This is a genomic window from Chryseobacterium lathyri (assembly GCF_003290185.1).
Classification (GTDB): domain Bacteria; phylum Bacteroidota; class Bacteroidia; order Flavobacteriales; family Weeksellaceae; genus Chryseobacterium; species Chryseobacterium lathyri.
Genome location: NZ_QNFY01000020.1, coordinates 1 through 57,671, shown reverse-complemented (window position 1 = coordinate 57,671; position 57,671 = coordinate 1). Strand labels below are relative to the sequence as shown.

Below are 57,671 nucleotides of genomic sequence, written 5' to 3'. Positions count from 1 at the left end.
TTTATTTCTTCAGGTTTATAAAATTTCTTCTTACCGTAATCATCTACAAGGATGCTTCCTAGATCTTTAATATATTTTTTCCTGTCTTCAGGTAAAGGGGTACAAAACTCGCTCATCTTATTAATCAATTACCATTTTGCCAGTCTCTTCAAATAAGCCTGAACGGTGTTTTCAAGTCCCATATAAAGGGCTTCGGAAACCAAGGCATGCCCGATTGAAACTTCAAGAAGATTTGGAATCTGGTCCGCAAAGTATTTTAAATTTTCCAGGCTCAGATCATGCCCTGCATTGATTCCCAAACCGAATTCCGTAGCAGCAACCGCTGTATCATAATAAGGTTTTATAGCCTGTTCTTTGTTCGTCAGATAGTTTTTCGCGTAAGCTTCAGTGTAGAGCTCAATTCTGTCAGCTCCTGTTTTTGCAGCGTGCTCTACCAATTCCGGTAAAGGATCTAGAAAAACAGAGGTGCGGATTCCTGCTTTTTTAAATTCTGTAATAATCTCGGTCAGAAAGTCCAGATGTTTTTTAGTGTCCCAACCCGCATTGGATGTAATGGCATCATCTGCATCAGGAACCAGGGTTACCTGTTCAGGCTTTACTTCCAGAACCATATCAATAAAAGAGCGGTGCGGATTTCCTTCAATGTTGAATTCTGTTGTAACCAGCGGTTTCAGATCATATACGTCTTTTCTTGTAATGTGCCTCTCATCAGGTCTCGGGTGAATGGTAATCCCCTGTCCTCCAAATTCCTGGATTTTTATTGCTGCTTCTGTTACGCTTGGCGTATCACCTCCCCTGGCATTTCTTAATGTTGCAATTTTATTAATGTTTACACTTAGTTTTGTCATTTCTTTATTTAGATGTTATTTTTAAGAGATTAGAAATTAGCTCTTGGAATTACTTCTCTAGTTAGATAAAAGTAATGGTCAAATTATAATAATCTCTAGTTTCTGACTTCTTTATTTATGCCTTAATGCTTATTTGCATCACCTGAAGATCAAATTCTTTGGAAGCCACCAGGAGATGGTCGAAAATATCAGCCTGGATCTGCTCAAAATGTTCCCATTTAGAATCATTTGCAAAACAATACACTTCAAGGGGAAGTCCCTGTGGTGTAATATCTAGCTGACGAACCATTTTAGCTCCTTTTTGATCTATATCCGGATCATTCTCTATATATTTTTGGGCATAATACCTGAAAACCCCGATATTGGTAAGTTGCCTTCCGTTAATGGTCTTATCATTATGCTTCAGGTCCTGTTTTTCTTTTTCTATCTCCAGTGTTTTCTCTTGAAGGTAATCTGAGATCAGGTTGATTTCTTTTAAACGTTCAATATCTTCTTCATTCAAAAATTTAAAAGAATTGATATTAAAGTAAATAGATTTTTTGATCCTTCTCGTATTGGATTCGGACATGACCTGAAGGTTTCTGATCTCTGTCGTCAAAAGGTCATAGGTAGGAATTGTAGAAACTGTTTTATCAAAATTCATGACTTTCGTTGTCAGAAGGCTGATATCTATAATATTTCCTTCCATACTGTATTTGGGAATGCTTACCCAGTCCCCTACCTTAAGATTTTTGGAAGTAGCAACATGTATCCCGGTTACAAAACCTAAAATGGTATCTCTGAAAACCAGTACCAGTACAGCTGTAATAGCTCCTAAACTCCCGACAATAGTGGTTCCTTTAATTCCAAATATGACGCATATTCCCAATACGGAAAATATGAAGATTCCTAAGATCTTTACGGTTTCTGAAATAGCATTCAGCGCCATGATCTTATAAAAGTCCTGCTTTATGGTAAAATAATTTCTAAAGCCCGTTAATGACCTGTAAAGCATTCCGGCAAGAATAAGTACAAGCCCCAAATTGATAGATCTGTTAATAAAAATATTTGTTTTAGGGAGTGCCGTTGCCGGAAATATAGAAGGATGTATTCCTGCGACCACCAAAAGAGCGGCAAAATGAGCCACAGAATTGGAAATCTTAGACTGATAAATTGACCGGATGATCGGATATTTTTCGTCATTCCGGAAAAACCTGAAAATAAAATTGATCGCAAATTTAAAAACAAAATCTACTACTAAAAATACAGCACACAAAAGTGCCAGCTTGATAATAATATGAACAACCCAATCCATCCCGCCGGGTGTTACCTGGCTGATATAGATGTATAGCTGATCACTTATTTCCTGCAAAAAATTCTTAGTGTCTTGTATTTCGTCTTTCATTACGGCAAATTTATAAAATTAAGAATGATGATCTTACTATTGACAATCAATTTTCATCCCAAATATTAAAAAGGCTTCTGCGAATTTTCTTTTTTCCTATCTTGCATTGATAATTTAAAAGAATGGATACCACCTTAATTAATATTCTCTGTCTTATTTTATTGGTTCTCGGGATGCTGGGAACTTTCCTGCCTGTACTTCCGGGGCTTTTGCTAAGCATCTGCGGACTTTTAATTTATAAATTCGGGACAGATGCAGATTTGCCGATGATTTATATTTGGGCATTTGGGATCCTCACAGCAATTTCTGTAGTTTTAAGCTATGTAATTCCGGCAAAAACCAACAGGAAATATGGTGGAACGCGTTGGGGAAGTATCGGATCAGTTATTGGGACCATCGTAGGAATTTTCATTCCTATTCCTTTAGGGTTTCTGATCGGAATGTTTGCCGGGGTATTTATCGGGGAACTTCTTCATGACAGTAAGGATATGAATAAGGCCTTACAATCTACTAAAGGTGCGTTTATCGGCTTCATTTACGGAACCGGTTTTAGTCTTGTGGTAGGTGTGGCAATGTTTTTGGTAGTAGTTTTAGATATGCTTGATATTATTTAAAAAAATAAAAATATGTTCCATAAAGCCATCATACTTAGTCTGGGACTGCTCACTTTAGCAGGATGCAATGCCCAAAAGAAAACAAAAGCCCCGGGATCAACCGCCGGAACCCCTTCTCCTATGAATGAAACCAAAAATTCAGCACAAAAAGGAGGCGTCATTTATTTTAATCAGGGAGAAAATAAATTCCTTAAAGAATACGAAATGAATGTGACCTTCAAAGGTATTTCTCAAGACAGCCGCTGTCCTGAAGGAGTTGTATGTGTTTGGGCAGGAGTTGCTGTAGCTCAGGTAGAAGTAATGGGAACCTACACCCGGCCTACCGTCTTAAGTCTTGCCACTTCTGATCATGGAGGACAAGATTATCACAAGTCTGCAGAATTCAACGGATATACCATTTCATTGGAAGAATTAACTCCTTCCCGGAAAGCTGAACCAGGAGGAAAAGATTTGGATGGACAGTACAGAATCGGGATCAAAATTACAAAAGCTGACGAGAAATCAAATTCTACCAAGAAATAGGTTTCTTCCCTTTTGAGACCAGATATTCATTGATCTTTGAGAAGGGCTTGCTTCCATAAAAACCTCTATGTACAGAAAACGGTGACGGATGCGCCGATTTTAGAATAAAATGCTTAGCCGGATCTATGAGTTCGGCTTTTTTTTGTGCAAAAGCCCCCCAAAGAACAAATACTACATTCTCTTTTTTATCCGAAATTTCTTTAATGATAAAATCTGTAAATTTTTCCCAGCCTAAATCTTTGTGAGAGTTAGGTGAATGGGCACGAACCGTTAAAGTAGCATTGAGTAATAATACGCCCTGCTTTCCCCAGTCATCCAATTCTTTAGAGGTTCTTTCAATTCCCAGGTCGTCTTTTAATTCTGTAAAGATATTTTTAAGTGAAGGCGGTGCCGCTACCTGCTCTGAAACGGAAAAACACAAACCATTGGCCTGATAGTCATTATGATAAGGATCCTGCCCCAGGATCACCACCTCAACATCTTCAAAAGGAGTAATTTCCAGTGCTCTGAATATCTGTTTTTTAGGTGGAAATACTTTCGTTGTTGCGTATTCCTGCTTTACTTTGTCCCAAAGATTGGTAAAATATTCTGTTTTCTTTATCGGGGCTAAAACTTCTGTCCAGGTCATGGGATTGGTATGATAATTTGTAAATGTATTAATGTGATATAATTCTTCCTTTACCGAAATTATATTACAAAAATATTCTTTAATTCCTGGATAGCCAAATCTGGTAATATAATGATTGAATGATATAGTTATTGAAATGAATGGTGAATTACGTTTTAAATATTTTCACTCTTTTTTCAATAAGTATGTAAGAAAAATAAGACAACAGAATAGAAAATCCAATCAGAAGAAAATTATTGAGATGGTAGGAATCTACAATGACTATTTTCTGTCGCCTTACGATATAATGGATAATATATAATGAATATGAAATATTTCCTAGAAAGTAAACTGCTTTTGTTTCTAAAAAACTTTTGACCAGACTCTTTTTTTCCGAATACAGATGCTTTATAATAATTGCTGACAGTAACGGAATAAAAAATAATCCTCTTGCAGTGTACAGAAGTAAAAAGGATAGAATAACTACACCATAAATAAAAAGGTTACTTTTCTTTATTTTTATTCCCTGTAAAAATGCAATTCCAATTCCTATAAAATAGCAGGATACCGTTCGCACTAAAGAACTTACTCCAAAAACGATATCAAGGTATTGAGAAGATCTGTCTATCTCAAGCGGTGCATCATCAAAATACATGTCCGGCAGATAAGAAACAATACCTCTTAAAGCTAAACCTAATATGATCAAGAACCAACTGTTTAGTTTATATTTAAGTATGCCCCATAGCAAAAAGGGAAATATCAGATAACAAATCCATTCTGTGCTCAATGACCAGTATACTTCATTTAATGAATAATTGGGATTAAAAAAACACTGTAGAAGTGCTGTATTGACTAAAAATTGGGTCCAGGTAGGATTTTTTGCTATAAAAACGATGATAAAAACAACAGACAAAAAATATACGGGATAGATCCTGTTGACTCTTTTCTTATAAAACTTCTGCACTCCGTCAAAAGTCAGGTGCTGAAATTTCCCCGAATAAGATACCGCCAGCAGAAAAGCACTCAGTACAAAAAAGATATCTACAGCTACATATCCCTTCCCATTCACGGACTGGATCCAAAAATTTCTAAAGTAACTGAAATGGAAAAATGTTACCCATAGCGCAACAATACCTCTAAACCCTGTTAATGATTTTATTTCATTTTTCATATGCTAAACAATGCAGTCTGTGGGGAAATCAATTAATTATTTTCTTTAAACTAAAAATAATATTGTCGGGAAAATCCTCATCTTCTCTGTTCTCTTCCAAAACAAAATTATGCTTCAAAAGAAGACCTTTCGAGTTTTCATTAAGCTTGTGGGTAATCGCTAAGATTTCCTGTAGATGTAATTTATTAAATCCATAATCTAAAACAGCTGTTAAGGCTTCAGACATAATTCCTCTTCTGTGATAGTCCGGTAATAATTCATAGCCGACTTCAGCCGTTTTTCTGTCTTCAGAAAAATTCCACAGGCAGATGGTTCCGATAAGATTCGGCTGATTTTTATAGGTAATTCCCAGATAAAGGGTTTGCCCGTTCTGAGTTCGTTCTTTAATCGTTAAAATAAATTGCAGAGCATCATAGTTCGTTTTCGGAGAATTCCTTTTCACAAACTGATTAATAGTTTCGTTGCTTCTAATCTTCAGGATATCTTCTACGTGGCTTTCGTTAATTTCCTTTAATATTAGCCGGTCTGTTTCAATCATTAATTTGGTAAATATCTCAAATATACATAATAATCACATTTTCTCACTAAATTTGCAATGTGTATATAAATAAAGAAGATTTAAACGAATTAGAGTTCCCGCAATTGCTCGCGGAAATCTCTCCATTTGCGTATTCTCCGAAAACGAGAGAAAAAATTCTTCAACTTCGTCCCATGGAAATTGACGAGGCGGAACTTTCATTGAAAAAAACGTCGGAGTACCTTTCGAGTTTTGAGAGTTCAAATGCGATTCCGTTCGATGAATATGAAGATATCGAAAGTGAGCTGAAATTAATGCTGATCGAGAATTACCGTCTGGAAAACAGTGCTTTCATTAAAATAAAAACCTTAACTGAACAGATAGGAAAACTTCAGAAGTTTTTCCCGACCATGCCCGACACCTTTCCTAACCTGATAGGAGATGTTTCTGAGCTGGAATTCAAAAAAGAGATTATTGATAAGATAGATAAGGTCTTTAACCGTTTTGGGGAAGTAAAAAGTGATGCTTCTCCTGTGCTAAAGGAGCTCAGAGCTGAAATTCAACAGGCTAAAAAAGCCATTCAGGAGAATTTCAACCGTGCGCTGTTCAATTATGGACAAAGCGACTTTCTGGATGATATCCGCGAAACTATTATTGAAGATCAAAGGGTTTTAGCAGTAAAATCCGGGTTTAAGAAAAGGGTGGCAGGAAGAGTTTTAGGAATTTCAAAAACAGGCTCTATCACATATATTCAGCCGGATAGCGTTGTAAAACATTACTTTAAGCTGCGCGAAAGTGAAGAGGAAGAGAAGAAAGAGATCGATAAGATCCTCAGAAAACTGACTGCGGAACTGGCAGAATTCCAACCTCAGCTTTGGAGATACCAGATTTATATTTTTGATCTTGACCTTACAAGAGCAAAAGCAAAATTTGCTGAGCTTGTTAACGGAATCCTTCCGAAGATTAACCGTCACAGGACGTTAAAGCTAAAAGACGCATACCATCCGCTGTTATGGCTGAGAAATAAAGTAGAGAACAAAACTATCTTCCCACAAAGCCTGTCATTGACAGACCATAACAGAATTATCTGTATTTCCGGACCGAATGCAGGAGGAAAATCTATCACACTGAAAACCGTTGGGTTGCTTCAGCTGATGATCCAGAGTGGAATTCTGGTACCGGTACATCCGAGGTCTGAAATGTTCTTCTTCGAAAAGATCATGACCGATATCGGAGATAACCAATCGATCGAGAATCATCTGTCTACTTATTCGTCAAGGCTTAAAAAAATGGCAGGGATCATTCGTGAAGCTGATGGCAATACGCTTTTGCTTATTGATGAATTTGGAACCGGATCTGATCCTGAACTTGGCGGTGCCCTTGCAGAAAGCTTCATGGAGTATTTCTATGATAAAAAGAGTTTTGCCATCATTACTACGCATTATACAAATATCAAACTGGTGATAGAACAGCTTCCGAATGCTGAAAATGCAGCAATGCTTTTTGATGAGGAAACCCTTGAGCCGATGTATAAGCTGGAAGTGGGACAGGCAGGAAGCTCGTTTACCTTTGAAGTAGCAGAAAAGAACAGGATCCCAAGGTTTATTATTCATGCTGCCAAAAAGAAGGTAGAACATGATATTGTCAATCTTGATAAAACGATTGTAAAGCTTCAGCAGGAAAAATTTGAAGTTGAAAAACTGAAAACCGATCTTGCCGAAAGGAAGGAATCTGTGGAAGACAAACGCGACAATCTTCAGAAGCTGAACGAGCAGTTGCAGCAAAAGCTTTTCAACTTTCAAAAACTATATGAAGAAGAACACCGAAAGCTTCAGTTTGGAAATAAGATTGAAACGTTTATCGACAGCTATGTAAAAGGAAAATCCAGAAAAGATGTTGTCAAGGATTTTGTGAAACTGCTTGAACAGGAAAAATTCAGAAAAATAGGTGCTGATAAAGATGAATCGAAACGTCTTCAGGTGGTGAAAAGAAAGATCACGCAACAGCTTAAAAAGGAAGATGTAATTGAAAAGATTGCTGAAACCAATGAAAAGCTGGAAGAAAAACGCAAAACCGACCGTGCCGTCTGGATGAAAGAAGGACAGCGTGTCCGTATTCCGGGAAGTACCAGCGTAGGAACTATTGAGAAAATTTCCAAAAATAAAGTGATCGTCAACTACGGAACTTTCAAAACAACGATTAATGCAGATGAGCTGGAAAGAATCTGATGATTTAGGATTTATAGCTTAAAACTTATAAAAAAATAGCGCTGAAGAATCAGCGCTATTTTATCTTTATTTATTTCCTGATAAATTTCAACCGGGCTGTATTTTCTTTACTTTTAAGCTGAATAAAGTAAATTCCTTTAGCGAGATAATGAATATCTACTGTATTCTCAAAGGTTCTGCCCTCTCCCACTTTCTGCCCTGAGACTGAGAAAATTTCATACTCAGCTTGTGAGGAAAGTCCTGAAATATATAAAACGTCTGAAGCAGGATTCGGATAGATACTTATTTCTTTGGATTTCCCAGTTTCATCTACAGCAAGATTCATGTTCACAAAAGTTACTCCATAGTCTTCCACTTCTCCATACGCAAATATTTCGCATGGACCAGCAGGCTGTGTTTGGCTGATGATTACCCTCATTGCTGTTCCACACTGGGTTATACCGGCAAAAGAAGGAACATTAAATATAAAAGCTTTAGGATTTGTAGAATCTACCATAGTAGAAACGATCATTTCCGAAGCTTCAAAAATGGCGTTCGCATTAAAATCTATCCACGCTTTTACATAAGATGTCCCCGGTACTGCTGCCCAACTGGGTGTTACCGATAAAACATTATTTACACTACCCACCCCAAGCTGTATGCGGCGGGGTAAGTCCATACGAAAATCCGTATGGTTTGACATCGATGAAGCACTTACCATTGCCGGAAGTCCCCCGGAAGGAGTTATCGTAACGTTCGATAAATACAATGTTCCCAAATTAGTAGAAGTGGATCTGCAGTAATTAAGATGGGTATAAAAGGTTAACGGAAAGGATATATCTCCGGACGCATTATCAATCACCTGAACCATATGTCCCAGACAGGGTGTGAGATTATTCAGATCGGCAGAAGTGGTCCCGGCAGGAATATTCATCGAGAGCCATACCGCAGATGTTGAGGCCCTCCATTTCACGGTATAGCCTGTAGCTCCGGGTATAGGATCCCAGGTGATATGTGCAGAAGTAAAACTGATATTGGAAGCTGCTAAATTCATCGGAACAGTAAAGGCAGATTCTGCGCACATATTGTCTATTCTACTGGCTGCCTGAAATTGTACTGCACCTGAAAAAAGCAGAAGCATAAAAAGTAGCTTTTTGATCATATTTATTTGTTTATGGATTTTCGTTTGAAAAATAGTTTAAATTATTTACATATTATTAAATTTTAATTAATAAATACTCCATCTGAAACGTTTTACACAAAAAAAATATTATTTTCTGATCAGATAATAACTTTTTTAGAACATATTGATCATTTTAATCAAATACTGTTATATTTTACTGATCAAAAAAACATTTAATTTATATATTTGAGGGATCAAAAATTTTCATCAAATGATTTCCATAAACAAAGCATTGTACCTCTCCGCTTTCAGCCTTTTTTCTTTGGCATTTGTCAAGGGACAGAATAAGGTTCCTTTTGGTGTTGTAAAAGCTGAAGAAGGCTACGCCAACGTGCGCGTCCATAAGGATGACTACAGAAAAATCGTAGACAAGATCCGGATGCGTAAAGGGGATGTATTTGTTTATGTAAAACCTGCACCCGGAGAAACGGAATGGGTATGGATTAAATATCCTGAAAAGCAGGATGAGGAAAAACCTTTTGTAAGATATGAGAATCTTGAGAAGGAAGGAATGGTAAATAAAGGGCGTATTGCCTTTATCGACCAGCTTCCTCAGTTTACACCTTCTAAATCCAAGAACGGGAAATCACTAATCTTCACAGACAACAGCAATCCAAAAATACCGACTTCACAAAGAACCAAGGTGGTTATTGACGTTTATCCGTCCAATGCCGGTTACAGAAAGCAGGAAAAAGATACGGATGGAAAGATCCTTACGATTGATAAAGTAAAACCATGGGGAATTAAAGACGGGCTTCCGGAAGGGATGACTGAGATTAAGTCCATCAGAGTACAACAGCCGGGAAGAGGTTCTGTTTTTGTAAGGGAAGCTATTAAAAATATGTTCCAGCCTACCATGGATTTCAATAATGTCGGAGTAACGGCTCTTGACAATGATCACATCTATCTTTATATGATCAATGGCTCGGGTGAAAACAGATATGTCACACTTTGGACCATCAAGGAAGGAAAGGTAATGAGCCAGATTATTTACAATAGTCCGGAATAATTGTCGTTTTTCACAGTAATATTCTTATTTTTGCCCTGAAAAAGTTTAACGCTAATTCATCACAGAAATTGGTTCTGCTTAACGCAGATTAAAAGGGAACCGTGTGAAAATCACGGACTGTCGCGCAACTGTAAGTAACTGAAGTCTTTATCAAGGATCCACTGTGCAGGGCACGGGAAGGAGATAAAAGATGTTACAAGTCAGGAGACCTGCCTATTTCTTTAAACAAGAAACTTTCGCGATTTGAAGTTTATTGATCTGATGGACTGCTTCAGGGATTCTCCATGATTCCTGTCACTGTTCTGTTATTTTGATATTATTTCATTTCGCATTAATTAATAATGAAATATGACTACAGAAGAAAGAATTGCAGCATCCGAGACCAGAATTTTTAAAGCGGTTTTTCCCAACACTACCAATCACTATGACACTCTTTTCGGAGGTACTGCCATGCAGCTGATGGATGAAGTAGCTTTTATCACTGCAACCCGTTTTGCAAGAAAAAGAGTGGTAACTGTAAGCAGCGATAAGATCGATTTTAAAAAGCCTATCCCTGCAGGAACCATTGTAGAGCTGATCGGAAAAGTTGACTATGTCGGAAAAACCAGCATGAAAGTGAATGTAGAAATCTATACGGAGCAAATGTACTCGTATGAAAGAGAAAGAGCCATTGTGGGTGATTTCACTTTTGTAGCGATTGATGAGTTTAAAAAACCGATAAGAATAATGTAAAGAATAAGTTTCGGGCGGCCTTTGGCCGCCCGAAACTCTTTATAAGGTACAAAAAAATTGTATTTATAAAATTGTATTATTCTGATAAGTTAAACGCTCTTGTTTATCTTAAAAAACAGCAGTTTTAATTTTAATTTTTTTTTGCGATAAATCTACCGAACAACCTTGTCAGTATCCAAGCTTCTGATCAGTAATGTCTCAAAGGCCTCTCCCATCTCATCCGATGCCCTCCTAATAGCATTTTCCAGCATGTTTCTGATCTGCTTTTCAGTCACACCGGCTTCCGTCCAGCTTCTTCCTGAAGTGTGTGAATTTAAGATAAACGGCATGATACGGTCAATGGCGCAGGCAAAAATAGCGTCCGGTGTTTTTTCTTCCTCAAATTCAAGCCATAATTCAAAGAACTCGGTACGCAAAGGTTCATCAAGGATTCCAAAGATTTTCTGCGCTGAAATCTTTTCCCTTTCGAATTTTCCTACCATCGCCTGTTCATCAAAAAGGAAAGTATCTCCTGCTTCTATTTCCACTAAATCATGAATGGAAAGCATTCTTATGACCCTTAAAAGATCAATATCTGCACGGTTTTTAGCATACGGATAAAGGATCTGCGCCAAAATAATGATCTGCCATGAGTGTTCGGCCGTATTTTCCCTTCTGGAATCATCGGCATTGTAATTTCTTCTCTGTACGTTTTTCAGGGCATCCACTGCCAGGATAAAATCGATCTCCTTTTGTATTTCCATTTCTTTTTTATTATTTGGATAATTTTTTAACGATCCATTTATTATTAATCTTTTCTCTAACAGTCACTTTCGTTTTTTCATCACTGAAATCACTGATTTTTTCGTAAACCAGATCTAATCCTTTGTTGGGAATCACCTGATATTCGTAGGTGTAATGTAGAGATGCGCCGGATCTGGCATAAGTGGTCAATCGTTTCCGTTTGGAATCTACATCAAACATTCCCTGATAGGAGCTGGCAATTTCAGTAAGTTCTTTACTCAGAACAAATTGTTTCTTTGTGGAATTAAATACATACACATCAAAGGAGGCACTGCCATAGTTTCCGCCACTGCCGTTTCTTATGGCTACATCTTCCGTCCCGTCAAAATTGAAATCTCCAAAAACCACAGGATCATCATGGACCATTCCGTGGGTTAGTGTTGTTACACTGGTGCTTGACGGTTTCGCCTCTTTTTCAAAATACATGACAAAATCTCCGGAAGCAAGAGTCTGTAGCTTCTCTCCGTTTTTACTGAACAGTATGATAGCAGCGTTATTTCTACAGGCATCAGCCTGACATTCTTCAACTGTAACCTCTGCGTTATATTTCCTGGATGCATCTTCGATGGCAAAACGATATTGCCCGAAACAAAGAGGTCCAAGCAGTATCAATGCTGACAGCGACCTGTATAATGTGGTTGTATTGATCATGGGTGATTTTTATGCATTAGTTTTTCAACAAATTCTATGCAAAAATAGGGGTTTTGGCTGAAAGCTATTTTATATAAGAGATTAGTTGTATTTTTAATGGAAATATCTGTAATATGTCTCCAGAATTCAATTATCCAACGGAAATTAAAGGAACAAGAAAGCTGTATTCTTTATTTAAAGGAATAAAAAATCCGTTAGAGGTTATTACCGGAAACCACAAAATTGCAGGAGATAATTACTATATCAAAACCAATTTCACCAATAAGAACTTTATTTTTTCTCAGGATAAAGAATTCACAGAATATATTTTAAAGCAAAATCATAAAAACTATTACAAATCTGAGATCCAATCAATCACTTTAGGAAAGTACCTGGGAAACGGTTTGCTCACGAATAACGGAAAAGACTGGCTGAAACAGAGAAGGCTGATCCAACCTGGTTTCAGCAAAACGAAAATCACCAACCTGGTTTCAATTATGGAAGAGGAAATTGATAAAGCTTTTCATTCATTCCAGCCTGGGCAGGATATAGATCTTTATGATTTCTTTCATAAGCTCGCTTTTAATATTGTCGCAAAAACTCTTTTCAGCTCTGATATTGGTGAAACCCAGGTGAAAGAACTCGGTAAAATCATTACAGAAGTTCAGGAAGTTTTCGCCAAAGAGGTTCGCCTGCCTTTTTATTCTAAAATTTTAAAAGTTTTGGGCATTATAGACAAAACTATTGAAAAAAGCGAAAGGTCAAAAGCTATTATTCAAGGAGTTTTGGATAAACGGAAAAGTTCAGGAGAAGAGAAAGATGATTTGCTGAACATGCTTATCCAAACACGATATGAAGATACGCAACTTCCGATGTCTGATGAGCAATTGGTCGATGAAATGCTTATCCTTTTCATCGCCGGTCACGAAACAACCGCTAATGCGTTAAGCTTTATCTTTTTTGAAATCAGTCAAAGTCCTGAAGCTGAGGAAAAATTAAAAAAAGAGATTGCAGACGAGGGGGAAATGGTTTTTACGTCTGAAAGTTTAATGAAAAAGTCTTTTACTTTAAATATCATCAAAGAAGCTATGCGGTTGCATTCTCCTGCCTGGGCTATTGATCGTCAGGCTTTGGAAAATGATCATTTTAAAGAATATTCCTGGCCGAAAGATACTTTAATCATACTATATATCACCGGTCTTCACAGAAATCCTAAATATTGGACAGACCCGAACTCTTTCATTCCGGAGCGTTTTGATGATGAAAATGCCAAAAATTTCGCTTACTACCCTTTTGGTTCCGGGCCCAGGCTTTGTATTGGTGAACACTTTGCCATTATGGAAATGGCTCTTATCATCCGTAAATTCTACAAAAAATTCAGTTTTATATCCTATCAGAAAGCATTGAAGAAAAAAGCTCTTGTTACTTTAAGACCTACCAGCTTAAAAGGAAAAATTAGTAAAAGTTGACCTGGTTTTCTTTAAAATTCTCATATCTAAAAATCATCAATAAAAATAATTAATTTGATTTTCAATTAGTTACATAATTTATTTATATTTTTTCACTACTTTGTATTGCATATTACCATTTTAATTACATATCTTTGTAATGTAAAATCGGAATAGGTTCATCTAGCTAGGAACATTATTCTGAAACTATAACTAATTAACAAAACTTATTAAAGATGAATACTGAAAATACCAAAGCGCAAATGCGCAAAGGAATTCTGGAATTCTGTATTTTAAGTCTCATCAACCATCGTGAAATGTATGTTTCCGACCTTATCGATGAACTTAAAAAAGGAAAACTGGATGTAGTGGAAGGAACCCTCTATCCTCTCCTTACAAGACTGAAAAATGGCGAGTTCCTTTCCTACAGATGGGAAGAATCTACAGGAGGACCACCAAGAAAATACTACCAGATTACAGAAAAAGGCAAGCTTTTCTTGGACGAACTTCAAAATACCTGGGCAGAGCTGACAACATCAGTAAACCAAATTACTCAAAAAATTTAAAAAACAAAGCTATGAACAAGACACTCTCAATAGGACTCGCAGGTTTTTCTTTCACTATAGAAGAACACGCATATATAAAGCTCAGCGATTACCTGAATGCACTGAGAAGCTCACTGGATGCTTCAGAAGAGGAGGAGGTAATGCATGATATAGAAATAAGAATGGTAGAAATCTTCAGAGATTCTTTAGGAAAACGTGAAGTTGTAAATGATTCTGATGTAGAAAAAGTAATTGCTCAGATCGGAACTCCGGAAAAAATTGAAGAGCAGGAAGAGGCTTATTTTTCTGAGAAAAATACTAAAAAAACAACTCAGTCAGGAACGGAATATACAGACAAAAAACAGTTGTTCCGTGATCCTGAAAGACAAAAGATCGCTGGGGTATGTGCTGGACTTGCTCATTATGTAGGAATGGACATTACAGCAATGAGAGCCATCTGGCTTGGAATCTTTGTACTGGGGATCTTCACGGCAGCTATCTCTTCTTCACTGATTGGTCTTCTTTATGTAATTCTCTGGATCGTACTTCCAAAAGCAGAAACAGCAGCAGATTTCCTGAAAATGAAGGGAAAGCCTATGAACTTCGACAATCTTAAGAATGAGTCTAATAAATTGGTTCAGTTTGCCAATGAATCTACTCAGAGAGTCGGGGAAATGTACAACGAATCCAAACCTTACATTGACAATGCAGGCAGCGGTATCTGGAATATTCTGAAATACTTTGTAGGAGCAATCTTTGTATTGATGGCTATTGGAAGCATCATCGGTATATTTGTAATCTTTGGATTATTTGGTATGGATGCAGATTTCCCAGGAGCTAATGAGATGAGATTCTATATGGATGACAACGGTCTGGATAAAGTATTGGTCGCTATCATGATCATCGGATGTTTAATTCCTACTATCCTTTTCAGTTTGTTAAGCATCAAAATATTCTCACCGAAGACTAAACTTAGAAATATCGGATGGGTAATCGGAGGACTGTTTCTTTTACTGATAGGTCTTGGAACTTATTTCGGAGTAAGCATGGCTAAGAAAAATCTGATCTATAAAGGAAGTAAGGAAGATACCGAGAATATTGCCATCAATACTACATCGGATACGCTTTATGTAGATTTGAAACAGGTGAATATTCCTCAGAACTTCACAGCCTATGACGATGATATTTATTCTGATAAAAAAACAGTTTACAAAGAAGATTATGTATATGTAGAAGTAACAAGAAAGCCTGAGGTAAAAACACCTTACCTGATCATCAAAAAAGAAGGAAATGGCTATAATGTTCCGGTTCAGATTAATGTTCCTGTAGAAATAGTGGGTAACAAGGTAATGCTTCCTAACTACATCAAATATCCGTATGAGCACAGATTCAGACATTACAGAGTAGATTATGAGCTGGTAGTTCCTCAAAATGCAGTAGTAATTCCATTGAAAAAAGATAAAATGGATTTTGACGGAGATCTGAACGGAGACGGCATCAATGATGACGACCAGGATCAGGACGAAAACGGTAATATCAGAATTGAAAAGAATAAGATTTCTGTAAATGGTTCTACCATAGAATATAACTCTAATGATAAAGACAGCATTATCATCAATGGGAAAAAAGTTCCGAATAACCAGGCAGACCAGGTAATTGATTCTATGAAGTCCAGCATCAAAAAGATGAACAAAAACGTGGACATCAAAATCAAAGACGGAAAAGACGAAATTTCCATACAAACTAAATAATTAACTTCAGAGAGTGCAGAAGGTGTGAATGGAAGGCAACCGTTTGAAATTCACACTCTTCTTCTCTCAGAAATCAGAAAAAATATTATTATTTAGTTCGCTATGTTAAAAAAATGTTATACATTCGTATAGTTAAAAATAATTAACCAAATCATTAAAAAACACCTTAACCATGGTACAAGTTGCACTAGAAATTGTTATGAAAATCGTAGATTTAATCAGCGGTTTGTTTTAAGAGCGATAATATTTCAATATATTTGTAAAGTATAACCAGTTTGGTTATACTTTTTTGTTTTTAATCTAAAGATATATGAAAAAACTGATAGGTAAACTGATGTTAAAGATGCTGGGCTGGAAAGTCGTTCTGCAGGGCGATGTGAATAGTCTGAACCGATGTATCCTTGTGGTAGCACCCCATACCCACAACATGGAATATCTGTTAGGAAATCTTGCCTATTGGTCTTTAGAAAAACCTTTAAAAATCATCATCAAAGATGCCCACACCAAAGCATGGTACGGAAGTCTTGTAAAAGGGCTTGGCGGTATTGGTATCGACAGAAGCCAGAAAAATGATCTGGTGAATTTTGTTGCCAGACAGTTCGAAAAAGAAGATTTCAGCCTTGTTATTACTCCTGAAGGAACCAGAAGCTGGGTTCCGAAGTGGAGAAAAGGTTTTTATCATATGGCATTGGCCGCAAAAGTACCGATTGTTCTGGCAGCGGGTGATTTCAAAAGAAATATCGTGTATTTAGGCTATACCATACCTTATGAAAGGATCGCTTCAGTTCCTTTTTCCGAGATCATGGAAGAAATTCAGGATTACTATGTAAAATATGATATTGTTCCTAAAATCCCTGCGAACTGGAACCCGAATATTATGGGAGCTGGCAACGAAGAAGAAGTTAGAAGTTAGAAGTTAGAAGTTAGAAGTTAACGAAATTACTCTTTACTCTCTTAATCATTATTTATTATTTATCAATCATCATTCATCACTTATACAATGAAAGGTCAGACTAAAGAAGAGCTCCTTACGTTCTTAAACAACTGGGGAGAAAATATAACATTAGCAAAAACACTTGAAATACAGTTCATCGATATTGACGTTGAAAATGAAACTTTAACTGCCACAATGCCGGTACAGCCAAAGGTACATCAACCTTTCGGAATCCTGCACGGAGGGGCAAGCTGCGTACTTGCTGAAACCTTGGGTTCAAGCCTGTCCAATATGTTTATCGACGGCAGCAAATATTACGGGGTGGGAACCAATATCAATTCCAACCACCTAAAAAGTAAAAAAGATGGAGTCGTAACAGCTACAGCACGTTTCATCAGAAAGGGAAAAACCATGCATGTTTCTGAAATTGAGATCAGAGATGAAAAAGGTGTACTGATCAATCATACTACGATGACGAACAATATTCTTCTGAGATAATTCAAAATATCAACAAAAAATAAAAGACTCAAAAAATTTGGGTCTTTTTTAATACGTTTATGACAAATATTTCATAAAAACAGCTCTTTTAATTTTGACAGTTTTAAGACTAATAATACCTTTGCTGAAAGGAAAATCAACTTGGGAATTTCCTACTGTATTTCCGGGTGGTGATTTTCAAAACCTATTCATAACCCATGATTTATTTCAAACTTCCTTTCAACGAAACATTATATTCAACTGATCAGAAACAAAACGGTGAATCTGTGAGTTTTCATTCCTTTGACCTGTTGAGGCAGATCAGTTTTGAAGGCAATATTACTCATGCTTCCGAACAGTTTGATCAGTCCGACATCACCAATGAAACCCTGTTGAAAGACGAAAGCTTTTTCAATGCAGAAACCAAGGAGGAGTATATTAGCAAACTTCATCAGGTCATTAGCGTTATTAAAGATCATCAGCTTCCAAAACTGGTGTATTCAAGAAGGAAGATCTTCAAAGACTTTAGCGGGATAGATTTCAAAGAAAGTTTTAAAAAACTATGCACATCCTACCCAAACGCATTCAGATATATCTTCAATAATGGGCAGCATGCCTGGATGGGGGCTTTTTCAGAGACTCTGGGGAAATTTAACAAAACAACCCATGAGTTTGAAACCATGAGCCTGGCGGGAACTCTTCCTGTATCCGAAGAATGGACAGAAAAAGAAATTGAAGAGCAAAAACCTGTAACTTCCTATATTCAGGATACCCTTAAAAACTATTCCGGCAATATTGAGATATCAGAGACCTACGACCATATTTCCGGAAATATAAAACACCTAAGGACAGATTTTAAAGCTCATATTAAGCCTGAAGATCTGGACAGCCTCATCAATGAGCTCCATCCTACTCCGGCAGTCTGCGGAATTCCAAAGGATTTCTGTAAAAAAAGTATTCAGGAGCTTGAAAAATTTCCCCGCGAGCTGTATTCCGGCTTCATTAAAGTGGAAACAGAGGAGAGTATCATGTATTTTGTCAACCTGCGATGTGCAAGACTTTACAAAGATTCTGTACACGTATTTGTAGGCGGCGGCATCACGGCTCAGAGCAGTCCGGAAAAAGAATGGCGGGAAACAGAACTGAAATCGGAGGCCATTTTAAAGAACCTGGTGGTTTCTTAAAATACAGATAATAGTGGACTTCTGGAACATCAGTCACCAGTAACAGACCCAAATTTTCTATAATGGATTTAAAATAAAGAAGAGTATTGTAGGTAGCTGAAGACCTCGAAGTACCTCTCTCGAAACAAAACAAAAAACCTCCTTCCAACGAAAGAGGTTTTATTATATAGAATAATGTAATTCTGAATTATTTCTTAGCTCCAATCCTACTCCATGTATCCAGTACAAAAAGCAAAATCAGACCTAGAACTGCTGAAGCGATTGAAAATACAAACTTCAGGTTATCTTCTGATAAAAGATCCGTCTGCCAGTCCAATGCATAAAGATTGATGGCAATAAAAACGATAAACACAACTAGAAATACTTTATAAAACTTCTGCATGATTCTTAAAAATTAATATAGTTCAGCACCAATTGGGCAAAGTTTGCGGTAAATAATTTTATTGAAATAGCCAAAAGGATGATCCCGAAAACCTTCTGAAGAATAGACAGGGTAGCTTCCCCCATTTTGTTTTCCAGCCATTTCGCTGATTTCAGCACCAAATATACGAAAATTGTATTGAGAATGATTCCCAAAATAATATTAATATCATGAAATTCAGCTCTGAGAGATAAGGTGGTTGTTAGTGTTCCTGCTCCTGCAACCAACGGAAACGCAATGGGAACAATGGATGCAGCCTTTGCTTCGGTGGTCTTGTTGATCTCAATACCTAAAATCATTTCAAGGGCTATGATAAAAATCACAAAAGCTCCTGCAATGGCAAAGGAATTCACATCTACCCCAATCAGCTTAAGAATTTTGTTTCCTACAAAAAGAAAAACAATCATAATTGCACCGGCAGTAATGGATGCTTTTCCAGCTTCTATCTGACCAAACTTCTGCTGAAGGCTTACGACAATAGGAACAGAGCCAATAATATCGATTACGGCAAAAAGAACCATAAAGCAGGTAACGATCTCTTTAATAGAGAAATCATTAAATATTTCCATCTCTTTGTAATTAATAATTTCGCAAAAATATGAAAAAAGATTGATTATTTGCTAATTCGTGAATACAAATTAACAACTGCTTTTAGAAGCTCTTCCATACCTTCTGGTGATTTCAGAGGGGAGTATTTCTCCATTTGAATTCTTTGCAGCAAATTTCTGTATTCTTCAGCAACAGAAAGTCCTTTATGCCTTTCTAGGAATACCCTGAAATCCTGTGAAGAACTCTGAAAATACTGCTTTCTGACCTCCATATCCATTTCCTCCATAGTGTCAAAAAACTTTTCATAATCTCCGGTATCCTTAAGATTCTCAAGATAACTGAAATAATCGTTAATATCCGTTTTCAACGTTTCTCTGATCTGTTTTTCTGTTTCAGCCACAGAACCAAGAGGTTTCGGAGATGCCGTTTCTTTAACTAACGTTCGTTTTTTTTGCCATGTCTTAAATAACAGGTACATAATAAATAACCCGATAAGAATAGAAATATTGGTTAAAAGGATGTTCCAATGGAATTTAGTCTTTTCCTTTACTTTAAATGTTGTTGTCTTCAGAACAGGAGTATCTACCGTTTCCAAAAGCGTGTTGGTATATTCGTTTACCTTTTCAACTGTGGTACGTGATTCCAGGATCTGGTCATGGGAAAATGCGTTCAGGGCAAGCGTTTTGTTTCCAAGGTCCACATATTCGTGACTGGCCGGATTAAAAAATGCGAACTGCTCGGTCTGTACCGAAATGGCACCTGCTTTTTTAGGAATAATAACATAATTAGCCAGGATCTCTCCTTTCATTCCTGTAGTTCCGGGAGCCACTTTGGATGTAATTTTAGGCGTAAAGACTTCATAATCCGGAGATGCTATGATTTTGGGAAGATGCATATCCGGAAGATTTCCTTCTCCTGAAACTTTAACAATAACGTTGATTGGTTTGTCGACCTCTATTTTTTCCTTTGATGCATTATATACATTCACGTTGAAGTTACCCACTGCATTTTTAAAATATTCAGGCGATCCCTCCGGAAGCTTTTTTACATTAAGTTTTACTTTATTGGAAACAATTTTATTTTTATTCGAATAAGAGCTTACCGATGCCGACACCGCCGGCACATCTACATACCCTGATTCATTAGGAAAAACCATAAATACTGCCACAACCTGGGAAGCCATGTTTCCGGTATCTGAAGGATCTATCTCGGACTTGCTGAAGCTTATAGGATGTACATTAAGGTTATTCTGACGTGGAAGGCGAACATCTTTCACCTTTCTCAAATTGTCCACGTTTTTAGAGTAAACCTTCAATACGGCTACTGTGGGCTGGTCTTGGTAAACTTCACGGTCTTCGATCTCCATATTCAGATAGACTTCGCTGGAGGTATTACCTGCAAGAGACCTTCTTTCAATAATATCTTTTATATTGATATCAAAAGGTTCTGTTTTATAGATCTTATTATTAACCGTTACGAGTACGGAACCAATCTTGATTTTACCTTTCTTTTTAGGTTCAAGAGCAATTCTGGATATTTTTTGAGTAACAAGCGTATTGGTGGCAGGATCAATTAATGTATTGGTCATTGATCCGCTCCCTATAATATTGAATTTCGAAAGGTCAGGCAGCTGAAAACGAGTTTGAGGCTCAAGATCCACCCCATTAAGCTCAAGAACAATCGTAAGATTTACAACATCTTTCCCATTGTATTCCGCTTTATCAGATTCCATGAACAGGTTCACCTGTCCGTAAGAAATTACGGATGCTAAAAGGAATAATATGTAAATCAGTTTCTGTTGCATCACCAATCTTTTTCGTTGCTCTGAGGCATCGAATAAGAATTCTTGTTTAAGATTCTTCTGGCGGTTTCTTTTTCTTTTTCGTTGACTTTATCTAATATAGCATTTTCAAGATTCTTAGGCATTTTTCCTTCATTATCCTGGTTCTGCTTAGGGGTATTTCCCTGCTCGCTTTCCCCTTCGTTCTGCTGGCCATTACCCTGATCCTGCTTTTGATCTTTTTGGTCACCTTTCTGATCATCATTTTTATTCTGATCATTTCCTCCTCCGCCTTTTCCCGAATTGTTCTGTTCGTTTTTCTGCTTCTGCTGTTTTTCTTTTTCTTTCAGCTTGGCAATTTCATAATTCTTTCTGGTTGCTTCATTATAAGGATTCTGCTTCAGAGCCTGCTTATAATAGTCTGCCGCTTTTTCCGGTTGGTTCATCTGCATGTAGGTATTGCCCAGATTATGAAGAGCGGCCGTTTTATCCGGCAGCGTCTGCGAAAGCTTCTGTGCTTTGTCAAATTCTGCTTTAGCCTCCTCATACTTTTTGCTTTTATACAATGCATTACCCAGATTGTAATGAGCTGTAAAGTCTTTTTCATTTTCTTTTACAGCCTCCATATACTTGGAAGAAGCACCATCATAGTCTTTACCGTTGAATTTCTGATTACCTTCATAAACTAAAGTTCTATAGTTTTCCTGCCCAAACAGTATGTTTGAGAATGAAAAAGCAATAAGAAACGATAAAAAAATGATTTTAGTATTCATTACTTGCAAAATTATTCCTTTATATGTTAATAAACAGACTTCTATTTGTTAAAGTTCGGTTAAAGTACTTATTTAAAATCTTGATAAACAAAGTGTAAAAATTAAATATTGAAATCTTTTTTCGGATTCAAGATATAAATTAAAAAGAAAAAGAAAATAGAAACTATTAAAAAGTATTGATAATAGTGATTGGCATTCTGGGACTTTACCAAAGTCTGCGCAGATGAGGATTTTTTACTCACGGCATCAATGATCTTATCGGGAGCTTCATTGATGTTATTTCCGTCCACATAATCTCCTCCTGTAGATTCTGCCATCTTTTTAAGGGCCTGTGTCTGTCTCTTGGAGATCACTGTTCCGCCATCCATATCGGTCTTATAGCCCATCAGCTGTCCGAAGACATATTCCGGAACCGGCGCCCCTTCATCCGTCCCTATTCCTACCGATGTTATGGAGATCCCTTCTTTATTGGCCAGTCTTATCGCAGCATTATCATTGCCTTCATTATCTTCTCCGTCACTTAACAGAATGACTTTTCTTGAACCTTTGCTTACATTTTTAAATTTTTCTGCTGCAGCCTGCATTCCTTTCAGGAAATCAGTTCCCTGGATCTTCATAGAATTTGTTTCTACTGCACTTATGTAGGTTTCTGCGGTTCCATAATCAGTGGTAAGTGGCATAATAGAGACTGCTTCACCCGCAAAGATCACAATACCTATCTTATCATTCTTCATCTTCTGCATGGTACTCAGCATCAGGTTTTTCGCCTCTGTAAGACGGCTGGGATCAATATCTTCCGCATTCATAGAATTGGAGACATCCAGCATAAATATCACATTATTAAGCCGTTGATTGGTTTTTACTTCTTCGGAACCGTTCAGCAAATCTATGATCGAAAATATTAGAAAAAGCGTTCCCAAAAGATATAAAGCCGGAAAGAATTTTGTAAACCCGGATTTTTTTTCGAACAGGCTGTCATGAAAGCGGCTGTCTGCAAAGGTCTCTCTCTTTTTCTTCTTCCATCTTAAAAAACGGATCAGAAAGAAAGACAGCAGCGGCAGCAGCAACAGCAAAAGTAAATACCAGTAATTTCCTAACGACCAATTCATCAGCTTAAAAATTTATATAATACCCATCGCAGCAGTGCATCAAAAAACAGCATTCCCAATGCGATCCAAAGGAAAATTTTAAAATATTCATCATAGTTATACAGCTTGGCAACCTTGATATCAGTCTTCTCCAATTGGTTGATCTCATCGTATACTTCTTCCAGGCTACTGTTGGAAGTGGCTCTGAAATATCTTCCTCCCGTCGTCTGTGCTACTTCTCTCAAGGTGTTTTCATCAATCGTAACTTCTGTTTCTGTAAAGATCAGGTCTCCGAAAATATCCTGTGAGGTAGGCATCAGCGCAAAACCGTTGGTTCCTATCCCAATGGCATATACTTTTATATTATTATTTTTGGCAAGTTCTGCAGCAAGCTGTGGAGGAATTGCATTCTGAATATTGCTTACTCCGTCTGTCATAAGAATAACCACCTTACTTTTAGCTTTGCTTTTGATAAGATGATTTACCGCTACAGAAAGTCCTTCTCCGATAGCTGTTCCCGGTTCAAGACCTGCAGAATTAAGGTTTTTAATTTCATCAATAACCACCTGATGATCAGAAGTTACCGGTACTTTGGTAAAAGCTTCTGCAGCATAAGCTACTACTCCTATCCTGTCATTCGGACGCTTCTGGACAAATTTTACGGCAATATCTTTTAATGCAGTAATACGGTCCGGCGTAAGGTCTTTGGCTAGCATACTCAGAGAAACGTCTATGGAAAGCATAATATCTACACCTTTAGTATCGTCTCTGTCCTGAGAGACTGTAAAAGTTCTCGGTCTGGCCATCGCAATAATCAATGCAGAAAGGATAATATATTTCGAAAACTTAAGCAGAACAAGCACAGCACGGATTCCCCCGCTGCCTTCCATATTTTGGACAGTAGGGACTTTTATCCCTTTCTTTTTCTTCCCTCCCGTATCTTTAATAAAAAGGGGAATAAACAGCAGAAAAAGCAGCAGGAACCACGGACTGTAAAATTCAAAATCAGGCATCCTTTCTTAAGTTTTCAAATTCTAAATCTTTCGATGATCTCTTCACAAAATCGCGGATATCTGCAAAATCTTTTTCCATAGTAGTCTGATCAGGGAAAGTCTTGGCAAATTTCACCAGATCTCCTCTTAAAAATACATCTTCCACTATTCTTTCATTTTCCTGTGAAATGGTATTGTTTTTCTTCATGACGTCAATAAGATCATCTGTAAGAAGAACATCCGCCGGAAGATGATATTGTTTGGCAATAAATTTTCTGGATATGTCTATCAGTTCAACATAGAATGAACGGAAATCACCTCCTTCAATATACTTTTTCTTTTTTAGGGAGTCCAGTTCCTTTAAAGTCTGGTTAGTGGCAACAGCCGGTGAACTTTTAGATTTTCTGCCCCATTTAATAAACATGATAATGGCAATAATCAGAGCAATCCCGGCTAAAGCAGCGAGAATATAAAATTTATAGAGCTCCCAGTAATCTTTTGCTTCAAGCTTTACTTCCTTATTGTTCATGATATCATTGATCTGGTCTGCCTTTTGGGCTGTATTCACCACATCAATCTCATAAGGAATGGTTTTTAGAATTTTACCTCCTACATTAAATTCCAGCTCAGGAATAGTAAATTTTCCTTCTTCATACACTGAAAATTCAATTTTTCTTTCGTAGGAATTCTGGTTTTGTCCGATACTGTCTTTAATTTCTTCAAAATGGAAAGGCAAGAGTTCATTTTTAGGAGCGGAAATTACCTGCAGCTCATGAACATTGTCTATTTTAATAACCAGATGGTTAACCTCACCTAAGGCAAGGGTTTTCTTTTCCAAATTGGAAGATAATATCTGCGAAAAAGCATTTCCACAGATTAAAAAAGAAAGTATGAATAATATTTTTTTCAATTTCAAATAATAATAGTTGAGGCCGGAGCCTTTGTTATTGATATTTACTTCTTCTGGAAATAATGATAGAGCATTTTAGAATAATCGGCACCCGTGTTCATATTCATAAAACTGGCTGAGCTGTTGGCAAAATCTTCTTCCAGCGCCCGGACTTTCTGCTTCTGGGCTTCTGCAAACGTATACCTCCATCTTGCACTGGAAGTATTGGCCCAGACTTCTTTTCCTGTTTCAGCATCATACAGAAGAGCATAGCCTACATCAGGAATTTCACTATCTTTTTCGTCATAGATCCTCATGCCCAGCAACTGATGCTTTTTTGAAGCCACTCTAAGCATTTTGGAATCATAAGTATCTTCAAAGTCTGAAAACAGAAAAACCAGAGACTTTCTTTTAAAAATGCCCATCATATATTCCATAGCTTTATCAATCTTTGATACAGCCGGGACATAATCTGCTGTCAGAATATTGCTGATAATAGAAAGAATATGTTTTCTGCCTTTTTGGGGCGGAATTACTTTATATACTTTATCTGCAAACAGGATCAGCCCCACTTTGTCATTATTTCCTGCCGCTGAAAACCCGAGGCTGGCAGCAATTTCTGCTACATATTCCCTTTTCAGCTGGTTTTTGGTTCCGTAATCCATAGAGGCGGAAATATCTACCAAAATCATCATGGTCAGCTCTCTTTCCTCTTCCATTACCTTTACGAACGGTTCCCGGAAACGGGCTGTTTTATTCCAGTCGATTCTTCTGATCTCGTCTCCGAACTGATACGGACGGACTTCCGAGAAAGTCATCCCCTGTCCTTTAAAAGCACTGTGATACTGTCCCATAAGCGAAGCTTCCGTCTTCTTTCGGGTACGGATCTCTATCTGCTTTACTTTTTTTACAATATCTTTTATTTCCATACATTCGTTGCTGATTTAGGATTGCAGGGGGCTTGTGCGACACACTTCCATCTCCCATCTTCCTTACTTTCTAACTTTAATCCTTCAATTCAATCGAAACATTCAGCCATTCATTATCAAATTTTGGGCTGTATTTCTTATAAAAATTAATAGCGGGTTCATTCCAGTTCAATACCTGGAAAACCATTCCGCTGTATTGGTTTGCTTTTCCATATTCCAAAGTGGCATCAAACAAAAGTTTTCCGATCTGTTTTCCTCTCATTTTTTCGGTCACTACCAGATCTTCAAGATACAGCCTTCTTCCTTTCCAGGTTGAAAACCGGTCATAATATAGGGAAATTCCTACAATTTCATTGTTCAGCTCAGCAACGAAAGCTCCCCAAACCGGAGATTTTCCGAAGCCGTCCTCTGTAAATTCATCCAGTGTTATAGTCACCTCATGAAGTGCCTTTTCATATTCTGCAAGTTCCTGGATCAGCTCCAGCATGGGAGCGCAATCTTCCCGGACAGCTTTCCTGATAATCACTTCACTCATTATGGTGCCTGTATTTTTGCTAAAATCCTGTTGACAATCTCTTCTGATGAAATTTCTTCTGCTTCCGCTTCAAAGGTAAGACCAATTCTATGTCTTAGTACATCCTGAGCCAACGCTTTTACATCTTCAGGAATAACAAAAGCTCTTCCCTTTAGGAATGCATAGGTTCTGGATGCAATGGCAAGGTTGATGGATGCTCTCGGAGAAGCTCCGAACCCGATATAGTTTTTAAGCTCAGAAAGTCCGTAATTTTCCGGATAACGTGTTGCAAAAACCATATCCAGAATATATTTTTCGATCTTTTCATCCAGATAGATCTGGTTGATCAGTTCTTTGGCATCTACAATATCCTGCAGTGATATTACAGGTTTAATAACAGGCTGATGAGAGGTAGAAACCATTCTCATAACTGTTCTTTCGTCTTCAAAGTTCGGGTAATCTATTTTACACTTCAGCATAAAGCGGTCGCTCTGTGCTTCAGGTAAAAGATAAGTTCCTTCCTGATCGATCGGGTTTTGGGTGGCCAGCACAAGAAACGGTTTCGGAAGTTTCATGGTTTCATCACCAATCGTTACCTGTTTTTCCTGCATTACTTCCAGCAATGCCGACTGTACTTTTGCCGGCGCACGGTTGATCTCATCCGCCAGTACAAAGTTGGCAAAAACAGGACCTTTTTTTATTGAAAAATCGTTGTCTTTGATATTGAAGATCATCGTTCCCACCACATCTGCCGGAAGCAGATCGGGTGTAAACTGTATCCTGGAAAATTCACCGTGAACAGCTTCTGCCAGGGTTTTAATCGCTAAAGTTTTTGCCAGTCCCGGCACTCCTTCCAAAAGGACATGCCCATTACCTAGAAGACCTACCAAAAGGCGGTCTATCATATATTCCTGGCCAATAATCACTTTATTGATTTCCTGTCTGAGAAGGGAAAATAAGTAATTCTTTTCTTTTACTTTTTCCGTCAACTGGCGGATATCTTCAGCTTGATATGTATCTGACATAGCTTTAATTAAAAATAGGTGGTAAATTTCTGATAAATACTGGCATTAATCAACATAATGAATGCCATATTAGAGTTAAAGTTTGTTAAATATTCCTTTATTAATAACGTATCCAAATAACAGACAGGAATTTGTGGTGCTGTTTCTTTTTAAAACAGTTTGCTTCTCTGAAACATATTTATTCCAATGACAACTCAGGTTATCATTGAAAGCATTGCAATAAGTGTTTGCAGACTAAAGTTTAGTAATGCTAATGGTAAAAACATTTTCCGGCATATCAACCGTTTCTTCATAGGCTCCGACATTGATAAAATATTCGGTTCCTGCGGTTGTTGTAAATGTATAGGTTTCTGCAGCTCCGCCTCCGCCGTTGTCTACTGCATTTACACAGGCCAGATTTCCACATGCACCGCTGTAGATATCCATCTGAGGATCATAAGCACTGCCTGCAGGCATGGTTATTTTAACAGTAAACTGACCACCATCCCCGGTAAATCTGAACCAGGTCCCGTCGTTCATTGCATCAGGACACGTGGTTATAAATCCGCCATTGTTAGTGGCAGATACAGCATCACTCTGAGTATAGGTGTAAGGAAAAGCAGCTGCTGCCAAAGCTCCGGAACACGTATCATTAACAGGTACGGGAGGAACTGTAGTAAAAATAACATCCGCACAGCCGGAAGATGTAAGATTCCCAGTAACGGAAGTGACCTTCAGATAATAAGTAGTATTCGGATTAAGAGGAGCTGAAGGAGAAAAATCTGTAGCAGTTACTACCTGCTGATTAATAACATCTGTACCTCCCGCACTTGTTCCTAATGAAATTTTATAAGAATCGGCTCCGGAAACAGGAAGCCATTTAAAATTTGGAGTTAAAGAAACAAATTGGGCATTATTGATCGGATAATTAACAAAAGGACATGCCGGTGTAGAGCCAGGTGTTAATCCTGAAATTGTCACTGCAGCTTTATAATCCGCTCTTATTCCTCCGGGTGGAGTCGCAGGGTCAACGATCATACGGTCTCCTTTATAATAAAGAGTTGAATTCTGGATATGCGGATAAACACGAAAGGCTTCATCAAAATTATTAATATCAATACTTTGAGAATTTTCCTTTGCAGCGATCACTAAATTATCACTGTTATTATAGGCAAATGGTGTTGTAAAAGTAACTTCAACCTTATTATTAGTTTTGGTTACGGTACCTGCAAATACCTGAGTCAGCTGTGAAGCTGGAATCCAGTCTGTTCCGGATATAAAGGATGTTTTAGTGGTATGCCCGACATAAACCGTCCAATCCGAAGAATCATTAATGCTGGCCAAAGGGTCTACATAAAAGGTAAGACCCGTAATATTTCCCGCTGCAGCTGCATTTAATTCCTGTTTGGGATAGATCTGCTGAACATATGAATATGAAAAAAAACTACTTATAGGGGCCGTTCCGACATTTGAGCTTCCAATGTTTAAATTGATTTGGGCATTAAGCATTAAAGCTATCGATAACAAAGATAAAAGTAAAATTTTTTTCATTATTGATTAATTAATATTGAACATTGCGCTAATTTAATTATAAAATTTCAATTTTTCAACAAAACATGAATTATAAATACAATATAATAATATTTTAAACGAATATTTAATATATTTGTGGTAAACACCAACAATATGTATCAAAAGCTATTTTTTACAAGTATTCTTTTTGCAGGGCTTTTTCAATCGCAAACAACAAGCAGAATGAATTTGATTTCAGATGCAGTGTATTATGACGGTTACGCAGCCACAGTATCCGATCCGGTACCTGCCGGCCTCATCAGATTATCAAATACCAGATACGCCAGAAAACTTACAGATGCTGAACTGAACTCCTTTAAGGCAAAAATTGCCATGAGAGTGACTATAGGTGCTTTGTGTGATAATTATGACCGTCTGGGAAGCGTATATTTAGCCATGATACCTAAAAACCAGCCTACTTACACTATTAACGATGCGAATGTGAAAAGAATTGAGGTTGGCAGGTACATTACCCCATTTATGAGCAAAAACCGAAGCCCTACTGAGGTTCCTTATACATATGACTTAAGTAATTTATACAGCATATTTCATGATACCACATTACGTGCTTCTTATGATATGTATATGGAACTGGACGTTTTTGGTGTTCCTTATGCAGCTCAAACACAGGTTGCAGGATGTGCCGGCAGGATCGATGTCTTTTCAGGAACGCTTACCTTCTTTTCGACAGATGCAGGAGCCACACCCACAGACTACAACGCTCTAGTTCCTGTATTAACTTATAGCAGATTAAATAATTATAACAGCACCGATGTTCCTGGTGAAACCGTTAGAATCGTCAGTTTCAATCTTCCTAATGCAGTCACCAATGCCCGCTTCTATGTGATATCCACTCCTCACGGTGCCAACAGTGGTGGTGAAGAATATGTTAGAAGGCAGAATTACACCTATATAGATGATGTACAAATGCTTACCTATACTCCCGGAGGAATTTCCTGCGAACCGTTCAGGGTGTACAATACACAAGGCAATGGAATTTATGGAACAGTCCCAAAATCACTTACAGAATGGACTTCATGGAATAACTGGTGTCCGGGTAACTCAGTTCCTGTCAGAGGCTTTACAATGCCCACTATAACCGCTGGAAATCACACCCTTAAACATACAATTCCAACTGCTGTTTTTAATCAACAGCAGGGAGATGTCTATTTATCCGTCTACATGCAGGGGAAAAGCAGTGCCGCTTTGGACGTAAAGGACATTAAGACCGTAGATGTCAGCATATACCCTAATCCTACGGCTGATTTCGTCAATATAAGATCCAAAACAGATGTAGCTTCGATAAGCCTTTTCAGTATTGACGGGAAAAAATTAGCTGAAACTCGCGGGGAAAACAGAATAGACATTTCAACGTATACTGCAGGAGTCTATTTTCTGAATATTGTTATGAAGGATGGAATAACATTCAAACATAAAATCATCAAAAAATAAAAAAATTCTAATTCGGCGTGACATTTCCGGAATTACTATCATATTAACACCATACTCAGATTGTTTGAATTTGAAAAAAGTAAAAAGCTCTTTTGAATACTTTTCAGAGGAGTTTTTTTACGATCGACAAAAAGAACACAGCAATTAACATCTTTTTTCAGCATTTAAGAACATTTAATTCAATCCCTTATCCAAAAAATTGTCACTTCCAGTTTATTAAACTATTTTTGGTGATTAAAAATTTTTGCAAAATGAATTATCATTTTCAAGCACACAGACAAGTGAGAAAGAACCTTTTAAGTATTCTGCAGAACAATTCCCATGAAGATCTTCTGCTGATTCCTGACGGTTTCAATAACAATATGTACTGGAATATTGCGCATACGGTTGCTACCCAGCAGCTCCTGCATTATTATCTTAGCGGAAATCCTTTCAGAATAGATAAATATTGGATCGAAACCTACAAAAAAGGAACTCTTCCTAACCTGAATGTACAAAAATCTGAAGTGGAAGACCTTGAGTTTTTACTCACTGAAACTTCAAAGATTTTAATGAAAGATTATGACAGCGACTTTTTTTCAGACTATACACCTTACACAACCAGTTTTGGAATGGATCTGAAAAGCATCCAGGATGCCATTATCTTCAACAATATGCATGAAAGCCTACATTATGGCTATATCATGGCACAAAAAAGAGCAATACTTGGAGAGAACGGAAGATAGTTTAAAATTCAAAGTTTAAGATTTAAAGTTTAATGCTATGGGAACAATCAGAAGGTTTGAGGATTTAGAAATCTGGCAACTGTCCCGAGAACTTTGTAAAGAAGTTTATAATATTATTAAATCCACTGATCTTAAAAATAATTTTAAACTTTGTGCTCAAATTGACAGCTCTTCTGGTTCCATTATGGATAATATTGCCGAAGGCTTTGAGAGAAATGGCAATAAAGAATTTATTCAGTTTCTTTCTATTGCAAAAGCTTCATGTGGAGAAACAAGATCACAGCTGTACCGGGTTTTTGATAGAAATTTCATAACTCAGGAACTTTTTGAGGCTCTACTTGAACGAACAGAAATATTAAGTAAAAAGATTAGCTCTTTTATAAAATATTTAAAAATAACAGATTTAAAAGGAACAAAGTATAAACCCTAAACTTCAGATGTAATCATTGAACTTTAAACCATAAACTTTGAACCTAGAACATACAAATTTAGACAACTTAATGAAAGACGATTTTATTTTCGGGCTGCGTCCCGTAATTGAAGCTATTGAAGCGGGAAAAACGATTGACAAGATCTTTGTGCAGAATGCACTTCAAGGTCCTATTTATGCTGAGCTGAAAACGATTTTAGCCAAAAATAAAATTCGTCCCAACTATGTTCCAATTGAAAAGCTGAACCGTTTTACAAGAAAAAACCACCAGGGGGTGGTTGCTTTTATTTCAGATGTTCCGTTTCACAGAGTGGAAGATATTGTTCCACAACTGTTCGAGGAAGGAAAAACACCTTTCCTTTTAATCCTTGACAGACTTACAGATGTGAGAAACTTCGGAGCGATCTGCAGAACAGCAGAATGTGTAGGGATAGATGCCATTATTATTCCTGAAAAAGGAGGAGCACCTATCAATTCAGATGCCATTAAAACGTCTGCGGGAGCACTTTACAATATCAAGATCTGTAAGGAACCGAATCTTGCGCATGCCGTAGATTTCCTTCAGCAGAGCGGTATTTCCGTATTTGCCGCTACCGAGAAAGCTCAGAAACTTATCTATGATGTGAATTTCACAGAACCTTGCGCTATTGTAATGGGGAATGAGGAAACCGGAATCTCTAAGGAGGTTATGCATCATTCAGACGAAAAAATAAAACTTCCTATCGAAGGAAAAACACAGTCTCTGAATGTTTCTGTAGCATGTGGAGCCATTTTGTATGAAGCGGTAAGACAGAAAATCGTAGCAGCTCCAAATCTTTAATCGGTAACGAATAAGTATTTTATCGTAATGTTTTGTGGTATCGTTATTGATGCACAGAACGGAAATATCAGTAAAATTTAAACTTAAAAAAAATTAAATGAAAAACGTAGCAGCATTAATGCTTATCTCATCTATAGCTCTTGTATCTTGTAAAAAAGAAACAGCAACCATCACTAAAGTAGATCCTAAAACAGGAAAAACAGTTACGGTAGAGGTTCCTGCCGATTCCGTAGCTAAAGTGGCGGAAAATCCTGCCATTAAAGATTCTGCGGGAGTTTTCACTCAGACATTTAAACTGGAAAAAGGAAAAACCTATCCTCTTACCACCTACCAGAGAGATGTGAAAACAATGGAAGATCCTCAGGGAAAAACGATTACAGCAACCAGCGAATCTACGGATGAAATGAGCTTCACCGTTAATGATATCAAAGGGAATGTGTATGATATGACCCTTAATCTTGTAGCAAAAAGAAATTCGCAGAGTGCACAGGGTAAAACAGTAATCGTAGACACCAAACTGGCTATCCCGAAAGAAGATGACCTGAAAATGATCTGGAATATCAACAAAGCCTTGACCGGGAATAAGCTTAACATGAAGATGGATACTAAAGGAAATGTAGTTTCTATCACAGGTTTTGATGCTGTTTATACCAAAGTTGCCGCTGCTGTAGGAACCCTGATCAAAGATGCCAATCAGAAAGCAAGCGTTGTAGCCAGTCTTAAAGAAACTTTCAATGAAAAAGTCTTGAAAGACCAGCTGAATAAAAACTTAACGATTATTCCTAAAAAAGGAGTGAAAATCGGTGAAAAATGGACTACTTCTGAAAACGCAGATCCAAGCGGAAGCGTTAAAGTAACTTCAAACTATGTACTGAAAAGTGTAGGAAACGGAGCGGCAGAAATTTCTGTAACAGGAGGAATTCCTAAAAAGACAGAAAAGAAGACGCAGGGACCTATCACACACAGTCTTAGCAGTGAGCTTTCCCAGAACGGAACCATTAAGTTTGACCAAAGTACAGGATGGATTACCAACCAGAACATTGATGTAAAAACAACACAGGTTGAGACTATTTCAGACGGAAAACAGTCACAGTCTATGAAAAGTATTTCCAAATCTTCTGTAATGGTCAATCCTTCTGCAAAATAATTGAATTAAAGATGTTTTAGGGTCAGAGGGTTTGAGAGTGAAAGGGTGTTAGAGTTTGAGAGGAGGTTTTTATTATTAATAATTGCTTTCATGATTATTGTATACCCTTGAATTTTAAACTTCAGGCTTTAAACCATAAACTTGAATTTAAATTAGAAATTATGAAGTACATTCTTGAGTTAGTTCTCTCTGCCATCATTATTTTCTTTGTCTGGAATATCCTGAAAAGGCTTTTCTTCAAGACCTTTTACAGCTATAGATTTGATAACAATAAAAATAATAACAGACAGCAGGATCTACACAACTCGAATAAGAATAAACAGAACCTCAACTGGGATGCAGAAACAGTTGACTATGAAGAGGTAAAAGAAACTAAAGACAAAAGGTAAGAATTCCAAGAAATAAAAGATAATAACCCGTATGGCTAAAAATAAAAACTTAATTTATATTGCAATTTCATTAGTTGTATTTATAGTTTTAGCATTTTTATACTCCACCCCTGTTTTTTCCGGAAAGCAGCTTTTTCAGCATGATATCGTACAGTACAGAGGAGGCGCGAAAGAGCTCCTGGACTACAGAGCCGATACCGGAAACGAAACCTACTGGAGCGACTCCATGTTTGGAGGGATGCCGACCTATCAGATGGGGAGCCAGTTCAAAGGCGACATCATCAAAAAGATCGACAGCAACCTGAACTTCCTGCCAAGACCGGTTAATTATCTTTTCCTGCTTTTTGCAGGGTTCTTCTTCCTTGGAATGGTAGCCGTCAGAAACTGGAAATACGCTTTACTGGGCGCCACTTTCTTCGGCTTATCTACCTATTTTTATATTATTATAGCAGCAGGACACAACGGTAAAGTAAATACCATCGAGTATTTTGCACCGCTCCTTGCCGGAATTATATTAGTTTATATTAGGAAACAGTACATCTGGGGATTCATTGCAACGACCCTTTTTATGGGACTTCAGATTGCTGCTAACCACCCCCAGATGACGTATTACCTGTTTTTGGCCTTAGGATTTTTATTCCTGTCCGAACTGGTAAGAGCCATCCAGAAAAAAACTCCGATGAAGCATTTTTTGATCTCATCAGGAATCATTGCTGCTTCATGCGCAATTGGTGTCGGGATGAACTCTCAAAGAATCATGGCCAATTCCGAGTACATCAAAGAAACGGTACGTGGAAAACAGATTCTGACGAATGAAAGCCATACTTCAGGACAATCAGGACTGGATAAAACCAGCATCCTGATGTGGAGCTACGGAAAGCTGGAAACACTGAATCTTTTCATTCCAAGGCTAATGGGTGGCGGAAGCCAGGAACCGGAAGCTAAAGAAATGATGAACAGGGTTCAGGAGCTTATCCAGGAAAATGTAGGGTCACAGGCTGAAATGGACCGAATTTCAAAAGGATTCAACGGGGTAACCTATTGGGGAGACCAGCCGGGAACTTCAGGTCCTGCCTATCAGGGCGCCGTTGTATGTTTCCTTGCTTTATTAGGATTCTTCTTCGCCTGGAAAAAATACCGTTACTGGATCCTTGGAGCTTCCATTCTGACCGTTTTGTTGGCTTGGGGAAGCAACTTTATGCCCTTGTCCGACTTCTTTATCGACTATGTTCCTTTTTACAGCAAATTCAGAGCACCCTCTTCCATATTGGTGGTTGTGGAATTATTATTCCCTTTGATTGCTATTATCGGAATCTACAGGTTCTTTACAGACGAAAAACTGACAGAGGAATACAAAAAGAAAATCCTTATATATGTAAGCGGAGGAACTTTAGGAATTTTATTGATCCTTCTTCTTTTCGGAAAATCACTGCTTGGTTTTTATACGGATGGAGAAAAAACATATTTCCCGCCTTTCCTATTGGATTACCTTGCTGATGAGAGATTTAAATTATTCAGAATCGATGCCATAAAAGCATTGATCTATGTCGCTATAACGGCAACAGTTCTTTTCATGACCATGAAGAAAAAACTGAGCCAGAATATCGCTTTGATCATTATTGGAGCCGTGAGTTTATTTGATCTCTGGACGGTAAACAAACGTTATCTGAATGATGAGAATTATGTAGATAAGGTTTTTGCTGAAAATCCATTTCAAACAGAGAGTTCAGACCTGCTGGCTGAAAAAGTTCAGGGAAATCCGAACTTAGAATCTATTCTGGCGAACGTCAACGTTAATAAAACGCTTGAAACTATTGCGGAAAGAGACAAAACACATTACAGAGTTTTCAATAATATCTTAGGGACATTCAGCGAAACCAATACGTCTTATTTCAAATCTTCAATCGGAGGATACCACGCTGTGAAACTGAGAAGATATGACGACGTAATCAATGAGTATTTCCAGATCATGGACTCTGTGAAAGTACCTAATATCCTTAATCTTCTGAACGCAAAATACTGGGTAATGGGAGGTCCGGAAAAGCCTCAGGCCATGCCGAATCCTAAGGCCAACGGAAATGCATGGTTTGTAAGCGATCTGAAATTCGTGAATACACCAGACGAAGAAATCAAATCTATTGGCGTGATCGACAGTAAGAAAACGGCTGTCATTGCATCCTCAGACAAATCTTATTTCAGCAGTAAACCTGTTCAGGCAGATTCTACGGCATTTATCAATCTAACGAAATATCAGCCGAATGAACTGGAATTTAAATCTCAGTCGAAAACCCCTCAGCTGGCTGTATTTTCTGAAATCTATTATCCTCATGGATGGAAAATGTTTGTAGATGAAAAAGAAGTTCCTTACATCAAAGCAGATTATCTTCTGCGTGCTGTACACGTTCCTGCAGGAACTCACAACATCAGAATGGTCTTTGAACCAGAAGTGATACAAAAAGGTAAATGGCTGTCGCTTTTATGCTTTGGATTGTTTATCGCACTGAGTGCATTCGGGATCTTCTGGATGAATAAGAATAAGAAAAAGCTAACTTTAACTGAAGAAAAAGCCTAAACGAAGTTATACTTAATACTCTTAATTCTTAACTCAAACCTTAATGGTTAAATTTTAAAATATTAAGAATCTTTTAAGTGGTTAAGAATATTAAGACTTATATTCAAATCTTCAATTAATGGAACAAAAAAAAATACTGATCATCACCTATTACTGGCCTCCTGCGGGAGGTCCTGGTGTTCAAAGATGGCTGAAGTTTGCCAAATATCTGCCGGAATTTGGCTGGAATCCTGTGATCTACACTCCCGAAAACCCAAGTTATCCCTTACTCGATGAAAGTCTTTTAAAAGATGTTCCGCAAAACCTGGAGATTGTAAAAACCAAAATATGGGAACCTTATCAGCTGGCTGAAAAACTGAATAAAAGCAATAAAAAGTTCAAAGCCGGACAATTTGATGTTGGTAAAAACCAAAGCTGGAAATCCAGACTTTCCATTTGGGTAAGGGGAAATTTCTTCATTCCGGATGCCAGGGTATTCTGGGTAAAACCTTCCATAAAATTTTTAGAACAGTATTTAAAAGAAAAGAAAATAGATGTCGTAGTAACTTCCGGACCGCCCCACTCTCTTCATATGATCGGCCTGGGATTGAAAAAGAAATTCCCTGCTCTAAAATGGATCGCCGATTTCCGTGATCCATGGACAGAAATTTCTTATTATAAACATTTAAAACTCACCAAAAGTTCCGACAGAAAACACCGTCAGCTTGAAAGTGCCGTCTTTAAAAACGCAGATATAACATTGGCAACAAGCTATACGGATGCTGAAAATTTCAGAAAAGCAGGAGCAAATGCTGTTTGTATCACGAATGGATTTGATGAAAGCGATTCAGCTCCAATCAATGTGGTGGGTGAAAAGAAACAAACAACCTTTACTTTAAGCTATATCGGAGTTCTTGAGCAGTTGAGAAATCCTGAGAACCTCTGGAAGGTCCTTGATGAGTTAGTCAAGGAAAATAAAGAGTTTGCAGACCATTTTATTTTGAAGTTTGCAGGAAGAGTTGACGATAAGATCCTGCAATCTATAGAAAATTCGAGCCTGAAAAATCATATCCTGAATCTGGGGTATATTTCTCATGACAAAGCTGTTGAAGAGATGGCCAATTCAAATCTGTTACTGATCACCAATTTCCCGAATGAGTCTTCTCAAGGAATTATTCCAGGAAAAATCTTTGAATACCTGGCGACCGGAAAGCAGATCATTTCTTTTGGTCCGGATGAAGCAGATGTTTCAAGAATACTTGCGGAAACAGGTGCGGGAAAACATTTCGGTTACGAAGATTCTAAAGCAGTCAAAGATTTTATCATAGAGAAATATGAACTCTGGAAAAAGGGAGATCTTCTTGAAAACACTCAGAATATTGAACAATTTTCTAGGAGAAATCTCACTAAAAAACTGGCTGAAATTTTACCTTAAATTTGGGAATTTTCTGATAGGAAAGAAACCTGTCAATTCTCAGGATCATTATACAATGCCATAAATGCTTCGAATCCGCTCAGCATAACACTTTCTAAACTTTATAGTTATTTATTAGAGAGGTCATGCTGAGCGGATTCGAAGCATCATTCATTTACAAAGATTAGTAACTTCCGGCTTCTCTCTTCCAGCTTCAAGCCTTTAAGCACAGGTTAGGTTAAATAGTCCATTGATCGTTGACAACGGCCACCAGATACTGCTTACCCTGAAATTCTTCAAAAACGAAGCGGATAGTTTTCCAATCCATTCCGCCATTCTTTTCAGAACCTTTTATATAGTTTTCAGTGAAGTCCTGGTCGGGATATATTTTCTTTAAATTATTAAGTGAATTTCCTCCTGCAAGAAATTGATTGAATGAATATTGTGATGCCGTGAAGTCCGTGGAGAAAACCCATTTCGCTAAATAATCCTTGATAGTTGCTTTATACGGATCTCCTGAACCGTCCTGTGCTCCCCATGTATATAAAGTTTTTGTCGGCAGGTATTTTTCAAAATCAGCTTTGGAAAAATGCATATCCTCTTTCGGGTCTACAAATCCATACATTGAAAAACTGATTCCTTTTTCCGGATGAATAAATGATGTGAAAGTCTTATAATCTTTACTTTTTAAAGCCTGTAGGATTTCGTCATTAGCAGTCTTTACAGCTGCCACATCTGTTTTTTTCTTCTGAGCTGCCGTTTCAATATTTTTTTCCTTAGCCTGAGCCATAGAATCTATCACATTCGGAACAGGTTTTTCAGGATTTTTCTTACAAGCCACTAACAGGGTTAATGCCAATACTGGAATAATGAAGTTTTTCATCTTTTCAATTTTTTAATTCATAAAAAACACCAAAACTGATGCCAATACAATATCCCCGATAGATAAGTTCTGTTGTCAATTTTCCACTTAATATCATGGTTTTAAGTAAATTTGTTGTATGGAAATTTTAGACATCCTTATTATCGGAGGAGGGCCCATCGGTCTCAATTGTGCCCTTGAAGCCCAAAAAAATAATCTGACTTACCTGATCATAGAAAAAGGAACTATTGTCAATTCCTTATATCATTATCCTTTATATATGCGCTTCTTCTCCACGGCAGAAAAACTGGAGATCGATGGTATTCCGTTCATTTCCACAGCTCCCAAACCCGGCAGACAGGAAGCCTTAGAGTATTATCAGGGAATCGCAAGACAAAAAGAAATCAATATTAACCTCTATGAAAAAGTCCTGAAGGTTTCCAAAACCGGAGATATCTTTGATATTGAAACCTCAAAATCAGCTTATAGAGCCAAAAATGTAGTGATTTCCACAGGATTCTACGATATTCCGAATATGATGAATATTCCGGGTGAAAGTCTTCCGAAAGTGAAGCATTATTATACGGAGCCTTATCCATATGCAAAGCAGAAAGTAGTTGTAATAGGATCAAGTAATTCTGCTGTGGATGCAGCATTGGAAACTTACCGGAAAGGAGCCGATGTAACTATGATCATCCGTCATTCCGAAATTTCTAAAAGTGTAAAATATTGGGTAAAACCCGACATTGAAAACAGAATTACAGAAGGAAGCATCAAGGCTCATTTTAACTCAGAAATAGTAGAAATTACCGAGAATTCTGTCATTTTTAAAGATGAAAACGGACAGAACCGCGAGATTGAAAATGATTTTGTCCTGGCGATGACCGGATATCTTCCCGATTTTGAGTTTTTAAGAAATTCAGGAATAGAATTGCAGGGTGACTGTCTGAATCCGCTGTATCATCCTGAAACCATGGAGACCAATGTTCCGAATTTGTATCTGGCCGGCGTTGTATGCGGAGGAAAAGATACCCACCTCTGGTTTATTGAGAACTCACGCGTTCATGCGCAGATGATTGTTGGAAATATACTTTCTAAGTAATATTAATTGTGCTTTTTATAGATTTTGAATTGAATTTTGCGAATTCTGATGTGATTACAGTCTGCTAAAATTCAACATGGGCTCCGAAGATAAAATTCCTTTTTGCAGCAGGATTATAGAAACGGCTTCCAAAAGCATTGATATCAAAACCAGCAACATAATCTGTATTGTAAAGGTTCTGAATCTGTAGATGTAGATTCAGTTTCGTCCTATCAATCCGTATTGGAAATCCTAACCGGATATTTCCTACCAGACTTGATTTTGACCAGACAGAATTGGCGTCATTCAAAGGTATTTTTGAAATATAATAATGAGAATAGTCTACAGTAAGATTTTTAAAAAAAACAAAGTTGAATAAGCTGTTTACCGTTGTGTCCGGTACTCCTGTAACCTTATTTCCTGAAAAATCATTATTCAGCTGTTTGTAATTTCTGAATTTAAAATCATAGAAGCTTCCGGAAAACCGAAACTTAAAGCTGTTGAATATTTCATTTTTAAGATGAAAACTTTTAGACTCTAAAAGAACTTCTACCCCTTTCTGCGTGATACTCCCCTGATTGGCAAAATATTCCTGCCCGCTTTCATTTTGTCTTCGTACAATGGCATCTTGCATCCTGAAATCAAAATAGCTTCCTTCAATAAAAATAATATTTCCAAACTGCTTTCTTATACCAACCTCTTTGTTCCAGCCGGATTCAGGAACAAGATTAAAATTAAACTCCTGGTTGGAAGACCGGATTTCTTCACTTGTAGGAGCTGAATTTCCTTTTCCTATTTTTCCTCTTATCGAAAAACCTTTTCCCAACAGATAAGTAATTCCCAGGTTCGGAAGCCACTGTTCTTTAAATTTCACACGACCTATATTTGAAACCGGATACATCCTCTCCCATTCGTAGGAATTTGAATTTAAGCTTATCGAAATATCGGTAAAAAGCTTTTCATTAAAATTCAGTTTTTGTGACAGAAAATAAAAACCGGAATTATTTTTCAACTGATCAAAATTCTGAGGATTACCTGGTATTCCTTTATTATTGCTGTAATTTTTAACCAGAATATTTTGATTTCCGCCCTCAAACCCTAACCTCAACGCCAGGGATATATTGTTCCAATTTTTTTCATAATTTAAATGGGTCCTCAAGGCAAAATTCCTTTCAAATCTGTTTTCAAAATTTGTGATGAAAGGATTTTTAAAATCCACATAGGAACCCTGTACTAAAATAAAGTGTGAAAAATTTGGGTTAATGGCAGTCTCATGTGAAATTCCTGCCAAAACCATTTTATTACGGATTCCTGCATTCTGTTCCTTTGCGCTTAAAAGCCCGCCGGCAGCTGGCCTTGCCTGTTTCCTGCCAGATTCCATTTGTTGCAGGGTAAGTCCGCCCGGGGTTTCATAATCCAGATCAGAAAGCAATAATGCAGCATTCAGTGAGGCCCTGGGAGCATATTTAAAATGATCTTTAAGATAGATCTGCTGCCTCTTTACAGCCGATTGCTCACGGTAAGAGTCTGCCTGGTAATAATCCTGAAAAATTTCAAAGAAATGTTTTCCTTTCTGACGGGCAACATTAAAATTCTGTTCAAAAGTTCCGTAACTTCCTATAGAAATGCCGGCAGATAAATGATCTGATTTCCTGGTTTGCAAAAGCAGCGTTCCACCGGTTACAGCACCGTAATCTCCACTTTCCGGACCCTTATAGATCTCCATCCTGTTAATAAGCTTCGGGGATATGATATTAAAATAAGTATTCCCGGAAGCATCAGATAAAATGAAATCGTCCAGATAGACTTTGATATTCCTTACTCCAAAAGGAGATCTCAGGGTGCTTCCACGGATTGATATCCTGTAGCTGGCTGGGGAGCGCTCTTCCATTCTGGCTCCCGCAATTTGATTGACAGCTTCCAGAAGTCTTTCCGGAGGATTCTGCTCCAGAAGATTTTCAGAAACAACGGCAACAGATTTCGTAGAAGTCATAAAGAGAACCGGTTTCTTATAAGCATCAATTTTCACCTCGGATATCAGAACGGCAGTATCCTTTTTCTGCGAAAAGAAAAACGACACAATGAGAATAAAAAAGAATGCTAATAATCTCGTCATCAGCACAAAGCTAGCAAAGTTTTTATTGTAATTTTATGTGTAATGTAAAATCAAATGATATTTAGCTTTTAATCTCTCTTTTCTTAAGCATCCAGGGAATCACAAAATAAAACCCGGCAGCAATACCCACAGTCAATACTCCGGTTCCTATCCACAAGGTATTGAAGCCCAGTTTATCTGCAGTCATGGTCCCCACGTAAGGAGTAATGATAAAGGCTAAGGCCACCGATATTCCGTTCATTCCCATATAAGCCCCTTTGTTGTTTTCGCCGGACCGCAGTGCGGTTATGGTAGATATAAACGGAAGCGTCCAAATCTCGCCAATACACAGCAAGGTCATGGAAACAACAAGGGTAAGAATGGAATGGTCAAAGGCTAACATTGCATAAGAAACCCCACATAATACAGTTCCTATGAACAAAGTAAAGGCAAGGTTGAAATATTTTTCTGCGATCTGTACAAAGCCCATCTCCAGGAGTACAATCAGGAAACCGCTATAGCCTAGAATATAACCGATACTCTGCTGGCTTAAATGCGCGGTATCCTTATAAAAAATAGTCAGTGTACTGAATAACTGAAAAAAACAAATGGCGAACAGCATACAGAAGAAACTGTAAAGCAGAAATTTTCCGTCGCGGTATGGAGAATTTTCTTTTTTAACGGCGATGGCTTGTTTTACTTTTTTCGGCTTCAATGAGGCCAGCTTATTACGTTTTCCGAAGAACCGGATATACATCAAACCGGCCAGCAGTGCGGCCAGGGCATTACTGAAAAATAAAAATTCATAAGATATGGCAGATAGTATTCCACCTAATGCCGGCCCTATAGAAAACCCAAGGTTAACAGCCATCCGATTCAGTGAGAAAGCTCTCGTGATATTTTGAGGTTTAGCATATTTAGTAATAGCTACCGAGTTGGCAGGACGGAAAGTCTCGCTTACGATACTCTGGATCAGAATAATGGCAGCCAAGCCGACTTCCGTTTTAAACAGCGGAATCAGGCAGAATAACGGGACACTCAAAAGAAGGCTCAGACTCTGGACACGGTATTCTCCGATTTTATCGGTAATTAATCCTCCCAGCCATGAGCCCAATACGGAACCTAACCCGAAGAAGCTCAAAATAATCCCTGAATTTTCAATGCTGAAATGAAGATGCCCCGTCATATACACTCCCAAAAACGGAAGCACCATAGAACCTGCACGATTGATGAGCATGACCAGCGCCAGCATCCAGCTTTCTTCTGAGAGTCCTTTAAAAGAACCCGTATATATGCTAATTAATTTCACAATATTATTATTTTATGGGGAGAAATTCGAGTGAGATGCAAAAATAGGCAAATTGGCCAAGAATGCCTTTTAAAAGGCACTTTTTTTTATCAATCATATTGATAGAGGCAAGAAAATACACTGACAGGAATTAATAGAAATGATCTTTAAGGTTCTGTTTGATTTAACCAATTAAAAACAAAAAAGCAGGACTTGTTGAAGGTCCTGCTTTTATATTAATCCTTGTAAGATTATTCCGGTTTGAATGAATCCTTCAATGTTACCGTACGGTTAAATACTAAATTAGAATCCGTAGAATCACGGTCTTTTGTAAAATACCCGATTCTCTGGAACTGAAGTGGCTCTCCCACAGCAACATCTTTTAAACTTGGCTCAGCAAATCCTTTAATGGTTGTTACCGATTCAGGATTGATGAAGTTCAGGAAATCTACATCCTTCTCTGCATCAGGTTGCTCTACGGTAAATAGTTTTTCGTAAATTCTTACATCTACCGGGATTGCATGAGTAGCAGATACCCAGTGAAGTGTCCCTTTTACTTTTCTCAAGCTTTCTTCGGTACCACTTCCGGATTTGCTCTTTTCATCATAGCTTGCATAGATCGTAGTGATCTCTCCGTTTTCATCCTTCTCAACTCTTTCCGCTTTGATAATATAGGCTGATTTCAGACGAACTTCCCCGCCCAATTTTAGTCTGAAAAACTTATTATTAGCCTCTTCTTTAAAATCTTCTCTTTCGATATATAATTCTCTGGAGAAAGGAACTTCTCTTGTCCCTGCATTTTCCTGTTCAGGATTATTTTCAGTTTCAAGCCATTCTTCCTTACCTTCAGGATAATTTTCAATAACTAGCTTAACCGGATCTACAACTGCCATCACACGTTTTGCCACCTTGTTCAGGTCTTCACGTACACAGAAATCAAGCAACTGAATTTCGATCAGGTTTTCTCTTTTGGCCACCCCTACTTTTTCAATGAAATTTTTGATTGATGCCGGCGTGAAACCTTTTCTTCTCATTCCGGAAATAGTAGGCATTCTCGGATCATCCCAACCTGTCACTGCTTTTTCAGCAACCAGCCTTTGAAGCTTTCTTTTAGAAGTGATCATATAAGAGACATTCATTCTTGCGAATTCTCTTTGCTTAGGTGCTATTTTAGATTCGTCGTATACCTGCTCAAGATACCAGTTATAAAGCGGTCTGTGATTTTCAAATTCTAATGAACACAATGAGTGTGACACCTGTTCCAGATAATCAGATTCTCCGTGTGCCCAGTCGTACATCGGATAGATTTTCCATGCTGTACCTGTTCTGTGGTGAGGTCTTTTCAGGATTCTGTACATCACAGGATCACGTAAATTCATGTTTGGGGACACCATATCGATCTGCGCACGAAGAGACATAGAACCTTCCTCAAATTCTCCGTTCTTCATTCTTTCAAACAGGTCAAGAGATTCTTCTACCGGACGGTTTCTGTACGGCGACTCTATTCCCGGCTCTGCAGGATTCTTTCTCTGCTCCGTGATCACTTCAGAAGGCTGCTCATCTACATAAGCTTTTCCGTCTTTAATCATCTGTACGGCCCATTCGTAAAGCTGCTGGAAGTAGTCGGATGCATACAGTTCTTTATCCCATTTGTAACCTAACCATTCCACATCTTTTTTGATAGAATCCACGAATTCCTGCTCTTCTTTCTCAGGGTTCGTATCGTCGAAACGAAGGTTTACGGGAGCATTGTATTTTTCGCCCAGTCCAAAGTTGATGCAGATGGCTTTTGTATGGCCAATATGCAGGTATCCATTAGGTTCAGGCGGAAAACGGAAACGGATCTGTTCTTTTTTCAGACCGTTTGCCATATCATCTTCAATAATTTGCTCAATAAAATTGAGTGATTTTTTTTCTTCTTCCATTTAAATTAGCTTTTATTGTATGCAAAAAAAGTTTGACAAAGTTACGGAAAATTTAGGGCTTATGGAAATGATAATCTAAATGCTGAAAGACTAATAAATTCATTATTTATAGCTAACTTAGATAGAAATAAGACCAATTACAAAATTTACCCACTATGGCTGTTTATATCCTAAGCAATCGTAAGATCGTCCGTCACAAAGGCGAAAAAGCAGATTCATTTTCCAATGATGAATATTCTATTCCCAATTTCAGGATCGCAAAATGTGATTTTGACACCTACAAAGAGCCTACTGCACCCAAAAAGAAGAAAGATTATACCAACCGTAACATCTTAAATTACAAATTATTTTCTGAGCCCGAAAAGCAGGGCTATGAAGATGTCCTGGAAGTTTTACGGAATGAAAAAGGCATTAAAAGTTCCTCACGGACAGCCAATAATCTAGGCGGAACCCAAAGAATGTTCTATGAATTATATAAGAATATGTCTTCTACAAAAGAAAGAAGCGATGTACTGATTTTTATTCATGGGTATGCATACGATTTTGATGATGAATTAAAGGCAATTATCGATCTTAAAAAGCTGTTTATCGATAATCCGGCATCCCCTGTAGAGCATATCCTTTTTGTGAGCTGGCCTGCTTCAAGCAGTATTGTTCCTCTGACTTATTTTGATGACAAGGCATCAAGTATTAATTCAGGATCATCGCTTATGCGGTTGTTCTATTTTTACACCCAATTTTTAAAAGATATTTTTTCAACCCGCGACCTGGCTCCGTGTAATCAAAGAATTCACCTGATGGCCCATTCTCTTGGAAACAGGGTGCTTCAAAGTATGCTTTACAGCCTTAAAAAAGAAAATATCCTCCGCGTTATCGATCAGGTTTTGCTTTTAAATGCTGATGTATCCTATAAAGTCTTCGAAGACTCTGAAGATTCATATAGCAAACTTCCGCTGCTGGCCAACCGTATTTCTATTTATCTCAACAGAAAAGACACGGTATTGGGGATTTCACAATTTACTAAAAATATTCTGACCCCCAGATTAGGCAAGAATGGCCCCAGCGATATTGAAAAACTGAAAGATATTGTTTCTATCATCGACTGTACTTTTGTAGAGGATGATATCCTGAACAGTTTTAAATATGAAATAGGAAACCATTGGGGATATCTTTCCAGTTCAATGGTTCAAAAAGATATTTTTCAGAATTTATATGGAATTGACAGAAATTTAATCACAGGGCGATCAAAAAATAACGAAAATATTTTCACAATTATTCCTTAATGATTAATTAAAAAAATCCCATAAAATGAACTATATGTTAAACTTCGTTCCAATACCGACATTGGCATAAAGATTGTAAATTTCATTACAAAGAGAAATAAAAATATTTTATCATGAAAAGAATTAAAAACAAGTTTTCTTATATAGTAAGATATATAAAGGAAGCAATTTTTGTAAAAGACGTGATTTAATAAGAGTACTGATCATAAAATAAAGTTTATCGACCCTAACACTACTTTTGCCTCATTTTCACGTCTGTATCTTCTTTAATTATTGAAGAAATTTCACCATCCGTAATATAATATATATTTACGGAAAATTGACATGGATATAAATCTATATTAATTTCGGTAAAGTATTGCATAATAAGAAAAATAAGTTGATATTTACTTTATCAACTCAATTAAAATCTTATTATGAAAAAACTTAAAAAATCAGAATTAAAAGTTATTAAAGGAGGCATAGTTCCACTTGGTTGTAATAACTGGGATACAAAAAGAAGATGCTGCACATCCTGGGATGAAGAGCATATGTACAACCCTATCTGCCCAGAGCTTTAATTAATTTTGCGTGTCTTTGAACCAGAGCAACTCGTTGTTCAGTTCTAAACTAGATTCAAAATTATTTACAAATAGAGATCCGGTGCCCAAACCTTGCGGCATCGGATTTTTTTTCGTGAATGTATACTGAGCAATAGCATTCAGTCCTATATTACTTTCAAGAGCAGACGTGATCCACCAGCCGATATTCTGCTCTTCTGCAAGAGAGATCCATTCATCTGAGCCTGAAAAACCTCCGACCAGAGCAGGTTTTAAAATAATATACTGAGGCTTAATGCTTTCTAAAAGCTTTTTCTTTTCGGCAGGATCAGTAATTCCAATCAGTTCTTCATCCAAAGCAATCGGCGTAGGAGCTCCGGCACACAATGAGGCCATATCACTCCAGTTTCCAGCCTTGATTGGCTGCTCAATAGAATGAATATGAAGATCTGAAAGCTGCTGTAAAACAATCTTTGCTTCTTCCTTACTAAATCCGCCATTAGCATCTACCCGAAGCTCCAACGCATCTTTTGAGAATTTTTCTCTTAACTTCTGAAGGATTTTGTGCTCAGATTCCCAGTCAACACCAATCTTCAATTTGATACAATGAAATCCTTTTTCAAGCTTTTCCCGGATTTGTTCCTCCATATACAGAATGTTTCCCATCCAGATCAATCCATTGATCACGATAGCAGATTTCCCTTCGGTAAATTCACTTGGAAAATACAGATTCTCTCCGTATTTCAGATTCAAAACTGCCTGCTCATATCCGAACCATATAGACGGAAACTCTTTCAGTTCTTCTTTTAAGTATAGGTAGCCACGATCAATATTTTCACAAAGCCATTGGAGTTTTTCTTCATAATCCGGCCTGTCATCAAAACTCAATCCCCGAAATATTGCACACTCCCCTGTTCCTTTTCTTCCGTTGTCTCCAACCTCGAGAATAAAGGTCTCTTTTTCATACAAAACGCCGCGAGACGTTCCGCTCGGGCGTTTAAATTCCAATAAATATCTGAAATATTTTGCTTTCATTATTTTACACTGTCAATCCGCATGAATTCCTCTGCTTTTTCCACCATCTGAATACTTCCGCAGAAAAACGGAATTCTCTGATGCAGCTCTGTAGGTTCTACCTCCAGAATTCTTCTGAATCCGTCAGTAGCTTTTCCTCCAGCCTGTTCAGCAAGGAATGCCATAGGATTACATTCGTACAGCAATCTTAATTTTCCGTTCGGAGCCTGGGAATAGGAAGGATAAATATAAATTCCTCCTTTCAGCATATTTCTGTGGAAATCTGCTACCAAAGAACCGATATATCTTGAAGTATAAGGACGGTCTCCTTCTTCCATCTGACAATATTTAAGATAGTTTTTCACACCTTGAGGGAATTTGATATAGTTACCTTCGTTGATGGAATAAATCTTTCCATTGGTAGGAAATGTCATATTAGGATGAGAAAGATAATAGGTTCCCAATGAAGGATCCAGAGTAAATCCGTTTACACCATTTCCGGTCGTATAAACGATCATGGTAGAAGAACCGTAGATTACATATCCTGCTGCAATCTGGTTGATTCCTTTCTGAAGAAAATCTTCCAGCTGGACCGGAGTTCCGGGTTCTGTTACTCTTCTGTAAATAGAGAAAATAGTTCCGACAGAAACATTCACATCAATATTGGATGATCCGTCCAAAGGATCAATCAGCACGACATATTTACTCAGGTGGCCGTTTTCACCACATTTAATGTCAATAAAATCATCATTTTCCTCCGAAGCAATACCACAAACAACCTCTCTCTGAGACAAAGCCGTAATAAAAATTTCATTGGCAATCACATCAAGTTTCTGTTGTTCTTCGCCCTGAATATTCTGGTTACCGGCAGCTCCTGTTATATCTACGATTCCGGCTTTGTTTACTTCTCTGTTTACCACTTTTGAAGCCAATCTTATGGCGCTCAGTAGACGGGAAAATTCACCTGTAGAATATTGAAAATCGTCCTGTTTATCTATAAGAAATTCTCCTAAAGTCTGTAATGGTTGATTTGACATATTTTTCTTTTTACGTTTTCCCCAAATTTCGGAAAATTTATCGGAGAAAGAAAGCTTTTATTAGAAAAGACCTTAACAGTTGTTTTTCAACACCATACAGAACCAACAATGGTATAGACCTAAAATTATCATTGCGTAATTAATCCCCATTTGATGACAATAAATCAACAAAATTCTGATAATATTCATCAAGTCTCAATTTTAATTAAATCTTAATTCTATCCAGCCGCCAGAAACTTTCATATCTCGTTGTAAATTTATAATTTTGACCTCCGTAAAAAACTCATGTAATTTTTAATCTAACAATTTTATTTTTAACAAATTAATGAAAATTTTCAAGTTTGGTGGAGCATCTGTAAAAGATGCCGAGAGTGTAAAAAATGTATCCATGGTTTTACAAAGTCAGGGATTTGCCAAATGTCTGCTGGTTATTTCAGCAATGGGCAAAACGACAAATGAATTGGAAAAGGTTGTAGAACTTTATTTCAAGAAGGATAACTATCAAACTGAGATTGAAAAGATAAAACAAAAACACATCGAGATTGCGGAAGGTCTGTTTCCTGAAAACCATGTAGTTTTTACTGAGATCAATATATTTTTTGATGATATTGATTCTTTCTTAAGACGAAACAAATCGCCTAATTACAGCTTTGTCTATGACCAGGTCGTAAGCTGCGGGGAAATGATCTCTACAAAAATTCTGAGTGAATACCTGAATGAAATTCAGTTTACGAATCAATGGCTGGATGCCAGAGATTATATCAAAACAGACAGTTCTTACAGGGAGGGTATGGTAGATTGGGCAAAAACAGAAGAATTTATTTCAACTTTAAATACGGATATCTGCTATGTAACGCAGGGATTCATTGGTTCTGACGACAATAATTTTACGGTAACTTTAGGAAGGGAGGGCTCTGACTACTCTGCTGCTATTTTTGCGTATTGCCTGAATGCTGATGCCATGACGATCTGGAAAGATGTTCCGGGAGTAATGACTGGGGATCCAAGGAAATTCAGCGATGTTTCTCTTCTTTCCAATATTTCTTATGAGGAGGCCATTGAAATGGCTTATTACGGAGCAAGTGTCATTCACCCGAAAACATTGCAGCCTCTGCAGCAAAAAAACATTCCTTTTTATGTAAAATCTTTCGTAGATCCTACCAAAGGAGGAACTAAAGTTGGAGCTTCGGATAAAAACCAACATGAAGAATCTTATATCTTAAAAGAGAATCAGATTCTGTTAAAGATCTCAACAAGAGATTTCTCATTCATTGCGGAAGACCATATGAGTCTTATTTTCGGATATCTCTCTAAATATAAAATCAAGGTATCCCTTATGCAGAATTCTGCTATTTCATTGGCTTTGTGCCTGGAAGACAAATTCAATCAGGTGGATGAGCTTAATGAAGAACTTCAAAAAATATTTAAAACCAAAGCGGTTAAAAATGTATCTTTATTCACAGTAAGAAATGCGAAGATGGATCATATTGACAAATTTTACCAGGAAAAAAATGTATTATTGGAACAGATTTCCAAAAATACGGTTCAAATGGTAACACAATAATTTTAACTGCGACTAAACACATATGAGTTTAATTTCGAAAAACGATCTTATCACAGCTTCCGGCTTAAGCAAAATTGGGTTCCTGAAAAACCCGGTCGCATCGGCCGTGATGAGTATTGCCAAAATAAATGAAGTTAATAGATTATACGACAAATTAAAAGATAAGGAAGGCAAAGATTTTTTCGACTCATTTGTAAGAGAAAGGAACTTAAGCTATGTGGCTTTTGAAGAAGATCTGGCAAAAGTTCCGAAAACCGGACCGTTTATTCTGGTCTCAAACCATCCTCTGGGTGCTATTGACGGAATTTTAATGTGTAAAATCCTTTCAGAAGTGCGTCCGGATTTCAAAGTAATGGGGAATTTCCTTCTGGAAAAAATTAAACCCATGGAACCGTATGTGATTTCTGTAAATCCTTTTGAAAACAGAAAGGAAGCTTACAGCAGCACTTCGGGAATGCGTGAAACCCTGAAACATCTTCAGAATGGAGGCTGCGTGGGGATCTTTCCGGCAGGAGAAGTATCTAATAAGAACAATCCTTATGGAGAAATTCTTGACAGAGACTGGGAAAAGCCTGCCCTTAAGCTGATCAGAATGGCTAAAGTACCGGTAGTTCCCTTGTATTTCCACGCTAAAAACAGCCGCCTTTTTTATCAGGTTGCAAAGCTTCATCCAAGTTTACAAACGCTGATGCTTCCTGCGGAAATGATGAATGACAGGGAAAAACCGATCAGAATCAGGATAGGAAAGCCCATCACTGTAAAGGCAATGGATGAAATGGAAACCATTGAAGAGCTGGGTGAATTCCTGAAGCGTAAGGTATATATGATGAAATCTTACTACGAAAAGAGAAAATCATTGGCCCAAAGCATCAATCTTAAAAACCTAACGTTAAAATTCCCGCTGTTAAGGGAAGAGAATATTGTCCAGAATATCATTGATGAAACTCCTAAGGAAGATATCCTGAAAGACATCAACCGCCTGAAAGGGACAGAAAAAATGCTGTTCAGTAACGGAAATTACGAGATCTATTTCACGACTTACGAGGAAATTCCTTCTGTGATGAGGGAGATCGGCCGTCAGAGAGAACTTACTTTCCGTGCTGTGGGCGAAGGGAGCAATTTACCGTTTGACCTTGACGAATATGATAAACACTATCATCATCTTTTCCTTTGGGACAGCAGTGCGGAGAAGCTTGCAGGAGCCTACAGAATGGCTTTGGGGAAAGAGGTTATGAAGAAATATGGTATCAAAGGATTCTATACAAGCTCTTTATTTGAGTTTGAGCAGGATATCCATCCATTCTTCAAAAAAGTGATCGAAATGGGCCGTGCTTACATCTGTGAAGAATATCAGCAAAAGCCGCTTCCTCTTTTCCTTTTGTGGAGAGGAATCGTTCATGTATGTTTAAGAAATTCCGACCATAAGTTTTTGATGGGCGGTGTAAGTATTTCCAATAAGTTTTCTGAGTTTTCAAAATCTCTGATGATTGAATTCATGCGTTCAAACTACTTTGATTCAGCAGTTGCACAATATATCACGCCGAGAAATGAATACAAGGTAAAGCTTCGTGACCGGGATAAAAATATTTTCTTTGAGGAAATGGAATCTGATTTGAATAAGCTTGACAAGATTATTGATGACCTTGAACCTGAGCTAAGGTTACCTGTCCTGATCAAAAAATATATTAAACAGAATGCGAAAGTGATTGCTTTTAACGTGGATCCAAACTTTAACGATGCCATTGACGGATTGATGTATATCCGAATCAGTGATCTTCCGGAAAGTACGATAAAGCCTGTATTGGAGGAGATGAGTGACCACATCAGAAAGGAACAGGAAAATAATTCAGCTGAAAATCAGTAGGTTTTATTTTTATTTTAAAAAAGTACGGTTAATACTTGCTTCATATAGGAAAACTTACTACTTTTGCATCACTTTAAAACAACGAAGTAAGCCAACAAAATATAATGGTTTCTTAGCTCAGTTGGTAGAGCAATGGATTGAAAATCCATGTGTCCCTGGTTCGATTCCTGGAGAAACCACAAGAAATGAGACAATTTCTAACAAAACCCCTCAAATTGTATGATTTGAGGGGTTTCTTTTTTAAATGGTATATCAAAATAAACCATTTTCTCTCAAATTGGAGGTGACCTTTTCGGTTACCTGAGCATATTAATTTTTTAGGTAACCGAATTTCTTCAAAAGCCCCATCAGTAAAGCTGTTCAATAATCGAACATCTTGATTAATGGGTCACCGGACATTAATTTCAACCTTTAAAGTTATTAATATGAAAACTAAAATTTCAGTATTGTTCTATGCTAAGAGGTCTAAAGCAAAAAATAATTTACAAGTTCCCGTTTACTTACGAATTACTGTTAATGGAAAACGTTCAGAGTTCTCCACAGGGAAAATGGTAGATGCTTCTAAATGGAATTCAGAAGTGAGCCGCTTAAAAGGCAATTCTGAGGAGGCCCGCACGATTAACAAGTATTTTGACGTTTTACTATCAAGGATCCTCGGAATCGAAAGAAATCTTGTCTTATCGGGTGAATCCTTTGATGCAACGGATGTCAAGAATCTTTTAATAGGAAAACAGGATACTGAACGTTATTTAATTCCTATTTTTCAAGAACACAATAACAGAATGGAAAAGCTTATTGGAAAAGAATATGCATTGGCTACTCTGAAAAATTATAAAACCTGTTTAGCCCATCTAAAGCACTTTCTATGGAACTTCCATAAAAAGTCGGACATCAATATCAAAAAAATAGAACCTACATTTCTTAATGATTTTGACTTTTTTCTTAGAACGATAGCAAAATGTAATAATAATTCTACAGTTAAACATACCAAAAACTTAGCAAAGATTCTGAAAATATGTTATCATAACAATTGGATTGAAAAAGATTTAGTAATATACTACAAAGGAAAATTCAATGAGGTTACTGCAAACTTCCTAACAGAAGAGGAAATAAAAACTATCCGGGATAAAGACTTTGTTGGCCAGGGATTGAATTTAGTCCGGGATATTTTCATTTTTAGCTGTTATACCGGAGTGGCTTATATTGATATCAATAATCTGACAAAAGACAATATCTCTAAAGGAATAGATGGTAATTTATGGATCATGACACACAGGCAAAAGACAAGAATCGCATCGAATATCCCCCTACTTCCTATAGCTGAGGAAATACTTAGAAAATATGAAAACCATCCCTTAACTGCAAATTCGGAGAAGCTGCTGCCTATGTATACTAACCAAAAGGTCAATGAGTATCTAAAAACAATTGCCGAGAATTGTGAGATCAATAAAAAGCTAACTTTTCATGTTGCCCGTCATACTTTTGCAACAACAGTAACTTTAGGAAACAATGTTTCTATAGAAAGTGTAAGTAAAATGCTAGGACATAAAAGCATTAAGACAACTCAACATTATGCTAAAATTTTGGATAAAAAAGTGAGTGAAGACATGAGTGTCTTAAAAAATATATTAACTGCAAATTGCTAAATACTGTTTAAGTTTTGAACTTAAAAAATGCTGTAAAAATATAATTTACAGCATTTTTATTAATTGTAATTTTGATTTATAGCTATCAGTGAGGAATTTGTATCTTTTTAAGAAAAGCCCTCTCTATCGGCTTTATACTGTTCTCTTATTTTATAGGTCAACGAATAGGTCACTTTTTTAAATAAGTTTGTAAGAGCGTTTTGTTCTAACTAACACTAATATACATTTTTTTGCTTTTCCAAACAAATCTGACTGACTGACTTAAATTTCAATTATTTTATATCATAGTATTTAATTCTATCTCTTCATAGATATTCAGCTAACGGACTAAATCAATTAGATTTAATTATCATTTCTTAAAATCTTGGAATATTATTGTCTTTTGATTCTGTTATAAGCGTAAGCAAAATGTTAGGTCATAAAATATTAAAAACAGCCCAACATTATTCTGAAATTTTGGATAAAGGGGTAAGGCACGTATGAAAAATTAAAAAGTATATTAGAAGTAAAGTCTAGATCTAAGGAATAGAATACACATTTTGTAATAATAACTTCATCAGATAATCATTTATCTCATAACCGTCAAATGAAGTTGTAGCCATCAAATTTATTTACAAACTTCTAATTTTGATGGTTATTTTGTGGACTATTTTACTAATCTAACTCCGAAGATCTTTGATTACTGCAAAGGTTCAATTTCTAAATCTAAAATATGCTGCATTCTTTCTTTTATTCTTGTTTTAACTTCTTCAAAAGTTTTATAAAAGGCAGCTATTTCAGCTTGTATTTCAAAATCTAAATCAAATATTTTTTTTGTTTTACCTTTGCTTTTAATTTTAAGAGTTTTTGGGATGCCATTCTCATCAACTTTTACAGGAAAATCAATTTCGATTTTGTTCATATTGGTCAAGCTTGCTCTCAATCCCCTATCTAAACCTTTTTTCGTTTTAATCCAGTTTAAAGAATAATAAAGATATTCAGGATTAATACTTTCATTTAATATCTTTATCGCTCCACAATGGTCGGTAGTCCTGAACATGACTCCTTTATTTTTTATACTAAATTCCCAATTCCCATCTATCCCCCATAGTACATAATTTGAATTAAAATCAATAATATTAGAAGTTTCTAAATATCCCCATGGCGTCTTAACATTAGCACTATAAACAGGAATATCTCCATTGTTTAATATTAAATGTTTTTTTAAAATTCTTTTACCAATAAATAATTCAAAATATAATTTATTACTAAAACTAATAGATTCAACATGATCTGGTTTAGGTAAGATTTTTTTCAAATTATTCAGTTCTTCTATATCTTGAGTGAGCAACATTTTTTCATTCTCTAATCTTATTGTAAAATCTGATATTGTAGTTACATTCATACTTTCAGATAATCCTAATTCAATTCTCTCTTCTTCCGTCCACCATCTATCAATACTCCAATGAGTATCAGATTGAAACAAAGAAAAATCCCAAACTTTACACTTAAGATTTGGAGGCTCAAAAGAAAATCTATCTGCTTTAAAATATTTGAAATATTTAACCATTTCAGGTAAATCATTTTCATCTAAAAACCTATTAGTATCAAGCGTTTCTCCAGTTTTTGTAACCATATATGAATAAATTGGAGTATTCTGCTCAATAGTATTATCCACTTTTTTTGTTAAAGCAAGTATGTATGTCTTTTTAGGAGTCGTATAAAAAGCATTTTCAGGAAGTGAAATAATAGCATCAATTAAGCATTCTTTTTTTATAAACTCTCTGATTTTTTTGTCTGATACACGGTTTAAAATTCCATCAGGAACTATCGTTAAAATTTTACCTCCAGGTTTAGTAGATCTTATAATTTTTTCTAAAAATAATCCTTCAACACCTATAGCATTTATTTTATAATAGTTTTTTAACGTTCCATTATCAAAAATAAATTCTTTAAATTTGCTTGTACCAGTAACAACAAATGGTGGATTTGTAAGGATCAGATCGTATTTGTCAATTTCAATTTCAGACAAAGAGCCTAATAATGAGGAATGAAGAGACCTAAATGTTTTATTAAATAATTTAGCAAATTCTTGTGGACTGCCAGAATTTCTACTAACAAGCTCATTTAAATGTAAAAGCATATTAGCTTTCGCCAAAATTATTGTTTTAGAATCTCTATCGTGACCAGTATATATAATTTTAGATTTAAGCTCTCCATTTGAAAATCTAAAATCTCTTTGTCGTTTTGTTAAAATTGGCTCCAAAATAAAACCTCCTACACCACAAGCAGGATCATGTACTTTTGCACCATCAGTTAGATTTTCTATATCACTTAACTCAACCATGGATTTGACAATATTTCTTGGTGTAAAAAATTGGCCCCAGTTTTTTTGGCTAATACTTTTCTTCAAAAAATGTTCATAAAGTCGTGATTTGAACTCAGGCTCAATATGTGTTAACTCACCAAAATTATCAAATTCCCTCAAAATTGAATGAAATAATATATTATGCTCTTCAATTTCCGGATTCAGGACTGTTCCATTAATTATTGATGTTCCATCAGTTTCACTGGCAGGAAATATTAATTTTATATGAGGCCTAACATAATTAAAATAAAACCTTAAACACTTATCCCTATCCTTAGATAAAGTTTCATTAAAACTTACTCCAAGCCCATTTTCATTTTCAGTTAATACATTTAGATCACTTATAAATTTAAAAATGAATATTTCAACAAATGTAGCTAGGCAAACATCTGGATTCTCTCCACTTGCCAACCATATGGTTTGCCACACTTTGTCAGCTAATTCTGATGGATTAAGCAGTTTCCTCTTTATTAATTTAGAATTTGTAGAATTGATTTCTGACAAAACCATTTTTACAATTTCTAAAGAATGTTCTATTTCTTCACTATCACCATATAAAAAGGGATTATGCAATGGATAGTCGTCTTCCCGAAGAATAATATCGAATTTATTATTTTTTAATTGTGGATTTAGCCAAATATAATCTGTTCCATCAGTAACAATCCCAATTTTAGCCTTTAATGGCTTACAATAGTTTTCGATACATTGTTTTATCGCAACCTCTTTTTTTATTTGAGTATCAAATTCTGAAGGTTGTTTATGCTCTACCACAACTAAAACTTGAATATTTGATTTATTTGATCTGTCAACTAATATTCCATCAGGTTTTTTTCTAAGGACTTCATCAGAATACGGTTTATTTGGAATAATATCATATGCTCTCAAACTATTTATATTTGTATCACCGATATTGTAATACTCATAATTTCCAAATTTTAATCCGTTTTTTTGTAGACCTCGTTTAATAAGTTCTTCACTCATTATAATGATAAATTTATTTAATAATAAATTTCAAATTTACAAAATTCAAAGAGTACAAGCGCATAATTTTAAAAACAAAAATTTCAATTATGAATATAAGCACCGCAAAAAAATTGCTTAGATGCAGTGCCTTTAATATTTTATACAGGAAGTATTTACA

Annotated in this window: 52 protein-coding genes, 1 tRNA gene and 1 riboswitch (1 of these 54 running past the window's edge); of the genes, 26 read left to right on the top strand and 27 right to left on the bottom strand. The window is 36.8% G+C overall.

What is annotated here, in order from left to right; translation table 11 throughout:
• The 3 genes from DRF61_RS21025 to DRF61_RS21015 all read right to left on the bottom strand — a co-directional run.
• Positions 1–116, bottom strand: partial view of a hypothetical protein gene (locus DRF61_RS21025; protein ID WP_111960778.1) — the start only. It extends 289 nt beyond the left edge of the window; only the first 116 of its 405 coding nucleotides appear in the window; its start codon is at positions 114–116; its stop codon lies off the left edge, out of view.
• A 12-nt stretch (positions 117–128) separates the two neighbouring features.
• On the bottom strand, positions 129–848 hold the full coding sequence (locus DRF61_RS21020) for a pyridoxine 5'-phosphate synthase (protein WP_111960776.1): 720 nt from the start codon (positions 846–848) through the stop codon (positions 129–131).
• A 115-nt stretch (positions 849–963) separates the two neighbouring features.
• A complete protein-coding gene (locus DRF61_RS21015; RefSeq protein WP_111960774.1) occupies positions 964–2,232 on the bottom strand; it encodes a mechanosensitive ion channel family protein in 1,269 nt (422 codons plus the stop codon).
• Positions 2,233–2,354: 122 nt separating this feature from the next.
• Here DRF61_RS21015 and DRF61_RS21010 point away from each other — a divergent pair, with 122 nt between their 5' ends.
• Both DRF61_RS21010 and DRF61_RS21005 read left to right on the top strand, forming a co-directional pair.
• Positions 2,355–2,846: a DUF456 domain-containing protein gene (locus tag DRF61_RS21010; protein WP_111960772.1), complete on the top strand. Its 492-nt coding sequence runs from the start codon at positions 2,355–2,357 to the stop codon at positions 2,844–2,846.
• A 12-nt stretch (positions 2,847–2,858) separates the two neighbouring features.
• On the top strand, positions 2,859–3,368 hold the full coding sequence (locus tag DRF61_RS21005) for a hypothetical protein (RefSeq protein WP_111960770.1): 510 nt from the start codon (positions 2,859–2,861) through the stop codon (positions 3,366–3,368).
• Here the strand turns inward: DRF61_RS21005 and DRF61_RS21000 are convergent.
• The 3 genes from DRF61_RS21000 to DRF61_RS20990 form a co-directional block, all read right to left on the bottom strand.
• Positions 3,355–3,996, bottom strand: a complete 642-nt coding sequence (locus DRF61_RS21000) for a uracil-DNA glycosylase (RefSeq protein WP_111960768.1) — start codon at positions 3,994–3,996, stop codon at positions 3,355–3,357. The genes DRF61_RS21005 and DRF61_RS21000 overlap by 14 nt on opposite strands.
• Before the next feature lie 148 nt (positions 3,997–4,144).
• On the bottom strand, positions 4,145–5,146 hold the full coding sequence (locus tag DRF61_RS20995; protein WP_111960766.1) for an acyltransferase family protein: 1,002 nt from the start codon (positions 5,144–5,146) through the stop codon (positions 4,145–4,147).
• Between the two features lie 28 nt (positions 5,147–5,174).
• Positions 5,175–5,684 (bottom strand): GNAT family N-acetyltransferase, encoded by a 510-nt coding sequence (locus DRF61_RS20990; RefSeq protein ID WP_111960764.1) that lies wholly within the window; start codon positions 5,682–5,684, stop codon positions 5,175–5,177.
• Between the two features lie 59 nt (positions 5,685–5,743).
• Between DRF61_RS20990 and DRF61_RS20985 the strand changes: the two genes are divergently transcribed.
• On the top strand, positions 5,744–7,891 hold the full coding sequence (locus tag DRF61_RS20985; protein ID WP_111960762.1) for an endonuclease MutS2: 2,148 nt from the start codon (positions 5,744–5,746) through the stop codon (positions 7,889–7,891).
• A gap of 70 nt (positions 7,892–7,961) precedes the next feature.
• Here the strand turns inward: DRF61_RS20985 and DRF61_RS20980 are convergent, their stop codons facing one another.
• Complete coding sequence (locus DRF61_RS20980; RefSeq protein ID WP_111960760.1) at positions 7,962–9,032, bottom strand: GEVED domain-containing protein; 1,071 nt, start codon at positions 9,030–9,032, stop codon at positions 7,962–7,964.
• A gap of 232 nt (positions 9,033–9,264) precedes the next feature.
• On the opposite strand from DRF61_RS20980, the gene DRF61_RS20975 reads away from it, so the two are divergent.
• A complete protein-coding gene (locus DRF61_RS20975; protein ID WP_111960758.1) occupies positions 9,265–10,062 on the top strand; it encodes a hypothetical protein in 798 nt (265 codons plus the stop codon).
• Positions 10,063–10,114: 52 nt separating this feature from the next.
• Positions 10,115–10,293: riboswitch (cobalamin riboswitch) on the top strand.
• Between the two features lie 117 nt (positions 10,294–10,410).
• Complete coding sequence (locus tag DRF61_RS20970; RefSeq protein ID WP_111960756.1) at positions 10,411–10,794, top strand: acyl-CoA thioesterase; 384 nt, start codon at positions 10,411–10,413, stop codon at positions 10,792–10,794.
• A gap of 152 nt (positions 10,795–10,946) precedes the next feature.
• Here the strand turns inward: DRF61_RS20970 and DRF61_RS20965 are convergent, their stop codons facing one another.
• On the bottom strand, positions 10,947–11,537 hold the full coding sequence (locus tag DRF61_RS20965; protein ID WP_111960754.1) for an HD domain-containing protein: 591 nt from the start codon (positions 11,535–11,537) through the stop codon (positions 10,947–10,949).
• 10 nt (positions 11,538–11,547) lie between these two features.
• Positions 11,548–12,228, bottom strand: a complete 681-nt coding sequence (locus tag DRF61_RS20960; protein ID WP_111960752.1) for an XAC2610-related protein — start codon at positions 12,226–12,228, stop codon at positions 11,548–11,550.
• 113 nt (positions 12,229–12,341) lie between these two features.
• On the opposite strand from DRF61_RS20960, the gene DRF61_RS20955 reads away from it, so the two are divergent.
• The 6 genes from DRF61_RS20955 (at position 12,342) to DRF61_RS20930 (ending at position 18,546) form a co-directional block, all read left to right on the top strand.
• Positions 12,342–13,676: a cytochrome P450 gene (locus DRF61_RS20955; RefSeq protein ID WP_111960750.1), complete on the top strand. Its 1,335-nt coding sequence runs from the start codon at positions 12,342–12,344 to the stop codon at positions 13,674–13,676.
• Between the two features lie 215 nt (positions 13,677–13,891).
• Positions 13,892–14,221: a PadR family transcriptional regulator gene (locus DRF61_RS20950; protein ID WP_111960748.1), complete on the top strand. Its 330-nt coding sequence runs from the start codon at positions 13,892–13,894 to the stop codon at positions 14,219–14,221.
• A gap of 11 nt (positions 14,222–14,232) precedes the next feature.
• Positions 14,233–15,951, top strand: a complete 1,719-nt coding sequence (locus tag DRF61_RS20945) for a PspC domain-containing protein (protein ID WP_111960746.1) — start codon at positions 14,233–14,235, stop codon at positions 15,949–15,951.
• Between the two features lie 310 nt (positions 15,952–16,261).
• On the top strand, positions 16,262–16,864 hold the full coding sequence (locus DRF61_RS20940; RefSeq protein ID WP_111960744.1) for a 1-acyl-sn-glycerol-3-phosphate acyltransferase: 603 nt from the start codon (positions 16,262–16,264) through the stop codon (positions 16,862–16,864).
• An 87-nt stretch (positions 16,865–16,951) separates the two neighbouring features.
• A complete protein-coding gene (locus DRF61_RS20935) occupies positions 16,952–17,383 on the top strand; it encodes a PaaI family thioesterase (protein ID WP_111960742.1) in 432 nt (143 codons plus the stop codon).
• A 197-nt stretch (positions 17,384–17,580) separates the two neighbouring features.
• Positions 17,581–18,546: a chorismate-binding protein gene (locus tag DRF61_RS20930; protein ID WP_111960740.1), complete on the top strand. Its 966-nt coding sequence runs from the start codon at positions 17,581–17,583 to the stop codon at positions 18,544–18,546.
• A gap of 187 nt (positions 18,547–18,733) precedes the next feature.
• On the opposite strand, the gene DRF61_RS20925 is transcribed toward DRF61_RS20930, so the two are convergent.
• The 11 genes from DRF61_RS20925 to DRF61_RS20875 form a co-directional block, all read right to left on the bottom strand.
• Complete coding sequence (locus DRF61_RS20925; RefSeq protein WP_111960738.1) at positions 18,734–18,928, bottom strand: hypothetical protein; 195 nt, start codon at positions 18,926–18,928, stop codon at positions 18,734–18,736.
• 5 nt (positions 18,929–18,933) lie between these two features.
• Positions 18,934–19,536 carry a MarC family protein gene (locus DRF61_RS20920; protein WP_111960736.1) on the bottom strand — a complete coding sequence of 201 codons (603 nt, stop codon included), beginning with the start codon at positions 19,534–19,536 and terminating at the stop codon, positions 18,934–18,936.
• Positions 19,537–19,580: 44 nt separating this feature from the next.
• Positions 19,581–21,320: a BatD family protein gene (locus DRF61_RS20915; RefSeq protein WP_111960734.1), complete on the bottom strand. Its 1,740-nt coding sequence runs from the start codon at positions 21,318–21,320 to the stop codon at positions 19,581–19,583.
• The gene (locus DRF61_RS20910) at positions 21,320–22,069 is read right to left on the bottom strand and encodes a tetratricopeptide repeat protein (protein WP_111960732.1); all 750 of its coding nucleotides are present in this window, start codon (positions 22,067–22,069) and stop codon (positions 21,320–21,322) included. Before DRF61_RS20910 ends, DRF61_RS20915 begins: the two co-directional genes overlap by 1 nt.
• A 101-nt stretch (positions 22,070–22,170) precedes the next feature.
• Positions 22,171–23,178 carry a vWA domain-containing protein gene (locus tag DRF61_RS20905; protein WP_111960730.1) on the bottom strand — a complete coding sequence of 336 codons (1,008 nt, stop codon included), beginning with the start codon at positions 23,176–23,178 and terminating at the stop codon, positions 22,171–22,173.
• Positions 23,178–24,170, bottom strand: a complete 993-nt coding sequence (locus DRF61_RS20900; RefSeq protein ID WP_111960728.1) for a VWA domain-containing protein — start codon at positions 24,168–24,170, stop codon at positions 23,178–23,180. The genes DRF61_RS20905 and DRF61_RS20900 overlap by 1 nt, the downstream gene beginning before the upstream one ends.
• A complete protein-coding gene (locus tag DRF61_RS20895) occupies positions 24,163–25,059 on the bottom strand; it encodes a BatD family protein (protein ID WP_373865970.1) in 897 nt (298 codons plus the stop codon). The genes DRF61_RS20900 and DRF61_RS20895 overlap by 8 nt, the downstream gene beginning before the upstream one ends.
• Positions 25,060–25,103: 44 nt before the next feature.
• On the bottom strand, positions 25,104–25,967 hold the full coding sequence (locus tag DRF61_RS20890) for a DUF58 domain-containing protein (RefSeq protein WP_111960724.1): 864 nt from the start codon (positions 25,965–25,967) through the stop codon (positions 25,104–25,106).
• Positions 25,968–26,043: 76 nt separating this feature from the next.
• Positions 26,044–26,502, bottom strand: a complete 459-nt coding sequence (locus DRF61_RS20885; RefSeq protein ID WP_111960722.1) for a GNAT family N-acetyltransferase — start codon at positions 26,500–26,502, stop codon at positions 26,044–26,046.
• Positions 26,502–27,506: an AAA family ATPase gene (locus DRF61_RS20880; protein WP_111960720.1), complete on the bottom strand. Its 1,005-nt coding sequence runs from the start codon at positions 27,504–27,506 to the stop codon at positions 26,502–26,504. Before DRF61_RS20880 ends, DRF61_RS20885 begins: the two co-directional genes overlap by 1 nt.
• A 234-nt stretch (positions 27,507–27,740) precedes the next feature.
• Entirely contained in the window at positions 27,741–29,036 is a 1,296-nt protein-coding gene (locus DRF61_RS20875; RefSeq protein ID WP_146897203.1) for a hypothetical protein, read from the bottom strand.
• 204 nt (positions 29,037–29,240) lie between these two features.
• On the opposite strand from DRF61_RS20875, the gene DRF61_RS20870 reads away from it, so the two are divergent.
• The 8 genes from DRF61_RS20870 (at position 29,241) to DRF61_RS20835 (ending at position 38,006) form a co-directional block, all read left to right on the top strand.
• Positions 29,241–30,509: a peptide-N-glycosidase F-related protein gene (locus DRF61_RS20870; RefSeq protein ID WP_167409454.1), complete on the top strand. Its 1,269-nt coding sequence runs from the start codon at positions 29,241–29,243 to the stop codon at positions 30,507–30,509.
• A gap of 251 nt (positions 30,510–30,760) precedes the next feature.
• Entirely contained in the window at positions 30,761–31,234 is a 474-nt protein-coding gene (locus DRF61_RS20865) for a DinB family protein (protein ID WP_111960714.1), read from the top strand.
• A 37-nt stretch (positions 31,235–31,271) separates the two neighbouring features.
• Complete coding sequence (locus DRF61_RS20860) at positions 31,272–31,664, top strand: four helix bundle protein (protein ID WP_111960712.1); 393 nt, start codon at positions 31,272–31,274, stop codon at positions 31,662–31,664.
• A gap of 70 nt (positions 31,665–31,734) precedes the next feature.
• Entirely contained in the window at positions 31,735–32,484 is a 750-nt protein-coding gene (rlmB, locus tag DRF61_RS20855) for a 23S rRNA (guanosine(2251)-2'-O)-methyltransferase RlmB (protein WP_111960710.1), read from the top strand.
• Between the two features lie 97 nt (positions 32,485–32,581).
• On the top strand, positions 32,582–33,631 hold the full coding sequence (locus DRF61_RS20850) for a DUF6263 family protein (protein WP_111960708.1): 1,050 nt from the start codon (positions 32,582–32,584) through the stop codon (positions 33,629–33,631).
• A gap of 161 nt (positions 33,632–33,792) precedes the next feature.
• On the top strand, positions 33,793–34,020 hold the full coding sequence (locus DRF61_RS20845) for a hypothetical protein (protein ID WP_111960786.1): 228 nt from the start codon (positions 33,793–33,795) through the stop codon (positions 34,018–34,020).
• Positions 34,021–34,051: 31 nt separating this feature from the next.
• Positions 34,052–36,592: a YfhO family protein gene (locus tag DRF61_RS20840; protein WP_111960706.1), complete on the top strand. Its 2,541-nt coding sequence runs from the start codon at positions 34,052–34,054 to the stop codon at positions 36,590–36,592.
• A 118-nt stretch (positions 36,593–36,710) separates the two neighbouring features.
• Complete coding sequence (locus DRF61_RS20835; protein ID WP_111960704.1) at positions 36,711–38,006, top strand: glycosyltransferase family 4 protein; 1,296 nt, start codon at positions 36,711–36,713, stop codon at positions 38,004–38,006.
• A 217-nt stretch (positions 38,007–38,223) separates the two neighbouring features.
• Here DRF61_RS20835 and DRF61_RS20830 read toward each other — a convergent pair whose 3' ends face one another.
• Positions 38,224–38,868 carry a hypothetical protein gene (locus DRF61_RS20830; protein ID WP_111960702.1) on the bottom strand — a complete coding sequence of 215 codons (645 nt, stop codon included), beginning with the start codon at positions 38,866–38,868 and terminating at the stop codon, positions 38,224–38,226.
• A 118-nt stretch (positions 38,869–38,986) separates the two neighbouring features.
• On the opposite strand from DRF61_RS20830, the gene DRF61_RS20825 reads away from it, so the two are divergent.
• Complete coding sequence (locus DRF61_RS20825; RefSeq protein WP_111960700.1) at positions 38,987–39,949, top strand: YpdA family putative bacillithiol disulfide reductase; 963 nt, start codon at positions 38,987–38,989, stop codon at positions 39,947–39,949.
• A 64-nt stretch (positions 39,950–40,013) separates the two neighbouring features.
• Here DRF61_RS20825 and DRF61_RS20820 read toward each other — a convergent pair whose 3' ends face one another.
• The 3 genes from DRF61_RS20820 to DRF61_RS20810 form a co-directional block, all read right to left on the bottom strand.
• A complete protein-coding gene (locus DRF61_RS20820) occupies positions 40,014–42,044 on the bottom strand; it encodes a TonB-dependent receptor (protein WP_111960698.1) in 2,031 nt (676 codons plus the stop codon).
• Between the two features lie 61 nt (positions 42,045–42,105).
• The gene (locus tag DRF61_RS20815) at positions 42,106–43,275 is read right to left on the bottom strand and encodes an MFS transporter (RefSeq protein ID WP_111960696.1); all 1,170 of its coding nucleotides are present in this window, start codon (positions 43,273–43,275) and stop codon (positions 42,106–42,108) included.
• A gap of 287 nt (positions 43,276–43,562) precedes the next feature.
• Positions 43,563–45,236 (bottom strand): glutamine--tRNA ligase/YqeY domain fusion protein, encoded by a 1,674-nt coding sequence (locus DRF61_RS20810; RefSeq protein WP_111960694.1) that lies wholly within the window; start codon positions 45,234–45,236, stop codon positions 43,563–43,565.
• A 155-nt stretch (positions 45,237–45,391) separates the two neighbouring features.
• On the opposite strand from DRF61_RS20810, the gene DRF61_RS20805 reads away from it, so the two are divergent.
• Both DRF61_RS20805 and DRF61_RS22825 read left to right on the top strand, forming a co-directional pair.
• Positions 45,392–46,519, top strand: a complete 1,128-nt coding sequence (locus DRF61_RS20805; protein WP_111960692.1) for an alpha/beta hydrolase — start codon at positions 45,392–45,394, stop codon at positions 46,517–46,519.
• Positions 46,520–46,935: 416 nt separating this feature from the next.
• Positions 46,936–47,079, top strand: coding sequence for a hypothetical protein (locus tag DRF61_RS22825; RefSeq protein ID WP_167409453.1), 144 nt, complete (start codon positions 46,936–46,938; stop codon positions 47,077–47,079).
• On the opposite strand, the gene DRF61_RS20800 is transcribed toward DRF61_RS22825, so the two are convergent.
• Complete coding sequence (locus tag DRF61_RS20800; RefSeq protein ID WP_111960690.1) at positions 47,080–48,093, bottom strand: o-succinylbenzoate synthase; 1,014 nt, start codon at positions 48,091–48,093, stop codon at positions 47,080–47,082.
• Entirely contained in the window at positions 48,093–49,109 is a 1,017-nt protein-coding gene (gene fbp / locus DRF61_RS20795) for a class 1 fructose-bisphosphatase (protein WP_040998657.1), read from the bottom strand. The genes DRF61_RS20800 and fbp overlap by 1 nt, the downstream gene beginning before the upstream one ends.
• A 325-nt stretch (positions 49,110–49,434) precedes the next feature.
• On the opposite strand from fbp, the gene DRF61_RS20790 reads away from it, so the two are divergent.
• The 4 genes from DRF61_RS20790 (at position 49,435) to DRF61_RS20775 (ending at position 54,183) form a co-directional block, all read left to right on the top strand.
• The gene (locus tag DRF61_RS20790) at positions 49,435–50,673 is read left to right on the top strand and encodes an aspartate kinase (RefSeq protein WP_111960688.1); all 1,239 of its coding nucleotides are present in this window, start codon (positions 49,435–49,437) and stop codon (positions 50,671–50,673) included.
• A 22-nt stretch (positions 50,674–50,695) separates the two neighbouring features.
• Positions 50,696–52,537 carry a lysophospholipid acyltransferase family protein gene (locus tag DRF61_RS20785; protein ID WP_111960686.1) on the top strand — a complete coding sequence of 614 codons (1,842 nt, stop codon included), beginning with the start codon at positions 50,696–50,698 and terminating at the stop codon, positions 52,535–52,537.
• 106 nt (positions 52,538–52,643) lie between these two features.
• Positions 52,644–52,716: transfer RNA gene (locus DRF61_RS20780), tRNA-Phe, on the top strand.
• Between the two features lie 246 nt (positions 52,717–52,962).
• Entirely contained in the window at positions 52,963–54,183 is a 1,221-nt protein-coding gene (locus DRF61_RS20775; protein WP_111960684.1) for a site-specific integrase, read from the top strand.
• 679 nt (positions 54,184–54,862) lie between these two features.
• On the opposite strand, the gene DRF61_RS20770 is transcribed toward DRF61_RS20775, so the two are convergent.
• Positions 54,863–57,511 (bottom strand): N-6 DNA methylase, encoded by a 2,649-nt coding sequence (locus DRF61_RS20770; protein WP_111960682.1) that lies wholly within the window; start codon positions 57,509–57,511, stop codon positions 54,863–54,865.
• Positions 57,512–57,671 lie beyond the last annotated feature (160 nt).

Excerpts from the sequence above, each read along its gene's own strand:
- DRF61_RS21020 (WP_111960776.1), bottom strand. The coding sequence starts at position 848 with ATGACAAAACTAAGTGTAAACATTAATAAAATTGCAACATTAAGAAAT.
- DRF61_RS21015 (WP_111960774.1), bottom strand. The coding sequence starts at position 2,232 with ATGAAAGACGAAATACAAGACACTAAGAATTTTTTGCAGGAAATAAGT.
- DRF61_RS21010 (WP_111960772.1), top strand. The coding sequence starts at position 2,355 with ATGGATACCACCTTAATTAATATTCTCTGTCTTATTTTATTGGTTCTC.
- DRF61_RS21005 (WP_111960770.1), top strand. The coding sequence starts at position 2,859 with ATGTTCCATAAAGCCATCATACTTAGTCTGGGACTGCTCACTTTAGCA.
- DRF61_RS21000 (WP_111960768.1), bottom strand. The coding sequence starts at position 3,996 with ATGACCTGGACAGAAGTTTTAGCCCCGATAAAGAAAACAGAATATTTT.
- DRF61_RS20995 (WP_111960766.1), bottom strand. The coding sequence starts at position 5,146 with ATGAAAAATGAAATAAAATCATTAACAGGGTTTAGAGGTATTGTTGCG.
- DRF61_RS20990 (WP_111960764.1), bottom strand. The coding sequence starts at position 5,684 with ATGATTGAAACAGACCGGCTAATATTAAAGGAAATTAACGAAAGCCAC.
- DRF61_RS20980 (WP_111960760.1), bottom strand. The coding sequence starts at position 9,032 with ATGATCAAAAAGCTACTTTTTATGCTTCTGCTTTTTTCAGGTGCAGTA.
- DRF61_RS20975 (WP_111960758.1), top strand. The coding sequence starts at position 9,265 with ATGATTTCCATAAACAAAGCATTGTACCTCTCCGCTTTCAGCCTTTTT.
- DRF61_RS20970 (WP_111960756.1), top strand. The coding sequence starts at position 10,411 with ATGACTACAGAAGAAAGAATTGCAGCATCCGAGACCAGAATTTTTAAA.
- DRF61_RS20965 (WP_111960754.1), bottom strand. The coding sequence starts at position 11,537 with ATGGAAATACAAAAGGAGATCGATTTTATCCTGGCAGTGGATGCCCTG.
- DRF61_RS20960 (WP_111960752.1), bottom strand. The coding sequence starts at position 12,228 with ATGATCAATACAACCACATTATACAGGTCGCTGTCAGCATTGATACTG.
- DRF61_RS20955 (WP_111960750.1), top strand. The coding sequence starts at position 12,342 with ATGTCTCCAGAATTCAATTATCCAACGGAAATTAAAGGAACAAGAAAG.
- DRF61_RS20950 (WP_111960748.1), top strand. The coding sequence starts at position 13,892 with ATGAATACTGAAAATACCAAAGCGCAAATGCGCAAAGGAATTCTGGAA.
- DRF61_RS20945 (WP_111960746.1), top strand. The coding sequence starts at position 14,233 with ATGAACAAGACACTCTCAATAGGACTCGCAGGTTTTTCTTTCACTATA.
- DRF61_RS20940 (WP_111960744.1), top strand. The coding sequence starts at position 16,262 with ATGAAAAAACTGATAGGTAAACTGATGTTAAAGATGCTGGGCTGGAAA.
- DRF61_RS20935 (WP_111960742.1), top strand. The coding sequence starts at position 16,952 with ATGAAAGGTCAGACTAAAGAAGAGCTCCTTACGTTCTTAAACAACTGG.
- DRF61_RS20930 (WP_111960740.1), top strand. The coding sequence starts at position 17,581 with ATGATTTATTTCAAACTTCCTTTCAACGAAACATTATATTCAACTGAT.
- DRF61_RS20925 (WP_111960738.1), bottom strand. The coding sequence starts at position 18,928 with ATGCAGAAGTTTTATAAAGTATTTCTAGTTGTGTTTATCGTTTTTATT.
- DRF61_RS20920 (WP_111960736.1), bottom strand. The coding sequence starts at position 19,536 with ATGGAAATATTTAATGATTTCTCTATTAAAGAGATCGTTACCTGCTTT.
- DRF61_RS20915 (WP_111960734.1), bottom strand. The coding sequence starts at position 21,320 with ATGCAACAGAAACTGATTTACATATTATTCCTTTTAGCATCCGTAATT.
- DRF61_RS20910 (WP_111960732.1), bottom strand. The coding sequence starts at position 22,069 with ATGAATACTAAAATCATTTTTTTATCGTTTCTTATTGCTTTTTCATTC.
- DRF61_RS20905 (WP_111960730.1), bottom strand. The coding sequence starts at position 23,178 with ATGAATTGGTCGTTAGGAAATTACTGGTATTTACTTTTGCTGTTGCTG.
- DRF61_RS20900 (WP_111960728.1), bottom strand. The coding sequence starts at position 24,170 with ATGCCTGATTTTGAATTTTACAGTCCGTGGTTCCTGCTGCTTTTTCTG.
- DRF61_RS20890 (WP_111960724.1), bottom strand. The coding sequence starts at position 25,967 with ATGGAAATAAAAGATATTGTAAAAAAAGTAAAGCAGATAGAGATCCGT.
- DRF61_RS20885 (WP_111960722.1), bottom strand. The coding sequence starts at position 26,502 with ATGAGTGAAGTGATTATCAGGAAAGCTGTCCGGGAAGATTGCGCTCCC.
- DRF61_RS20880 (WP_111960720.1), bottom strand. The coding sequence starts at position 27,506 with ATGTCAGATACATATCAAGCTGAAGATATCCGCCAGTTGACGGAAAAA.
- DRF61_RS20875 (WP_146897203.1), bottom strand. The coding sequence starts at position 29,036 with ATGAAAAAAATTTTACTTTTATCTTTGTTATCGATAGCTTTAATGCTT.
- DRF61_RS20870 (WP_167409454.1), top strand. The coding sequence starts at position 29,241 with ATGAATTTGATTTCAGATGCAGTGTATTATGACGGTTACGCAGCCACA.
- DRF61_RS20865 (WP_111960714.1), top strand. The coding sequence starts at position 30,761 with ATGAATTATCATTTTCAAGCACACAGACAAGTGAGAAAGAACCTTTTA.
- DRF61_RS20860 (WP_111960712.1), top strand. The coding sequence starts at position 31,272 with ATGGGAACAATCAGAAGGTTTGAGGATTTAGAAATCTGGCAACTGTCC.
- rlmB (WP_111960710.1), top strand. The coding sequence starts at position 31,735 with ATGAAAGACGATTTTATTTTCGGGCTGCGTCCCGTAATTGAAGCTATT.
- DRF61_RS20850 (WP_111960708.1), top strand. The coding sequence starts at position 32,582 with ATGAAAAACGTAGCAGCATTAATGCTTATCTCATCTATAGCTCTTGTA.
- DRF61_RS20845 (WP_111960786.1), top strand. The coding sequence starts at position 33,793 with ATGAAGTACATTCTTGAGTTAGTTCTCTCTGCCATCATTATTTTCTTT.
- DRF61_RS20840 (WP_111960706.1), top strand. The coding sequence starts at position 34,052 with ATGGCTAAAAATAAAAACTTAATTTATATTGCAATTTCATTAGTTGTA.
- DRF61_RS20835 (WP_111960704.1), top strand. The coding sequence starts at position 36,711 with ATGGAACAAAAAAAAATACTGATCATCACCTATTACTGGCCTCCTGCG.
- DRF61_RS20830 (WP_111960702.1), bottom strand. The coding sequence starts at position 38,868 with ATGAAAAACTTCATTATTCCAGTATTGGCATTAACCCTGTTAGTGGCT.
- DRF61_RS20825 (WP_111960700.1), top strand. The coding sequence starts at position 38,987 with ATGGAAATTTTAGACATCCTTATTATCGGAGGAGGGCCCATCGGTCTC.
- DRF61_RS20820 (WP_111960698.1), bottom strand. The coding sequence starts at position 42,044 with ATGACGAGATTATTAGCATTCTTTTTTATTCTCATTGTGTCGTTTTTC.
- DRF61_RS20815 (WP_111960696.1), bottom strand. The coding sequence starts at position 43,275 with ATGCTGGCGCTGGTCATGCTCATCAATCGTGCAGGTTCTATGGTGCTT.
- DRF61_RS20810 (WP_111960694.1), bottom strand. The coding sequence starts at position 45,236 with ATGGAAGAAGAAAAAAAATCACTCAATTTTATTGAGCAAATTATTGAA.
- DRF61_RS20805 (WP_111960692.1), top strand. The coding sequence starts at position 45,392 with ATGGCTGTTTATATCCTAAGCAATCGTAAGATCGTCCGTCACAAAGGC.
- DRF61_RS22825 (WP_167409453.1), top strand. The coding sequence starts at position 46,936 with ATGAAAAAACTTAAAAAATCAGAATTAAAAGTTATTAAAGGAGGCATA.
- DRF61_RS20800 (WP_111960690.1), bottom strand. The coding sequence starts at position 48,093 with ATGAAAGCAAAATATTTCAGATATTTATTGGAATTTAAACGCCCGAGC.
- fbp (WP_040998657.1), bottom strand. The coding sequence starts at position 49,109 with ATGTCAAATCAACCATTACAGACTTTAGGAGAATTTCTTATAGATAAA.
- DRF61_RS20790 (WP_111960688.1), top strand. The coding sequence starts at position 49,435 with ATGAAAATTTTCAAGTTTGGTGGAGCATCTGTAAAAGATGCCGAGAGT.
- DRF61_RS20785 (WP_111960686.1), top strand. The coding sequence starts at position 50,696 with ATGAGTTTAATTTCGAAAAACGATCTTATCACAGCTTCCGGCTTAAGC.
- DRF61_RS20775 (WP_111960684.1), top strand. The coding sequence starts at position 52,963 with ATGAAAACTAAAATTTCAGTATTGTTCTATGCTAAGAGGTCTAAAGCA.
- DRF61_RS20770 (WP_111960682.1), bottom strand. The coding sequence starts at position 57,511 with ATGAGTGAAGAACTTATTAAACGAGGTCTACAAAAAAACGGATTAAAA.